Below are 55757 nucleotides of genomic sequence, written 5' to 3'. Positions count from 1 at the left end.
TGGTCAAAATGACCAGCGATTCAGTAAATATGCGATACAGATTCTTAGCCCTGCCACTTGTTTTCGTATCATGTCTGGCCCAGGCCCAGGATGCGTCCCTGCTGGCGGGCGGCATGCGGCTCGATCAGGACAAAGACGACACTTCGTTCGCCGTGGCGCTCGGCTACACCCAGCACATCAACAATTATTTTTCGGTCAGCGCCGACTACCTGAACGAAGGCCACCCAAGGCAGCACCACCGCGACGGCCTCGGTTCCCAGGTCTGGATCCACACGGCCGTCCCCACGCGCGGCTGGTCGCTCGCGGCCGGTTTCGGTCCCTACTATTACTTCGACACCAACACCGGCAACGGCACGCTGGCCGACTATCGCAACGACCACGGCTGGGGCCAGCTGATGAGCGTGAGCGCCAAGTACCACCTGGCCTCGAACGCCTATCTCGAAGCGCGCCTGTCGCACACCCACGGCATCACCAGCCACGACACCACGATGCTGCTGTTCGGCGCCGGCTACGAGCTGCGCAATCTGCCGCGCGAGATCCGCCTGCAGAACGCGGAACGGGGCGACAATCTGCTGATGCTGCTGGGCGGACGCTCGATCGTGAACAGCCTGGCATCCGAGACCGCGACCTCCTACGGCCTCGAATACCGCCGCACGGTGAACCCGAACCTCGAGTGGAGCGTGATCCTGATGAGCGAAGGGAAGGTCGATGCGGCCGAGCGCAAGGGCGTCTCCGGCCAGGTGTGGCTGCTGCGCCCCTTCACCGAGCGCACGGTGCTGGAGATGGGCTTCGGCGCCTACGCCATGCGCGACCAGCTCGACCGCAAGGACGCCAACGACGAACGCGAAAACCACGTGGCGCCGATCGCCTCGATCGGCATGCGCTACCGCATCAGCGACGACTGGCGCGCCCAGCTCACCTGGAGCCGCGTGATCACGAGCTATGAGCGGGATTCGGATGTGTTCATGCTGGGCGTCGGCGTCGCTTTCTGATCGATTCGACTCAGCCGCCCGCCTTCGGCTGCTTCATGATGGTGATGCTGCCGTCCGCTTCCAGAAAAGCGCATTGCATTTCGTGGCGTGCGCAGCCGGATTCGCGCAAGGCCTGCTCGAGGTCGATCTGGCCGATGCGGTTGCGGCGCACGACCTTGTCGAAGAAGACGCCGTCGCGGCCGATCAGCACGGTGTCGCCCTCGACCATCGCTTCCACTTTGCGGCTGCGCGCCGACAGCAGGCCGATGCCGCCGTTCAGCACGATCAGGGTCGCCGCGATGATCAGGCCACCGCTGACCGAACTGTCGCCGCCCGACAGCCCGTTGGACACCGATTCGGACAGCAGCATCACGACCAGCAAGTCGAACGGCGTCAGCTGGCTGATCGTGCGCCGGCCCGACAGGCGCACCATGACCAGCAGGGCCAGATAAATCATCGCGCCGCGGACGACAAATTCCCACCAGGGGAGATCCATATCGAACATGACGGCCTCTCATGGAATGCTTGCGGATGAGAGGATTGTAGTGACAGTGGACGGGTTTGATCGTTCGCTAGGGAACGTAGTGCGCCTCTGGTGTCACGACCCGCACCACCGTCTCGCAATAATCCCGGAACCCCATCCGCAGATACAGCCCATGCGCCGCTTCGTTCGCCCGCATCACATGCAGGAAGGGCGTCTCGCCGCGCAGCAGCTGGCGCCGGATCAGCTTCAGCATCAGGCGGCGCGCATGGCCGCGGCCGCGGTGGTCGGGATGGGTGGCGACCCCGCTGATTTCGTGCAGCCCGGGCGCGGCCATGCGCTCGCCGCTCATCGCGATCAAGGTGCCGCCGCGCGCTTCATCGCCATCGAAGTAGCCGAAGTATTCGCCCAGCTCGATGGTCCGCGGGCCGAAGGGGCCGGACTTTGCCAGCAGGGCCAGCGCCAGCGCCTGTTCCGCATGGCGGGCGTCGAGCGGCACGGCATCCGGCGCCTCGTCCCGTTCGGGCAGCGCGCCATCCCAGACCATCCGGACCATGGTCGATTCGGCCTCGATGCGCCAGCCCGCCGGCGCCGGGCCGGACCAGCTGTCGCAGTAGAAGCGTTCGCCCGCTTCGCAGAAGGGCCGCAGGGCCGCGAAGTCCGGCTGCTGCGGATCGGGGAAGGCGACGATGGGCGAGAAGCCCGGGGCGTAACGCCGCGCGGTATCGGTGCCCGTCGACAGGTGGGCGTGCGGGCCGCTCAGGGCGTTCCAGAAGATGTTGTCGAGCAGATGGGCCATGGCTAATTCGCTGCCTCGGGATGCCGCGCCAGCCAGGCGGCCAGCGCGAGTTCGTAGTTCTCGCACGCGATCTGGTACACGTCGAACACGCAGGTGACGCAGCCGGTGCCGCAGCAATCCTCGAGTTCCGGTTCCTTCGGTGGCAGCGGACGCGGGTCGAGCTCCGCAGGCGGCAGCGGCTCGCTCACGGTTCTTTCCTGTCGTTGAGGATGGCCTGGATTTCCTCGCGCTCCTTCTTGCTGACGTGGCCGCGCAGGGCGGCCAGCACCAGCGCCTTGCCGGAGCCGGAAAAGGCCTTGGTAATCAGTTCGCTGACCAGGCTCGTTTGCAGGGCGTCCTGCGGCTGGGCCGGCGTGTAGACGTGGGCGCGCTGGGTCTCGTCGCGCAACAGCAGGCCCTTGGCGTGCATCAGCTGCAGCAGGCGCAGCACGGTGGCCGCCGTCATGTCGGGGCGGTCGCTTGCCATGGCCTCGTGCACCTGTTTGGCCGTAGCCGGGCCGAGCTGCCACAGGATGCGCAGCAGCTCCAGTTCGGACGGGGTCGGTTTGGGGGGAGAAGCGGGATGCGGCATGCGGTGCAGCATACCGTCTCCCGCCCTGAATGTCACTCCGTCAGCTGGTATTCACGCAGCGAAAACACCATCTTGCCGCCTTGCTTCCGGCAGACGCCGGTCATGGTTTCGCCCGGACGCAGGGTAAAGCTCATGCGCGTACCCGGCTTCCTGGCGGCGCAGTCGGCGTGGGCGCTTTCCGGCACCGGCGACAGCTTCGGCGGCGGTGGCGGAGCGGGTGGTGCGGGCGGCATGGGCGGCGCCGGGATGGCGGGCATTGCAGGCATTGCGGGCATGGCGGCATCGGCCGGCGCGTAGGCCATCGCACCGTCGGGCGCAGGGGGCGCGGGAGGCGCAGGCGGTTCCGGCGGGGCAGGAGGACGCGGCGGCTTCGGCGGCTTGGGCGGCGGCGGGCAATTGGCGTCCTTGTCCTTGCAGTTGACGTAGACATGGACGTCGGCCAGGCTGGCGCCGGCGGCGCTGGACAGCAGGGCAAACATCAGGATGGCGGCGCTGGTTTTCATGGTGTTCTCCTCAGGTTGGATGAACACATGGTGCCTCCCGAATGTGGAGAAAAAATGAAGATTTGTGCGTGCGGGTCACAAATCGAACCGGTAGCCCAGTCCATAGATCGAATGGATGGCTTCCACGCCCGGCAGCACGGCATCCAGCTTGCGCCGCAGGTTCTTGACGTGGCTGTCGATGGCGCGGTCGGCCACCTCGAGGCTGGCGTTGCCCTCGCGCGCCGCATCCAGCAGCTGGGCGCGCGAAAACACCTGGCCGGGCCGGTGCGCCAGGGCTGCCAGGATGCCGTATTCGGTGGGCGTCAGCTCGAGCGGACGGCCGTGGATGCGGATGCGGCGCGCGGCTGGATCGACGTCGATGAGCGGCGCTGCGGGCATGGCGGCAGGCGCCTGGCTGGTACGCCGCAGGATGGCCTTGATGCGGGCCATCAGCTCGCGCGGGCTGAAGGGCTTGCACAGGTAGTCGTCGGCCCCCAGCTCGAGGCCGAGCAGGCGGTCGATCTCCTCGACGCGCGCGGTCACCATCACGATCGGCAGATCCGAAAACGCACGTACTTCGCGGCACACCGACAGGCCGTCCAGGCCGGGCAGCATCAGGTCCAGCACCACCAGCGCCGGCGGCTGGCGCCGGATCGCGTCCAGGGCCAGGGCGCCGTCGCCGAACACGGTGGCGCGGTAGCCGGCGGCGCGGGCATAGTCGGCCACCAGCGCGGCCAGTTCGGGTTCGTCCTCGACGATGAAAATGTCGGTGCTCATGGGCGCTTAGCGAATGGCTATCAGCGGGATGGAGATCGTGGCGCGCAGGCCTTGCAGAGGCGAGTGCGCGAAGCTCAGTTGCGCACCCTGCGCTTCCAGCAGGCGGCGGCACAGGGCGAGCCCGAGGCCGGCGCCGCCGTGGGCGCGGCTGCGCGAGGCGTCGACGCGGTAGAAGCGCTGCGCCAGGCGTTCGAGCGCGTCGTCGGGTACGCCGGGCGCGCTGTCGTCCAGGTGGAGGTGCAGCAGGGCGCCGTCGATGTCGGCGGAGAGTCGCACCTGCCCGCCGGCTTTCGTGTAGCGCAGGCTGTTCTCGAGCAGGTTGTCGAGCACCTGGCGCATGCGGTCCGGGTCGGCCACGACCATTGCGCGCGGCGGCGCCGGGCCGAGCGCCAGCGAAAGCCCAGCCGCCTGCAGGCGCGCTTCGAAGGCGCGGGCCTGGCCCTCGGCCAGCCGCCACAGGTCGAGGCGTTCGGGCTTGACGTCGAGGGCGCCGATGTCGGCCCGCGCCAGCGCGTACAGCTCGTCGATCAGCTTGTTCAGGGCCAGCACCTGGCGCAGCATGGCGTCGACGGTGTCCGGGCTTGCAGTGCGCACGCCGTCCTGGATCGCCTCGAGCTGGGCGCGCAGCACCGCCAGCGGGGTGCGCAGCTCGTGCGAGGTATCGGCCACCCACTGGCGGCGCGCGCTCTCGGCGCTGTCGAGACGCTGGGCCAGGGTGTTGAAGTGGCGCGCCAGCTCGCCCAGTTCGTCGCTGCGGGAGGCGGGCAGGCGCACGTCGAAGCGGCCTTCGGCCAGCATGCCGGCGCCGCCCGCCAGCGACTGGATCGGCCGGCGGAAGTGGCGCGCCAGCAGGGTCGCGGCCAGCGCCGAGAAGGCCACCGCAAAGGCCAGGATCCACCACAGGCTGGCGCCCAACTGATCGAGGAAGGCCAGCGCCATGGCGTCGCTGGGGCGAGGGCTGCGCGCCACGCCCAGGTAGCCGACCGTGCGGCCGTTCACCTCGATGGGACGACGCGCCAGCGGGATCGCATCCGGGCTGCGTCCGGCCAGGTAGCGGCCGTCGGCATCGAGCAGGGTGATGCGCTGCGGCAGGGAGGCCTCGGCGCCGGCTTCCTGGTCGATGGCGCCGGCATCGACACGCGGCGCGGGCAGAGGCGGCAGCGGTGGCGCCGGCGGTTCGGGCGGGGCCGGCGGCTGGACCGGCGCGGCGGGCGGCGCCGGCGCAACCGGGGCCACCTGCGCCACCTGCGCATTCACGGCGGGGGCGGGAGGCACTTCCGGAACCGGGACCGCGGCGGCATGCGCATGCGCTTTGACGGATGCTACCGGCGGCGGCGCCGGCGGCGCGGCGGGCTCCTCGCGCTCGCGCTGCAGGCGTTCCAGCTCGCGCGCGATCCAGCGCCGCCGGCCGTCGGCCTCGGGCAGGAAGCGCCAGCCGCCGTCGCTGCGGTACTGGCGCGCCAGCGATACGGACAGCTCGTCTAGGCGGTCCAGTTCGATGCCGACGGCGTAGTCGCCGAAGCCCGCCAGCACGTTCTGGCGCAGCAGATAGACGGCGCCCGCCGCCACCGCGAGGATCGCAAGCAGGACGGAGATGAACAGGCGGTGACCGATCGAGATCTTCAAGGCGTCGTAAATAGTGGGAGGCGAGTCATTCTAGGGCAAGTTGGCTTGCCCCCACCAGTTCCCTGTTTCGTCGGCACGCAGCCGGGGTCTGTCGGAATTCGATTGACGGCCTGACATGCCCTCATTAGCATCAGCCGGATTCAGCCACCGGAGACCTGCCCATGCCCCGCACCATCCTCATCGCCGCCATCCTCGCCATCGCCGCGCCGGCTTTCGCCGCCACCAAGGCCGGGCCGGTCGCCGCCATCGACACCGGCAAGCTGGCAGGCGCCGTCGAGGATGGGGTGGCAAGCTGGAAGGGCATCCCCTTCGCCGCGCCGCCCGTCGGCCCGCTGCGCTGGCGCGCGCCGCAGCCGGCCGCGCCGTGGCAGGGCGTGCGCCAGGCCACCGAATACGGCCACGACTGCATGCAGCTGCCTTTCGCCAGCGATGCCGCGCCGCTCGGCACGCCCCCGGCGGAAGACTGCCTGTACGCGAACGTCTGGAGCCCGACCGTCAGGTCGGGCGCGAAGCCCGGCACCAAGGGCAAGCTGCCGGTGATCGTCTGGATCTACGGCGGCGGCTTCGTCAACGGCGGCAGCTCGCCGCCGACCTATTCGGGCGCGCAGCTGGCGAAGCAGGGCGTGGTGGTGGTCAGCTTCAATTACCGGCTCGGGCGCTTCGGCTTCTTCGCCCATCCGGGCCTGAGCCGCGAAGGCGGCGACGCGCCGGCCGGCAATTACGGCTTCATGGACCAGATCGCGGCCCTGCAGTGGGTGAAGCGCAATGTGGCGGCCTTCGGTGGCGATCCGTCGCAGGTCACGATCTTCGGCGAGTCCGCGGGCGGCATGTCGGTCGTCACGCTGCTGACTTCACCGATGGCGCAGGGCCTGTTCGCGAAGGCGGTGGTGCTGTCGGGCGGCGACGGCGGCGCGGCGAAGGCGCCGCTGGCCTACGCCGAGCAGGTCGGCGTCAACTTCGGCGTCAACAAGGGCATCGCGGCGGACGACCCGAAGGCGCTGGACAAGCTGCGCGCGCTGAGTGCGGACGACATCGTGGACGGCATGAACCTCGCCAATCGCGCGCCCGTCAATCCGCCCACCTATCTCGGCCCCTTCACCGACGGCAAGCTGGCACTCGACCCGAACGCCGCCTTTGCCGCGGGCCGCTTTGCCAAAGTGCCGGTGATGATAGGCGCCACCAGCGCCGACATCGGCGGCAAGACCGGCTTCATGGTCGCCGGTGCGCGCAGCATGGCCGGCACCCTGGCCGGGCAGGGCGTGCCGGTCTACGCCTACCGCTTCTCCTACGTGGCCGAATCGCTGAACGAGCAGGGCGCGCAGCACGCCAGCGACATCCCCTTCTTCATGGACACCGCCGCCATCAAGTACGCCGGCAAGACCACGGCGCGCGACCGTGCCATGGGCAAGGCGATGAGCGGCTACCTCGTCAACTTTGCCAAACGCGGCGACCCGAACGGCGGCGGCCTGCCTGCCTGGCCGCGTTACGCACGCGCCAGTGATGAGATCATGGATTTCGCACCCACGGGCAAGCCAGTTGCAGGGAAAGATCCTTGGGGAACGGAGATTGACGCGGCACAGGCCGCACGCCATTGAACGCCGGTCCGCCTGCGCACGGGTGAGAAAGTACGCATTTTTCCAGACCGTTTTTTGATATTGTGACAAAGCTTAAATCGACGGGGACTTTCATGAAGCGGATCGCAGGCTGGCTGTTGATGTTGTGTTTGTTGGTGGCATGCAGCGACCCGGACCAGGGCCCGCCGCTGGGCGCCTTCGCGGCCATCAAGAAGACGGAAACCGATGCGCCCTTCAACATCACGCCACCCTCGTCGAAGAGCCCGGCGGCCTTCACCTACACCAGCAGCAACGCGGCGGTCGCCACCATCGCCGGCAGCCTGGTCACCATCAAGGGGCCAGGTGAGAGCACCATTACCGCGTCCCAGCCTGCCATCGGCGGCTGGGGGCCGACCTCGGCTTCGACCACGCTCACCGTCACCGCCGTCCCATGCGACACCGGAAGCGTGCGCATCAACGGCGCCTGTGTCGTGGTGCCGACCTGCGTGGCGCCCGCGACCCTGGCCAACAACCAGTGCGTGCCGCCGGTCAGCAATGCGAACCTGGTCACGGCCAACTTCCTGGCCTGGTCGGGCGTGAGCTTCGCCGACAACTGGACCAAGGCCAACGCTTACTGCGCGAGCATCACGATCGAGGGACGGAGCGGCTGGAGCATGCCCAGCGCGGACCAGCTCAAGGCGCTGCAGGCCAGCGGCGCACTCGCCGGCCAGAACTGGACCTTGGGCAATACCTGGTCGTCGACCATGGGCACCACGGCCAACACCGCAAGCCATGTGGCGGTGAACCTGGCGGACGGGACTGCGGTGGAACGCGCGGACACGGCGAATTCCTATGTCAGCTGCGTGCGCTGAATTTGTTGCATTGTGACAATTGACGTAACTTGGAGGTTGATGCAACTGGTATCGTGATTGGCTGTCGAGTAACCGCAAGCAGCCCTTCATGATCTTCAAGCATCGCCCCGTCGCAGTCGCCGTCCACTTCGCCCTGTTGACCTTGCCGGCCGCCGCGCTGGGGCAGACCGCGGCCATTACGTCCGCCGAACCCGCCGCCGACAAGCCGGCTGCCAAGCCGGCGCCGGCAAAAAAGGACGCCGCGATCTCGAGCGTCGAAGTGAAAGGCGCGGCCAGCAACTACGATCCGCGCCGCGACGATACCGCCAGCAAGACCGTGCTGAACGCGGAAGAAATCCGCAAATACGGCGACGACAACATCTACGATGTGCTGAAGCGTGCGCCGGGCGTGACCGTGACCGGCAAGACCCTGCGCATGCGCGGCCTGGGCGCCGGCTACACCCAGATCCTGGTCAACGGCGACCGCCCGCCGCCAGGCTTCAACCTGGACAATCTGGCGCCCGACCAGATCGAGCGCATCGAGATCATCCGCGCCGCCAGCGCCGAGTACTCGATGCAGGCGATTGCCGGCACCATCAACATCGTGCTGAAGAAGGTGACGGCGAAGGCGCAGCGCGACTTGCGCCTGGCCTACTACAACGCGCCGACCAGCCATGGCTACAGCGTGGGGGGCACCCTGGGCGACAAGACCGGCCAGCTGTCCTACTTCCTGAACGGCTTCCTGTATGGCGGGAACAACGACAGCCGGGGCAGCAGCAGCGCCAGCCTGACGCTACCTTCCGGCGAGGTGACGCAGCTGCGCAGCTCGCGCTCCGACGGCAGCGGCAGCTACCGCGGCGTCATCCTGTTCCCGCGCGCGTCCTGGAAGTTCGACGATGGCGATGAACTGAACGTGTCGGGCGCCGTCCAGTCAGGCCGCAACGGCTGGGATGGCAGCTCGCACAACGAGAACCTGATCGGCAGCTTCGCCAACCCGGACTACATCGACTACAACTACCGCTCGCCGAACAGCATGACGATGGTGCAGGGCGAGATCGGCTGGGGCGCGAAACTCGCGGGCGGCAAGCTGGACCTGAAAGTGTCGGCCGAGCGCAGCCGCAACAGCGACGAGCAGCTCAACGAGATGTTCACCGCGAACCACGTCCAGCGCCTGCTGCGCGACTGGGACAGCGTCAATCGCGCCCATCGCACCAGCCTGCGCGGCAAGTACACGCGCTCGCTCTTTGACGGGCATTCGCTGTCGGCCGGACTGGAAGGCAGCGTGCAGGAAAGCGAGCAGACGCGCGACCGCCACGACCAGTTGAACCAGGATGCGCCGACCCACCTCATCGAGAGCTTCGAGCCGAAGATTTCCCGTCTGGCCGGCTACGTGCAGGACGAGTGGAGCGTCGACAAGCAGCTATCCGTGTACCTGGGCGCGCGCTGGGAAGGCGTGCAGACCGACAGCGTCGCCGACAGCGGATCGGCAGGCAGCTTCACGACCAGCTCGCGCAATCACGTGCTGAGCCCCGTGGCCCAGACCCTTTACAAATTCCCCGGCGACAGCGGCCGCCAGCTGCGCATGGCCTTCACGCGCACCTACAAGGCGCCCACCGTCGACCAGTTGACGGCGCGCCGCTACGAAGCCGCCGTCAACACCCGCTTCGCCGCCGATTCCAGCGGCAACCCGGACCTGCGTCCGGAACTGGCGAACGGCATCGACATCAGCTACGAGCACTTCCTGAAGGACGGCGCCATGTTCTCGGCGAGCGTGTCGCGCCGCGCGATTTCGGACTACATCCGCACCACGCTCGACGTCGACGCCAACGGACGCTGGGTCTACCGTCCGCTGAACGACGGCGATGCGCTGGTGCGCTCGCTGCAGCTGGAAGCCAAGGCGCCGGGCAAGGCCTTGTCGGCGGCGCTGAGCGACTTCGACCTGCGCGCGAGTTTCAGCCGCAACTGGTCGCGGGTCAGCTCCGTGCCCGGTCCCGGTAATCGCCTCGACGGCCAGACCGCGATGTCGGCCACCGCCGGCATCGATTACCGGAAGGGCGACCTGACCATGGGCAGCAGCCTGTCCTGGCAGCAGGGCGGCTGGGTGAAGATCTCCGAGGCGCAGAGCCAGTTCCAGCAGACCCGGCGCGACCTGGATGCCTACCTGCTTTACAAGTTCAACCCGCGCTACCAGCTGCGTGTGTCCGCGAACAACCTGCTGGGGCAGGACAACAGCTCGGACCGGATCTACCGGGACGCTGCGGGCACCTCGCGCGAGACCAGTTTCAATGCGGGGTATGTGCGGGTGGCGGCGAACCTGGAAATGAAGTTTTGACGGCGCGCGCAAAAAAAAATCCGCCGGCGGCAAGCACGGCGGATGAATGCATATCCGGGGTGGAGATACACAAGAGATTGAGGCAATCTTATCTGGCTATCATGTCAGCCTGATGACAAGGTCGGCCCGCCGCAACAGCCGCCATCCCGCGCCGCCGCTTGCTCTACAATGCGCGGATCCTTCTAGTTCATGAGGTGCACATGGCGGCGCTGCCGGGGTTCAGCTACGGTTCGGACGATTCGGGTCTGGTATGGGGCTTCCTGCTGGGAGGGCAGGCGGCCGCGCAGCCCATCGATGCGGCCGGCGCCATCGCGCGCCTGCGCGAGCCCGTGCCGGGGCAGTTCGTCTGGCTGCACTTCAACCTGTCGAACACGGCCAGCGAGCGCTGGCTGCGCAGCCATGCGAAGCTCGGCGACGACTTCTACGAGATGCTGCACCAGGGCTCGCGCTCGACCCGCATCGAGATCGCCGACGATGCCCTGATCGCGGTGGTCAACGACGTGCTCCACAACTTCTCCTTCGACAGCGCCGAGATCTCGACCCTGTGGGTGCACGTGACCCCGCACGGCGTGATCAGCGCGCGCCGCAAGCCGCTCGAATCGATCGAGCGCCTGCGCCAGGCGGTGGTCGCCGGCGCGCCGCTGCGTTCTCCGGTCGAGCTGCTGGTGCACCTGCTGCAGGACCAGGCCGACGTGCTGGTCAACATCGTGCGCGACGCCGTGGCCCGCGTCGACACCACCGAAGACCAGCTGCTGGCCGGCCGCCTGACGCGCAAGCGCGAAGACCTGGGCGCGCTGCGCCGTGTGCTGGTGCGCCTGCAGCGCCTGCTGGCGCCGGAACCCGCCGCGTTGTTCCGCCTGCTGCAGCGGCCACCGAGCTGGATCGCGCCGGAGGACCGCCAGGACCTGCGCCAGTCGACCGAGGAATTCACGGTGGTGCTGAGCGACCTGGCCTCGCTGCAGGAACGCATCAAGCTGCTGCAGGAAGAGATCGCGGCCCAGGTCAACGAGGACAACAACCGCAGCCTGTTCCTGCTGACCATCGTGACCGTGATGGCGCTGCCGATCAACCTGATCGCCGGCCTGCTGGGCATGAATGTGGGCGGGGTGCCGCTGGCGCAGCACGAGCACGGATTCTGGATCGTGCTGTCGTTCACGGCGATGTTCACCGGGGTGGTGGCGTGGCTGCTGCTGCGCTTGCAGAGGCAGCGCTAGCCGCCGCGCAAGCGCGTGACAAAGCGCGCATTTCGCGCGGCCTTGCCCTGCTAAGCTTTGGCGGATACTCATCCGATACGAAGACGAACATCATGGGCATTTCGCTTGCGTGGGTCGCGGTCAAGGGACTCGAACCGGACACCATCCTAGCCAGGCTGGCGCTGGAACCGACAGGGAGAAGCTGTGACCTCCTCGAGACCGACATCGCCGCCCATCCCTTGCCCGGCAACGGGCAGATGGTCGCTGCCCTCGATTGCGCTCACCGCATCATCCAGGCCGACAGCATGGCCAGCCTGTCGGCAGGCTGCCAGGCGCTTGCCTGCGCGGTCGAAGAGCATGTGAATTTCGCGCTCTGCGAGCTGTGGCAGGACGGCAGGCGTCTGTGGCAGGTCCAGTACATTGGCAGCGAGGACCCGGAAGAGTTCAGCCACGAAGGCGAGCTGCCGCCGCGCTTTCACGAACTGCTGGCGAAGGTCGCGCCGGAAGACAGCGAGGATCCGGACGGGTACTACCTGATGGATATCCCGCTGATCCTCGCGAAGGAATTCTCGGGCTTCCATTATGGCGAGAACGACCCCGCCTTCGATGCGATCCCCTTCCAGGAGCTGAAAGACCTGCGGGCGAGGCCGAAGGCCGGCTGGTGGAAAAGGCTGTGGGCCTGAGCGACGGGACCTCGCCCGATCGCTCAATAGACGTCGCGCCGGTAGCGCCCTTCAGTCGCCAGCTGCTCCAGCACCTCGCCGCCAAGAATCTCCTGCAGCGCCTCGTGCACACCGCCCGCCATGCCCTGCAGGCTGCCGCACACGTAGATCGCTGCGCCGTGCTCGACCCACTCCCGCACGGACGCCGCCTGCGCCCGAAGCACATCCTGCACATACAGCCGCTTTTCCTGATCGCGCGAAAACGCCAGATCCAGCCTGTCCAGCCAGCCGGACGATTGCCAGCCTTCCAGCTCGCCGCGCAGCAGGAAGTCGTGGGCCGCGTTGCGCTCCCCGAACAGCAGCCAGTTCTCGCGCACGCCCAGCTGGACGCGGGCGCGCAGCAGGCCACGCAGGCCGGCGAGGCCGCTGCCGTTGCCGATCAAAAGCATGGGCCGGCGCGCGTTGTCGCCGAGGCGGAAGCGCTGGTGTTCGCGGATGCGCAGGCGGATCGTATCGTCGGCAGCCGCGCCTTCGCATAACCAGCCGGAAGCGGCGCCGGGGCTGCCGTCCTCGTGCCTTTGCAGGCGCACCAGCAGCTCCAGCCGGCCGTCGGATGGGATCGAGGCGATCGAATATTCGCGCGGATGCTCGGGGTCGGCAGGCGCGCTGATTTGCGCCAGGTCGCCGGCTTCCCACTCGGGCAGCACGGCGCCGACCGACGCCAGCGCCAGCCGGTACAAGGGCGCGCCGAGACTGCCCGGATTCAGCAGCTCGCGCTCGGCGATGCGCCAGTCCCCATAGGCCGGCGCTTCCCAGTCCGGCGCATCGATGGTGCCGGCCAGGCGGGCGAGGTGGTGCTGCCAGTCTTCGAGTGCCTTGGCGTCGCCGCGGTCGACGTCGATGCGTTCGAACAGCGGGGTGGCGCCGGCCCTCGATAGCCAGGCGTCCAGCGCGCGGCCGAAGCCGCAGTAATTGGCGTAGCTGCGGTCGCCCAGCGCCAGTACGGCGTAGTGCAGGTGGGCCAGGTCCGCGCCGTCGGCCATCAGGCGTCCGGCAAAGCGGGCCGCCGTGTCGGGGGCGTCGCCTTCGCCGTAGGTGCTGGCGACGAACAGGATGCGGCTTGCGCCGCGCAGGCTGGCGTCGTCGAGGCTGGAGATGCAGGCGGCGCGGGCCGCCAGGCCGCCGGTGGCGAGCAGGTCGGCGCTGCGGCGGGCCAGGTATTCGGCGCTGCCGGTCTGGCTTGCGTACACGACCAGCCAGTCGGCCGGCGCGCTTGATGCCGTCGACTTGGCGCGCGCCGCGCGCAGGTAGTTCGCGCACATGGCCAGGTAGCCGGCGGACAGCAGCAGGGCGCTGCCCCAGCGCAGCGGTTCGATCGTCATCATCATTGCAGCAGTTCGCGCCAGGCGGGCGTGTCGACTTCGCGCAGCCCGTCGCCGTCGCGCAGCAGGTAGCGCGCCGCGATGCCGCGCCCTTCGGCGAAGGGCAGGCCGGCTTCCACGCCCATCACGGTCAGCGCCGTCGACAGCGCGTCGGCTGCCATGCAGGTGGGGGCCAGCACCGTCACCGAGGCGACGTCGTTGGCAATCGGATAGCCGGTGCGCGGGTCCAGCGTGTGGGAGGCGCGCCGGTGTGCGTGCTGGCTCATCGAAAGCTGATAATAGCGGCGGTAATCGCCCGAGGTGGCCACGGCCAGGCCGTGCAGGGCGACCACCGATTGCGGCACCGGACTGCCTGCCGCATCGGGCACGCCTTCCAGCTCGACCCACCAGGGCTGGCCATCGAGCTTGACGCCGGCGCCACGCAGTTCGCCGCCGACTTCGACCAGGTAGTGGCGCACGCCCAGCGCTTCCAGGCGCTGCGCCAGGCAGTCGACCGCGTAGCCCTTGGCCACCGACGACAAATCGAGGATGGCGCCGCCCGGCTGGTACAGGCAGCGGCTGTCGCGGTCCAGGCGCGGCCGGTGACCCTGGCGTTGCGCCAGCACGGCGGCTACCAGTTCGGGGGGCGGAGCATAGAAGCCGGCCTGGTCGTAGCGGCCGGTCGGCCCGAAGCCCCACAGGTTGACCAGCGCGCCGGCGGCCGGGTCGTAGGCGCCGCCGGTCTCGTCGCGCACCTTCAGCGCATAGTCCATCACTGCGAAGAACTGCGGCGGCAGCGCATGCCAGGTCTCGGCAGGCGCGCGGTTGTAGCGGGAGAGCAGGGAGCTGCCGTCCCAATGGCTCATCTGCGCGACGATCTCGTCCAGCTCGCGCTGGAGCGCCGGACCAAGCTCGGCGTCCACCGCCGGCGGCAGCATCATGCGCGCCGACCAGTCGGTGCCCATCGACACGCCGCCCAGGCTATGCAGGCGGCAGCCGGGGGAGGGCGGGACCGGGTCGATCTCCAGCGGAACGAGAACTGCGCGCATCTGAAGCGTTTACTCCGGCAGGATCTCGAGCGTCGCCGAGTAGCTGTAGCGCTTGGCGTCCGCAGGACCCTCCGCGCCCGGGCCGCGCGGCGCGTTGGCCGGATAGGCGGCGCTGAGCCAGTACATGTTCGGCGCCGGCAGGGTGAACGTGGCTTCGCCCTTGGCGTCGGTGGTGAGGCGCACTTCGTTCAGCGTGCCGCGGTACTTGACGCCGCCCGGAATCAGGCTGAACGGGAAGTTGGCCAGCGGCTTGCCGTCCAGCTGGAAGCGGAAGGTGGCCTTCTCGCCGGCGTGCAGCTCGTTCGGATGGGTGACCGGCACCAGTTCCAGGCCGGTGCCGAGCGGCTTGAGGGCGCCGGTAGTGGCCTTGTTGGCGGTGACGAAGGTGTCCTGGCGCTGGACCATGGTGGTGCGCTTGACTTCCGTTGCGCCAGCCGGGATTTCCTTGTCCGCGGTCTGCTCGGTGGCGCGGAAGCGCTTCATCTCGCCATTCAGCTTGTAGCTGCCCATGACGCTGGTCGCGGCCAGCGTGATGCGGTAGGTGCCGTTCTTCGGCAGCTTGAGGTCGACGCTGGAGCGGAACTTGCTCATGGTGGCGGCGGGCGCCAGGCTGGTCTGGCCGTCCGGATCGGTGACCGTCAGGCCGTCCATGCGCAAGGGCATGTGGTCGATGTCGAACAGGCCTTCCGAGACGGCGCCGTCGATCGTGACCCAGGCTTCGCGGTCGGTCTCGATGAGGGTGCTGCTCGGCAGCATCCACGGCTTGTGGGCCTGGGCGGCGCAGGCGATGCCGGCGAGGGCGATCGCGATGGCGAACTGCTTCATGAACTTGGTTTGCATGGGGGGCTCCTGTTATTGGCTTGAAACCGACACCGCGCCCAGCTCTTCCTTGCCGGCCGCGCTGGCAGCCAGCTTGCCCTTGGCCGGCCAGGTGAAGGGCACGCGCACCAGTTCGCGGCCGCCGGCTTCGCGGGCGGTTTCGATGACCAGCTTGTAGTCGCCGGCCGGCAGCTTGTCCAGGCCGGCCTTGGCGCCGGCGAAATTCAGGGTCTGCACGCCGGCCGAACGGGTCGCGCCGCTCACGCCGTCCATCGGCAGCTCGACGTCGCGGCCGGCCTTGCGCCACCAGGTGCGCAGGTCCTTGACCCACTTGGTGCCGGCGTTGTCCTTCTTCTTGACGTCGTACAGCACAGCCAGGGTCGAGGCCACGCTCTGGTCGGCGCGCTCGATCCAGATCGCGACGTAGGGCTTGTGGTACTCGGCCACGTTCAGCTGCGGCAGTTCGAACTTGACGGTCAGGTCGGCGGCCATGGCGCCGGTGGACACCAGCGGAAGGGCCAGCGCGAGCGAGTGGGACAGTTTCATGGGCAAGCTTTCAAGGTGGATTAATGAACGAACAGCAGGGCCAGCACGATCGGCAGCACGATTCCGAAGCCGATCACCGGCCAGGTCGAGGGCCGGTTGGCGGCGTGGTATTTCAGGATCAGGAAACCGGTAATGCAGAACACCAGGCAGGCGCCGGCGAAGATGTCGATGAACCAGCTCCACACGGCGCCGGCATTGCGGCCCTTGTGCATGTCGTTGAGCCAGGAGATCCAGCCGCGGTCGGTCTTCTCGTATTCGGCCTGGCCGTCGACGCCGATGCGCAGCCAGACGTCGCCGCCCGGACGGGGCAGGGGAACATAGGCGTCTTCCTCGCTCCACTCGGCGTTCACGCCGCGCACGTCGACCGGGAAGCTCTTGTTGGCCCAGCTTGCCAGCTCGTCCGGCAGCGGCAGCTTGGCGTCCACGTGGCTTTCGGCGAAGGCGGCCAGGCGCTCGCGCAGCGGGCCGGGCAGCGTGGCCTTCTGGCGCGTTATGGCCGGCTTGGCTTCGATCTGCGCGGCGTGGTTCAGCGTGAAGCCGGTGATACTAAATAGAAGCATCGCCATCAGGCAGAGGGCGGAACTGATCCAATGCCATTGATGCAACTGGCGCAGCCAGACGGCGCGGCGTGGTCCAGCCGGCAGGGTGGACGGCAGGGCGGAGGTGGAGGAGGATGTTGAACTGGTCGGCTGCATAAGACAAATGATAACGATTATCATTTAGCTGGTCAACTCAGCAGTTTAGATGCCACACAGTAACAAATAAAAACAAGGCGGGTCTCTGTCGTGCTCGACGCCTTGCGTTACAATACCGTGCGCAAATTGGGTAAGACCAGTTGGCTGCTGTAGAGTCCTTCCCCCACAACTTGAGTAGTAGTGCGATCCGCTAACCGGTCAGGCCGTGTCGCGGAAGGTTAGATTAACCCGCCCTAAAATCGCGAAGCGCGAAGAAAGGTGAGCAAGAATGATGCAACAATACGAAGCCAACTCGTACCTGTTCGGCGGTAATGCGCCCTACGTGGAAGAGTTGTATGAAGCCTACCTGAACAATCCGGGCTCCGTGCCGGACAACTGGCGCGCCTATTTCGACGCAATGCAGCACATGCCTGCAGTCGATGGCACCGCCAAGCCGGACGTCGACCACTCGTCCGTGATCGCCTCTTTCGCAGAACGCGCCAAGCAGGGTCCGATCCGCACCATCACCGCATCGCCGGACGCTGAACTCGGCCGCAAGCGCGTCGCCGTCACCCAGCTGATCGCCGCCTACCGCTACCTCGGCTCGCGCTGGGCCAACCTGGACCCGCTGCAGCGCCAGGAACGCCCGCCGATCCCGGAACTGGATCCGGCCTTCTACGGTTTCTCGGAAGCCGACCTCGACACCAAATTCAACATCAGCAACACCTACTTCGGCCAGGAAACCGCATCGCTGCGCGACCTGCTGAACATGTTGCGCGATACCTACTGCCGCTCGATCGGCGCTGAGTTCATGTACGTCAGCGACCCGACCGAGAAGCGCTGGCTGCAGGAAAAGCTGGAATCGATCCGCTCGACCCCGGCCTTCACCGCAGAAAAGAAAAAGCACATCCTCGAGCGCCTGACCGCGGCCGAAGGCCTGGAGCGCTACCTCCACACCAAGTACGTGGGCGCCAAGCGCTTCTCGCTGGAAGGCGGCGAGTCCTTCATCGCCTCGATGGACGAAGTGATCCAGCGCGCCGGTGAGCACGGCGTCCAGGAAATCGTGATCGGCATGGCCCACCGCGGCCGCCTGAACGTCCTGGTCAACACCCTGGGCAAGGCCCCGTCCGAGCTGTTCGAAGAATTCGAAGGCAAGCACGCCGACGACCTGCCGGCAGGCGACGTCAAATACCACCAGGGCTTCTCGAGCGATATCTCGACCCCGGGCGGCGCGGTCCACCTGTCGCTGGCGTTCAACCCGTCGCACCTGGAAATCGTCAACCCGGTCGTCGAGGGTTCGGTCAAGGCGCGCATGGAACGCCGCGGCGACCGCAAGGGCAAGGAAGTGCTGCCGATCCTGGTGCACGGCGACGCCGCATTCGCCGGCCAGGGCGTGGTCATGGAAACCCTGAACCTGGCCCAGACCCGCGGCTACGGCACCGGCGGTACCGTCCACATCGTCATCAACAACCAGATCGGTTTCACCACCTCGGACCCGCGCGACGCCCGTTCGACCATCTATTGCACCGACGTGGTCAAGATGATCGAAGCACCGGTGCTGCACGTGAACGCCGACGATCCGGAAGCCGTCGTGCTGGCCACCCAGATCGCGATGGACTACCGTACCGAGTTCCACAAGGACGTGGTCGTCGACATCGTCTGCTACCGCAAGCTGGGCCACAACGAGCAGGACACTCCGGCCCTGACCCAGCCGCTGATGTACAAGAAGATCGCCAAGCACCCGGGCACCCGCAAGATGTACGCGGACAAGCTGGCTGCGCAGGGCACCATCGCCGCTGACGGCGGCGACCAGCTGGTGGCCGAGTACCGCGCCGCCATGGACGCCGGCAAGCACACCATCGACCCGGTCCTGACCGACTTCAAGAACAAGTACGCCGTCGACTGGGCGCCGTTCCTGAACAAGAAGTGGACCGACGCCGCCGACACCGCGGTGCCGCTGACCGAGCTGAAACGCCTGTCGCAGCGCATCACCACCGTGCCGGAAAACTTCAAGCTGCACTCGCTGGTGGAGAAGGTCCTGAACGACCGCGCCAACATGGGCAAGGGCGAGATGAACCTCGACTGGGGCATGGGCGAACACCTGGCCTACGCTTCGCTGCTGGCCTCCGGCTACGCCGTCCGCCTGTCGGGCCAGGACGCCGGCCGCGGCACCTTCGTGCACCGCCACGCCGTGCTGCACGACCAGAACCGCGAGCGCTGGGACCAGGGCATCTACCTGCCGCTGGCGAACGTGTCGGAAAACCAGGCCAACTTCACCGTCATCGACTCCGTGCTGTCGGAAGAAGCGGTGCTGGGCTTCGAATACGGTTACTCGACCGCCGAGCCGAACACCCTCACCATCTGGGAAGGCCAGTTCGGCGACTTCGTCAACGGTGCGCAGGTCGTGATCGACCAGTTCATCGCCTCCGGCGAAGTGAAGTGGGGCCGCGCCTCGGGTCTGGTGCTGATGCTGCCGCACGGCTATGAAGGCCAGGGTCCGGAGCACTCGTCGGCACGTATCGAGCGCTTCCTGCAGCTGTGCGCCGACCACAACATGCAAGTCGTGCAGCCGACCACCGCCGCCCAGATCTTCCACCTGCTGCGTCGCCAGATGGTGCGCCAGTTCCGCAAGCCGCTGGTGATCTTCACGCCGAAGTCGCTGCTGCGTAACAAGGACGCCGGCTCGCCGCTGACCGACCTGGCCAAGGGCGGCTTCCAGACCGTCATCGGCGAACTGGACGAGAAGATCGACGCCAACAAGGTCAAGCGCGTGCTGGTCTGCTCGGGCAAGGTCTACTACGACCTGGTCAACACCCGCAAGACCCGCAATTCGACCGACACCGCCGTCGTCCGTATCGAGCAGCTGTATCCGTTCCCGCACAAGGCTTTCGTCGCCGAACTGAAGAAGTTCCCGAACGCGACCGAAGTGGTGTGGGTCCAGGACGAGCCGCAGAATCAGGGTCCGTGGTTCCAGATCCAGCACAACCTGTTCGAGAGCATGGAATCGGGCCAGCGCCTGTCGTATGCCGGCCGTCCTGCTTCCGCGTCCCCGGCTGTCGGTTACGCCGACAAGCACGTGGCGCAGCAGAAGGAACTGCTGGAAACCGCGTTCTCGAAGCTCAAGGGCTTCATTCTCACGAAGTAATAGATCGCAAGCCCAAGAGCACCCCGCGCCGTCATGCATGGCGCGGGGTTTTTGCAAAGAATAAAACAACGGAGTTTTCTTAAAATGGCACAAATCGAAGTCAAGGTCCCCCAACTGTCGGAATCGGTTGCTGAAGCGACCCTGCTGTCCTGGCACAAGAAAGTCGGCGAATCGGTCTCGCGCGACGAGAACATGATCGACATCGAAACCGACAAGGTGGTCCTGGAACTGCCGGCCCCGAGCGCCGGTGTGATCGTGCAACTGATCAAGGCCGACGGCGCGACCGTCGTCTCCGGCGAAGTCATCGCCATCATCGACACCGAAGCATCGGCGCAGACCAGCCCGATCCAGGTGACCGCAGCGCCGGTGGCGAACGCCCCTGTCGCCGCCGCCGCACCGCAGACTTCGGCATCCACCGGCTCGAAAGGCGACGTCGCCATGCCGGCCGCCGCCAAGATCCTGGCCGACAACAACCTGAGCACCGCCGACGCCACCGGCACCGGCCGTGACGGCCGCGTGACCAAGGGCGATGCCCTGGCCGCCGTAGCCAACAAGGGTTCGGTCGCACCGGCCGCTCCGGCTCCGCTGGCTGCCCCGGCCGCCAAGCCGGCCCTGCAGCAAGTCGCTGCCCCGGCCCCGGTCAACCTGGGCGACCGTCCGGAAGAGCGCGTGCCGATGAGCCGCCTGCGCGCCCGTATCGCCGAGCGCCTGCTGCAGTCGCAGTCGACCAACGCCATCCTGACCACCTTCAACGAAGTCAACATGAAGCCGGTCATGGACCTGCGCGCCAAGTACAAGGACAGCTTCGAGAAGCAACACGGCGTCAAGCTGGGCTTCATGTCCTTCTTCGTCAAGGCCGCCGTGCACGCGCTGAAGAAGTACCCGATCCTGAACGCCTCGGTCGACGGTAACGACATCGTCTATCACGGCTACTTCGACATCGGTATCGCTGTCGGTTCGCCGCGTGGCCTGGTGGTGCCGATCCTGCGCGATGCCGACCAGATGTCGATCGCCGACATCGAGAAGAAGATCGGCGAATTCGGCCAGAAAGCCAAGGACGGCAAGCTGACCCTGGAAGACCTGACCGGCGGTACCTTCTCGATCTCGAACGGCGGCACCTTCGGTTCGATGCTGTCGACCCCGATCATCAACCCGCCGCAGTCGGCCATCCTGGGCGTGCACGCGACCAAGGACCGCGCCGTCGTCGAAAACGGCCAGATCGTGATCCGTCCGATGAACTACCTGGCGATGTCCTACGACCACCGCATCATCGACGGCCGCGAAGCCGTGCTGGGCCTGGTGGCCATGAAGGACGCGCTGGAAGATCCGGCCCGCCTGCTGCTGGACCTGTAATCACGCCATAGGAAAGGGCGCCTGCCATGATTGCCGATGAACTGAAACGTCTGCACGAACTGCACCAGGCCGGCGCCCTGACCGACGCCGAATTCGAACAGGCCAAGGCGAAGATCCTGTCCTCGTCGACCGCGCAGTCGACGGTCAACCTGAACAAGGGCGCGTCGACGGCATCGGACGGGAGCTTCGCGTCCGAGCTGAACCTGCTGCGCCGCTCGCGCACCGACCGCTGGATCGGCGGCGTGTGCGGCGGCCTGGGCAAGGTCTCGGGCGTCGACTCGTGGGTGTGGCGCCTGGTCTTTGCGCTGTTCACCTTCACGTTCGGATTCGGGGCGGTGATTTACCTGCTGCTGTGGATCTTCGTACCGGAAGAATAAATCGGTTCGGTGGGCACAGGGTGCCCACCCTACGATAACAAGGAACAAATAATGAGCGATAAACAATTTGACGTCGTCGTGATCGGCGGCGGCCCCGGCGGCTATGTGGCCGCCATCCGCGCTGCCCAGCTGGGCTTCAAGGTTGCCTGCATCGACGAGGCGCAGAATGCCAAGGGCGGTCCGGCCCTGGGCGGCACCTGCACCAACGTCGGCTGCATCCCGTCGAAAGCGCTGCTGCAATCGTCGGAACACTTCGAGCACGCCGGCCACGGCTTCAAGGAACACGGCATCAACGTGTCGGGCCTGGAGCTGGACCTGGGCGCGATGCTGAAGCGTAAGGACGGCGTGGTCAAGGCCAACAACGACGGCATCGTCTACCTGTTCAAGAAGAACAAGGTCACCTTCTTCCACGGCCGCGGCACGCTCGCCGGCAAGGCTGGCGAAGGCTTCACCGTCAACGTCTCCGGCAAGACCAGCGACACCATCACCGCCAAGAACGTGATCGTCGCCACCGGCTCGAACCCGCGCGAACTGCCGGGCACCCCGTTCGACGAGAAGATCGTCCTGTCGAACACCGGCGCACTGGCCATCGATGCCGTCCCGGCCAAGCTGGGCGTGATCGGCGCCGGCGTCATCGGCCTGGAAATGGGCTCGGTATGGCGTCGCCTGGGCGCGAAAGTCACCGTGCTGGAAGGCCTGCCGGCCTTCCTGGGCGCGGTCGACCAGCAGATCGCCAAGGAAGCGCAGAAGGCCTTCGTCAAGCAGGGCCTGGACATCCACCTGGGCGTGAAGATCGGTAACATCGTCAAGGGCGACAACAGCGTCACCGTGGAATACGCCGATTCGACCGGCGCCGCGCAGACCGTCACCTTCGACCGCCTGATCGTTTCGATCGGCCGCGTGCCGAACACCATCGGCCTGGGCTTCGAGTCCGTCGGCCTGCAGCTCGACGAGCGCGGCTTCATCGCCGTCGACGACGAGTGCCGCACCGCGGTCCCGGGCATCTGGGCAGTGGGCGACGTCGTGCGCGGCCCGATGCTGGCGCACAAGGCGGAAGAAGAGGGCGTCGCGGTTGCCGAGCGCATCGCCGGCCAGCACGGCCACGTCAACTTCAACACCATTCCGTGGGTGATCTACACCTCGCCGGAAATCGCCTGGGTCGGCCGCACCGAAGAGCAGCTCAAGAAGGATGGCGTCGCGTACAAAGCCGGCACCTTCCCGTTCATGGCAAACGGCCGTGCGCGCGCGCTGGGCGACACCACCGGCATGGTCAAGGTGATCGCCGATGCGGCCACCGACGAGATCCTGGGCGTCCACATCGTGGGCCCGGTCGCTTCCGAGCTGATTTCGGAAGCCGTGGTGGCGATGGAGTTCAAGGCTTCGGCCGAAGACATCGCACGCATCTGCCACGCTCACCCGACCCTGTCCGAAGCGACCAAGGAAGCCGCGCTCGCCGTCGACAAGCGTTCGCTGAACTTCTAAAGCAGTACACGTGACGTGGGCACGGGGTGCCCACCCTACGGATCGCGATAAACCGTAGGGTGGGCACACCGTGCCCACGCTGCGTTAATAGACCAGTAACCATGAACGTCCAAGAGTATTACCAGCATGCCCTCACCGAGCGCGGCTTCAAGTCCGATGCGGCCCAGCAGCGCGCCGTGGACCGTCTCCAGCAGGCGTACGACGACTGGGTCCAGTACAAGGCCCAGCGGTCGTCCGCTTTCAAACGCCTGATCAACCGTCCCGACGTGCCGCAGGGCGTGTACATGTGGGGTGGGGTGGGGCGCGGCAAGTCCTTCCTGATGGACAGCTTCTATTCGGTGGTGCCGGTGGTGCGCAAGACGCGCCTGCACTTCCACGAATTCATGCGCGCCGTGCACCGCCAGCTCGACGAGCTGAAAGGCGTCGAAGATCCGCTGATCGAAGTCGCCAAGCGCATCGCCAAGAAGTACCGCCTGATCTGCTTCGACGAATTCCACGTCAGCGACGTCGCCGACGCGATGATCATGTACAACCTGCTGTCCGCGCTGTTCGACCTCGGCGTCTCCTTCGTGATGACCTCGAACTACGATCCTGACAAGCTCTACCCGGACGGCCTGCACCGCGACCGCATGCTGCCGACCATCGCACTGCTGAAGGCGAAGCTGGACGTGATGAACGTCGACGCCGGCATCGACTACCGCCACCGCGCGCTGGAGCAGGTGCAGGCCTATTACACGCCGCTGAACGCGGCCAGCGACCACATGCTGCGCGACACCTGGGCCAAGGTCGCCGACACCGCCGACGAGAACCCGATCGTCCACATCGAGCAGCGCGAGATCCGCGCCCTGCGCCACGCCGGCGGCGCGATCTGGTTCGACTTCGCGACCCTGTGCGGCGGCCCGCGCTCGCAGAACGACTACCTGGAACTGGCGAGCCGCTTCCACACCGTGATCCTCTCGAGCGTGCCGCGCATGTCGGCCTCGATGTCCTCGGAGGCGCGCCGCTTCACCTGGCTGATCGACGTCTTCTACGACCACAAGGTCAAGCTGATCATGTCGGCCGAGGTCGCGCCGGAGCAGCTGTACACAGAGGGCGCGATGTCGAACGAGTTCCATCGCACGGTGTCGCGTATCATTGAGATGCAATCGCGCGAGTACATGCTGGCCGAGCGCCGCGGCGCCGCCGACGCGCTTGCGTGACCTTCCCATCGAAAAGGAAAACAAGAAGACGATGAAAGCCGATACCTTGATGCGCCGTGGTCTGCCTGCTGCAATGCTGTCCCTGCTGCTGGCCGCCTGCGGCGCCAACCGCCCGGCGCCGCAGGAAGTGCCGCCGCCGCCGGTGAGCTCGGTGGCGCAGGCCGACCAGCAGCTGGCCTCGGTCGCGCGCGAGCGCGCCGGCATCGAAGCCCGCTACGCCGAGCGCGAACGGGTCTGTTACGACAAGTTCTTCGTCAACCGCTGTCTCGACGAAGCCAAGGAGCGCCGCCGCAGCGCCCTCGCGGCCCAGCGCGCGATCGAGGTGCAGGCCGAGCGCTTCAAGCGCCAGGCCGTGGTCGACGAGCGCGACCGCAAGCTGCTTGATGCCGACAAGAAGTACCGCGAGGAAGAAGCGGCGCTGGCGGCCCAGCCGCCGCAGCCGACCAAGCCGGTAGCTGAAGTAGCGGCCCCGCGCGCACCGACCGTGCCGCGCCGCGTCGCCGAGCGTAATGCCAAGCTGAAGGCAGCCGAGGCGAAGGAAGCGGCGGACGCGCCGAAGCGCGCCCAGAACGTGCGCGATTTCGAACGCCGCAAGGCCGAATCGGAAGAACGCCAGCGCGACGTGGCGCGCAAGAAGGCGGAGCGGGCGGCGAAACTGGCGAAGAAGGCCGAGGAAGAGAAGGCCAGGGCGGCCAAGGCGGCGAACCCGACCCCGCCGGCGCAATAAATATCATGGGGCACGCGATTCGTGCCCCAGTAGTAGGGTGGGCACCCCGTGCCCACGATGCGTATCAAACGGCGCGTTTCAACTTCTGCACGGTGTAATTGCCCGCATCCTGCGGCGGCCGCACCAGCTTCAGGATCGCCATCGTGCAGTTTCCACCTTTCCCCTGCGAACGCTCCCCAGCCTTGTTGATCAGCATCTCGGATGCCTGGCGCGGCGTCGCCCGCGAGGTGGCGGCGCCCAGTTCCGCATCGGTGAAGAAGTGCCACAGGCCGTCGGAAGCGAGCAGGAACACGTCGCCGGCGGCCAGGCCCGTGTGGTGGCCGATCGTGACGTAAGGATCCTTGCGGTCATTGCCCAGCACGTTCAGCAGCAGCTTGGATTTGCGGTGGTTCTTCGCCGCTTCCGGCGGCAGGCGGTCGGTCGAGGTCAGGTGTTCGACGTAGGCGGCATCGCCGGTGCGTGCCAGGCAGGCGCCGTCGTGGAAGTGGTAGAGGCGGGAATCGCCCACGTGCGCCCACGCGGCCTCGCCATGCGGCGATAGCAGCAGGCCGACGAAGCTGGCGTGCGCCTCGGTCCGGGTCGTCACCGCGTTCATCTTGATGACCATGTGCGTCTCCTGCACGATGTCGCGCAGCAGCTGCTCCAGGCGCTCGAGGCTCGGATGGTCGCCGGGCTTGAACAGGTCGAACACCTGCTTGGCCGTATGCAAGACCTGCTCCGAGGCCGCCGCGCCGGCGATGCCGTCGGACAGGACCGCCAGCACGTAGCCGGGCGCGCGTGCGCCCGTCATCAATGCGACCCGGTCGTTCTGCTGCGGGCGGTTGCCGATGTGCTGCGCGGTTCCCGCTTCTAACTTGTATGAACTCATAAACGTGGCTTTCCGATACCGGCTTGCCGAACTTTGTTGGCGGCAACGTCGGCGTAGATTAAACTATGCACTGGTTTGTACTACAGTTGCAAGCCGTAACGAAGAATCGCACCCTCCCACCCCCAGCAACAGCTCTTAAGTTCGGAAATGCCAACATGATCGACGTCCAGGAGATTCACCGCCGTATTGTTGAACTCGACGTGGAACATCGCGACCTCGATGCTGTCATCGACATGCTCACGCGGGACGGCCATTCCGACCAGTTACAGCTGCGCCGTCTGAAGAAGCGCAAGCTGCAGCTGAAGGACCACATCACTTTGCTGAAAATGCAGTTGGTGCCGGACGTGCCAGCGTAAGCTGTCAGTCTTTCACCGCCAGAATTCCTATTTTGACCGATCACCTGCCCCTGTCCGGCCTTGCCGGCGAGCCCGTTCCTGCGAATACTGCCGACGCCGCCGATACCGCCGCTCCCGAAGCGGCCGAATCCGCTGCGCCGGGTAAATACGACGCCGAAATCGACCGCATCTTCGGCGCCGGCGGCCCGCTCGCGCCCGCCGTCGGCAGCTTCCGGCCGCGCCAGTCGCAGACCGAGATGGCCAAGGCCATCGCCGACGCGATCGGCAAGCAGGGCACGCTCATCGCCGAGGCCGGAACGGGTACCGGCAAGACCTTCGCCTATCTGGTGCCGGCGCTGCTGTGGGGCGGCAAGACCATCATCTCGACCGGCACCAAGAACCTGCAGGACCAGCTGTTCTCGCGCGACATCCCGAACGTGCGCCAGGCCCTGCGCGCGCCGGTCTCGGTGGCGCTGCTGAAAGGCCGCGCCAACTACGTCTGCCATTACAACCTGGAACGTACCCTGCAGAACGGGCGCCTGACCTCGCGCGACGACGTCGGCCACCTGCGCGAGATTTCGCGCTTCATCAAGATGAGCAACTCGGGGGACAAGGCCGAGCTGGCCAAGGTGCCGGAGACGGCGTCCGTGTGGAACCTGGTGACCTCGACCCGCGAGAATTGCGTGGGCCAGGAATGCCAGTACTACCAGGACTGCTTCGTGATGAAGGCGCGCCGCGAGGCCCAGCAGGCCGACGTGGTCGTGGTCAACCACCACCTGTTCTTCGCCGACGTCGCCCTGAAGGAGGGCGGCATGGCCGAACTGCTGCCGTCGGCGAATACCATCGTCTTCGACGAGGCGCACCAGCTGCCGGAAGTGGCGACCCTGTTCTTCGGCACCACGGTCTCGACCTCGCAGGTGCTGGAACTGTGCCGCGACGTGCTGGCCGAGGGCCTCGCGCATGCGCGCGGCGGCCCGGACTGGGCCAAGACCGTGATGGTGGTCGAGAAGGCCGCGCGCGACCTGCGCCTGACCTTCCCGGAAGGCGGCACCCGCCTGTCGCTGCCGCAGATTCCGCCGAGCTCGGACTTCTTCCCGGCGCTGGAAAAGCTGAAGGAAGAACTCGAGGGCATGGTCGACGTGCTCGAAGAGAACGCCGAGCGCGCCGAGACCCTCGAGCAGTGCCGCGTGCGCGCGGTGGAACTGCTGGAAAACTTCAAGGACTGGAAGCAGGCGCCGGTCAAGAAGGATCCGAAGGAAAAGGATTACAGCCAGTTCGCCGGTGCCGATGCGGTGCTGTGGGTCGAGGCCTTCTCGTCCTCGCTGCAGCTGCACAAGACGCCGCTGTCGATCGCGCCGATCTTCGCCGGCCAGCGCGCCGGCACGCCGCGCAGCTGGATCTTCACCTCCGCCACGCTGGCGGTGAAGAGCGACTTCAAGCACTTCACCTCGCAGATGGGCATGACCGGCGAGCCGGCGCGCACCTGGCCCAGCCCCTTCGACTACCAGGAGCAGGGCATCCTGTACGTGCCGACCGGCCTGCCGGAACCGAACACCATGGGCTACACGGACGCCGTGGTCGACATGGCGCTGCCCGTGATCGAAGCCGCCGGCGGCCGCACCTTCTTCCTGTGCACGACGATCCGCGCGGTGAACCGCGTGGCCGAGCGCCTGCGCGAAGAATTCGCGGCGCGCGGCCTGGAGTTCCCGCTGTTCGTGCAGGGCGAGCGTGGCCGCACCGAGTTGCTGGATTCCTTCCGCACCGCCGGCAATGCGGTGCTGGTGGGCAGCCAGAGCTTCTGGGAAGGCGTGGACGTGCGCGGCGAGGCGCTGTCCCTGGTCATCATCGACAAGCTGCCGTTTGCCCCGCCGGACGATCCAGTGCTGGCGGCACGCATCGAAGTGATGGAAAAGAAGGGCATGAACGGCTTCGTGCACCACACGCTGCCGGAAGCGATCATCAACCTGAAGCAGGGCGCCGGCCGCCTGATCCGCGACGTCGACGACCGCGGCGTGCTGATGCTGTGCGACCCGCGCGTGATCAGCAAGCCTTATGGCCGCCGCATCTGGCAAAGCCTGCCGCCGTTCCGGCGTACGCGGGTGCAGGCCGACGTGATCGACTTCTTCAAGCAGCCGAAACCGGACGTGTGATTGGGCGTGGGCACAGGGTGCCCACCCTACGTCGACGGTAGGGTGGGCTCCCCGAGCCCACGCTTACTTCAAAACAGCGAGCCGGTCTCCGGCACCGCCACCTTCTTCGCCCGCGGCGCTGTCGGCGCTGCCCACGCCTTCATCCGCTCGGCCGGATAATGCCGCAGGAAGCTGCGCGCCAGTTCCGGGTCGCGGCAGGCCAGCCAGGCATCCACGTCTTCGGGCGGCAGCACGACCAGCGCGCGCTTCTCGTCGCCCGGCTTGTGGAAGCGCTTCATCAGAAAATGCTCGTCGGCGTTGATGGTGATCTGGGTGAAGGAGGTGCCGAGATTGCCATCCGCCTCGCGCCACTCGCGCCATAGTCCCGCCACGAAGAAGGGCGCGTCGTCTTCCATGCCGATGCCGAAGCGCTCGGCTTTCCCGCTCTCGTAATTCGGCTCGTAGAAACAGGTCATCGGCACGGCGCACAGCTGCGTGCGGTGCCATGCCGGCGCGAAGGAACGCTTCTCGCCGATCGACTCGGCGCGCGCATTCATCGTGTCGAAGACCTTCACGCCCGCCGGGATGTGGCGGCGCGGGACCATGCCGTAGCTGGCCAGGCTCAGCATGCGCTGGTTGCTAGCGTCCGTGCGCACGATGGGCGCGAGGTAGTCCTTCCAGGTCTCGGTCGGCCAGTCCCAGTCTTTATACAGGTCGACCAGGGTGCCGAGGACCATGTCCAGCTGTTCCGGGAGGGGCGGGCGGTAGTTGACGCACATGTCAGCGGCCTTTCATCGCGCCCACATGCGCCAGCACTTCGTCCACGCGGCCCTCGTCGACCAGCTGCGTCGGCGCTTTATCGCCCAGGGCCGCCAGCGGCGCCTCCATCCAGGCGCTCGCCGAATCGTCGTTGCCCAGCACCGCGCGCACCGCGTGCATGACGGTGTAGTAGGCCTGGGCCTTGCGCGACTGCTGCTCGAAACGGGCGCGCAGCGCGGCCAGGCCGTCCAGGTTGAGTTTTTCCTCGCTCATGCCGCCTCTCCCGGTACGATCACGACCTTGCCCGTGACCTTGCGTTCAGCCATGTCGTTCAGTGCCTGCGCGGTCTCAAGCAGGGCATAGCGCCGCGACACCAGCGGCTTCAGTTTGCCCTCCGCCATCCAGCCCAGCATCTGGCGCATCGCCGCCATGTTCGCCTTCGGCTCACGGCGCACGAAGTCGCCCCAGAACACGCCGACCACCGAAGCGCCTTTCAGCAGCATAAGGTTCCACGGCAGCTTCGGGATCTCGCCGTTGGCGAAGCCGACCACCAGATGCCGTCCGCGCCAGGCGATCGAGCGCAGCGCCGGTTCGCTGTAGACGCCACCGACCGGGTCGTAGATCACGTCCGGGCCCTTGCCATCGGTGGCGGCCTTCAGCGCTTCGCGCAGGTCTTCCTTCGTGTAGTCGATCAGGACGTCGGCGCCATGGGCCTTGCACACCGCCAGCTTGTCGGGGCTGGAGGCGGCCGCGATCACGCGCGCGCCGAGCGCCTTGCCGATCTCGATGGCCGCGAGGCCGACGCCGCCGGCCGCGCCCAGCACCAGCATGGTCTCGCCGGCCTGCAGCGCGCCGCGGTCGACGATGGCGTGGTGCGAGGTGCCGTAGGTCAGGGTGATGGCGGCGGCGACGTCGAAGTCCATCCCGGGCGGCATGGGCATCAGCGCATCCGCGGGCGCCAGCGCCTGCTCGGCGAAGGCGCCGGTGCGGGTGAAGCCGATCACGCGATCGCCCGGCTTGAAGGCCGTGACGCCGTCGCCCACCGCGCGCACGATGCCGGCGAACTCATTGCCCGGCGTGAAGGGCAGTTCGGGCTTCACCTGGTACTTGCCCTGCACGGTCAGCACGTCCGGGAAATTGACGCCGGCCGCCTTCACGTCGACCACCACCTGGCCCGCTGCCGGCGCCAGATCCGCGACGTCTTCCACCACCAGGCTGTCCGGTGGTCCCCATGCCTTGCAAACGATGGCCTTCATAACCCGCTCCTTCTTCAAAGATGGAATTATGCCCGATGGCAGCTCCGCCGAGTCTGGCAGGGGCGCTTGTGCTTCCACAACATGCGTCATGCATGGATTGGTAGAGTCAGCTGGTCCGCTGCCGGTGGCAGTGATAGTGGCTACCCGTGCAATAAACTAGGGGAAAGCAATGGGGATCCGTTACGGCTGTTTCTTCAGCTATGCCCATGGCCGGCATGAGCTCATGCAGCGCTTCAAGGCCACCCTGGCCGACGCCTTGCGCTGCTACCTGGAGCCCTACTTCGACAACGAAGACGAACTTTTCGTCGACGTCGAACAGCTCGGCGGTGGCGATGACCTCGACCGCAAGATCGCGCGCGCGATGTGCGAGAGCGTCTGCATGATCCTGATTTACACGCCGAAGTACGAGGCCCACGCCTACACGCGGCGCGAGTACGCGGCCATGCGCCAGCTGGAGATCGAGCGCGCCAAATGGTATGCGCTGCCCAGCCACCTGATCATTCCCGTGATCATGACCCAGCACCCGGAGCGGTTGCCGCCGCAGATCACCGAGTCCAGCTTCTACGTCGATTTCTCCCGCTTCACGATGGCGACCGCGGACCTGAAATCCAACCCCGAATTCCTGCCCGACATCGACAAGATGGTCAGGCGCATCGTCACGCACTATCAGTGCTTGAAAAAATACATGCCGCCGGGGCACGACTGCAACCAATTCGAGCTCCCCGATGTCCCACCCCCATGGCGCGAAATAGCGGATACCACCTTCCCGAAAAAATGAGGAGCAATATGGATACGAATCGCATCACCGCCGCGCCGGCGCTTGCCGGCGAGGTGACGACGTTTTACGCGTACGATGGCGCGGGTGCGCGCAGTCGCGCGCTTGTTCATGCCGCATGGCTATTGGCTGGAAGAAAACACGCAAAAACGCCGGTGCTGATGATCGACTGGGACCTCGAAGGGCCGGGCCTGCACCATTATTTTCCGAGCGAGGACGCGCAAGCCGGGCGGCCGGGCGTGCTCGAACTGTTCGAAGCCTGCCGCGAGCGCCTGCACGATCTCGGGCGTGCGCCGGCCGACGAAGTCCGCGAGCTGGCCGAGCAGGTGCTCGAGACCGTCGACTGGGACAGCTACCTCGAACGGGTCGACGATACGCGCCCGCTCTACCTGATGCGCGCCGGCCGCTTCGACGACAGCTACGGCGAACGGGTCGACCGGCTCGACTGGGACGCGCTGTTCTGCGCCTGCCCGGCGCTGTTCCGCAGCTTTGCCGCACACCTCACGCGGCGCTTCGCCCATGTGCTGGTCGATTGCCGCGCCGGCCGCTCGGCCGCCACCAGCGTCTGCACGGCTTTATTGCCCGACAAGATGGTGGGATTGTTCACGCCGGAGCCGCGCAGCCTGGACGGCCTCGGCGGCGTGGTGCGGCGCGCCCTCGACTACCGCTGCAGCCACGAAGACGAACAGCGCCCGCTGCTGGTCTATCCGCTGCCCAGTCCGCCGGACGGCGCGGTCGAGGGGCGGCTGGGCTGGCGCCACGGCAGGGAGGGGCAGGGCCAGCCGGGCTACCAGGCCGTGCTCGAAGATCTGCTGGGCGAATGCTACGGCCTGGCCGGCATCGGCCTGGACAGCTATCTGGATGAAGTCCAGCTGCTGCAGGCCGGCATCGCCGAGTCCATCCTGCCGGCGCCGCGCGGCGCCGAGCGTGACCGGCTGGGCCCGGTGCGCAGCATCGAGACCCTGCTCGAGTGGATGGAGCCCGGCCATTTCCCGTGGCGGCCGCTGGCCGAGGTGCGGCTGGTGCAGGCAGTGGCGGCGCTGCGCGAGCGCGCGGGCGACGCGCCGCTGGCGCGTGAGCTGGCGCGGCTGGGGCAGCTCTACCTGGGCCAGCAGGGCGACGAACTGGAAGCCGCGCGCCGCCTGGAACAGCATGTGATCGCGCTGGAAGAAGGCTTGCACGCAATGGAAGAGGGCAGGCGCGTGATCCGTAACTGAGCCGCAAAGAGCTGTAACTGCGCCGGGCGCCGGTGTGGCGCATGCGCGACGGCTGGCCGCGCCGGCGACGGTCTCGGCAGGGTGCGGTTCGTCCCGATGAGCAATAAATGTGCAGCCCTAAGCGTCGATACAGCCGTTGCTTCAGGTAAAATCGCACGCATGCGAATCCTTATCAGTAACGACGACGGCTATCTTGCGCCTGGTATCCAGGCGCTGGCCGACGCGCTCGCCGCGGTCGCCGACATCGTGGTGGTCGCTCCCGACAGCAATCGCTCGGGCGCCTCCAACTCGCTGTCGCTGGACCGGCCGCTGTCGGTGTCGAAAGCTGCGAACGGTTTCTATTTTGTCAACGGTACGCCCACCGACTGCGTGCACATCGCCCTGACCGGAATGCTGGATTACCGTCCCGACCTCGTCGTTTCCGGCATCAACAACGGCCAGAACATGGGCGACGACACCCTGTACTCGGGCACGGTGGCGGCGGCGACCGAAGCTTATTTGTTCGGCATCCCGGCAATCGCCTTATCCCAGGTCCACAGCGGCTGGGCCGAGGTGGAATCGGCCGCGCGCGTCGCCCGCGACATCGTGCTGCGCCATTTCGAGATCCTGGAATCGCCCTTCCTGCTGAACGTAAACATCCCGAACCTGCCCTATGAGCAGATGGGGCCGCTCACCGCGACCCGGCTCGGGCGCCGCCACCAGGCCGAGCCCGTGATCCGCGGCCAGGACCCGCGCGGGCGCGAGATCTTCTGGATCGGCGCGCCGGGCGCCTGCCGCGATGCCGGCGAGGGCACCGACTTCTACGCCACCAGCCAGGGGCAGGTGTCGATCACGCCGCTGCAGGTGGACCTGACCCACCGTGACCAGCTGGCCTCGCTGCGAGGGTGGTTGAAATGAACGAAAAGCGCAGCAACTTCCCCTTGCCGCTGTCCTCCGTGACGGGCGCAAGCCCTCGAAAACCTGCTGCGCCGGCGCCGGTCGCGACGCCGCAGACGGCAACCCAGAACGCGCGCACCAGCCAGGCCCAGGGCAGGCAGGCACCGGCGGCCAGCCCGCGCCCGGCGGCGCCCGGCACACCCCAACCGACCCAGCCGCAGCAGACCATGCAGCGCTCCGACCTGGCCGCCACCGAGGCGCCGCGCCGGGCCATGGCGGCCTACGTCGCGCGTCAAGGCGTCAAGGACGGGCAGGTGCTGGCCGCGCTGGAAACCATGCCGCGCCATATGTTCATCGAGCCGGCCCTGTCGAGCCAGGCCTATGCCGACGTCTCGCTGCCGATCGGCCATAACCAGACGATTTCGCAGCCTTATATCGTGGCCCGCATGATCGAATTGCTCAGAGGCAGCGGCCAGCCGCTGCGCCGTGTGCTCGAGATCGGTACCGGTTGCGGCTACCAGGCCGCGGTGCTGTCCTGCGTGGCGCAGGAGGTGTATTCGATCGAGCGCATCAAGCCGCTGCACGAGCTGGCCAAGGCCAACCTGAGACCCTTGCGCATCGCAAATCTACGCTTGCAATACGGAGATGGTATGCTTGGGCTCCCGCAAGTGGCGCCCTTCGACGGCATCATCCTTGCGGCGGCCGGTCTCGAGGTGCCACGGGCACTGCTCGAGCAGCTGGCCATCGGCGCCCGGCTGGTGGCGCCCGTCGGCGCCCAGGTCCAGCACCTGCAGCGCATCACCCGCACCGGCAAATCGGAATGGACCAGCGAAACGCTGGAAGCCTGCCATTTTGTCCCGCTGCGGCCAGGCACCGTCTGAGAGTGCCAGAAAGTCGTAACAGAATTAGATGAGAATGAAACCAACACCCCGCCTAGCCCTGCTGACCATCGGTATCGTGCTGAGCGCCTGCAGCACCGAAACCCGCCAGGCGCCCGTGATCGACCGCCCGGCCCCGCCAGCCGCCAACAAGGCGCCGCGCGTTTCGCACCCGGCGCCGCCGGCTGCCCCGGCCTCCGACGAACCGAAAGCCGACGCGCGCGGCAGCTATACCGTGCGCAAGGGCGACACCCTGCTGCGCATCGCGCTCGACTTCGGCCAGAACTACCGCGACATCGTCGCCTGGAACAATCTCGCCGATCCGGACGACATCAAGGTGGGCCAGGTGCTGCGCGTGACGCCGCCCGACCGCGGCAACAACAACGGCCTGGCCGGCACCAATCCGATCGCCATGCCCGGCGCCGAGAAACCGGCCGCCCCGCCCAAGAAAACCGCGCCGCGCGGCGACAAGAAGCCCTACACCGAAGGCAATCTGGCCGATTCCCAGAAGGACGACAACCCCAGCGTCAACCCGAAAGCCGTCGAACGCCCATCCGGCGCGCTTGCCGCCGGCAGCACCGTCACCGCCAACGACGACGAGAAGCTGAGCTGGATGTGGCCGTCCAATGGCCGGATCATCGCCACTTTCGACGAAGGCAAGAACAAGGGCATCGATATCGCAGGCAGGCTCGGCCAGCAGGTAATGGCCGCCGGTCCCGGAAAGGTGATGTACGCCGGGAGCGGCATCCGCGGATATGGTAATCTCGTGATTGTTAAGCACAGCAACAGCCTGCTGTCGGCATATGCGCACAACCGCGCAATCCTCGTCAAGGAAGGCGAAAGCGTGGCCAAGGGCCAGGCGATCGCGGAGATGGGCGATTCCGATGCCGACACGGTCAAACTGCATTTCGAGATACGCCAGCAGGGCAAGCCGGTCGACCCGTCGAAGTTCCTGCCCAGTCGTTAGCGAGGACCAATGACGCTGCCGCCCGACCCGCTGGACCAGGACATACCGGACAACGCGCCGGACGATGTGCCGGAAGAAGCGCTGGGCGACGGCGACTTCGGCGCCGACGGCAGCGAGCGCGCCGAACTCCTGCCGGAAGCCGCGGCGGCGCCCGCCGAGGGTGTCGACGAGCTCAAGAGCGTGCTGCAGGCCGAGCTCTCCACCGACACCACCCAGCACTATCTGAACCGGATCGGCGCCAAGCCGCTGCTCACGGCCGAGCAGGAAGTGCATTACGCGACCCTGGCCAAGGCTGGAGATTTTGCCGCCCGGCAAAAAATGATCGAGCACAACCTGCGCCTGGTCGTCTCGATCGCCAAGCACTACATCAACCGCGGCGTGGTCCTGCTCGACCTGATCGAGGAGGGCAACATCGGCCTGATGCGCGCGATCGACAAGTTCGAGCCGGAACGTGGTTTCCGCTTTTCGACCTACGCCACCTGGTGGATCCGCCAGAGCATCGAGCGCGCCATCATGAACCAGGCCCGCACCGTGCGCCTGCCGGTGCACATGGTGCGCGAGCTGAACCAGGTGCTGCGCGCGAAGTACCACCTCGAAGCCCAGCACCACGACGGCAAGGAAGCCAGCGCCGAGGACATCGCCAGCCTGGTCGGGCGCCCGGTGGAAGAGGTGCAGGACATCCTGGCCCTGTCCGAGCACGCGGCCTCGCTCGACGCCCCGCTCGACAACGACCCGCAGACCAGCCTGATGGACATGCTGCCCGACGAAGGCGACGTCAGCCCGGACGCGCGCGCCGAGCACCACGAAATGACCCTGCTGGTGCGCGACTGGCTGCAAAAGCTGCCGGACAAGCAGCGCGTGGTGGTGATGCGCCGCTTCGGCCTCGACAACGACGATCCAGCCACCCTCGAGACCCTGGCCGAAGAGATGGGCGTGACCCGCGAGCGGGTGCGCCAGATCCAGCAGGAAGCCCTCGTCAAGCTGAAAAGGGCGATGGCCGCCCGTGGCGTGGTGCGCGATTCGCTGCTATGATGGCGGGTTCTCCGGCAGCGGCCGGATGCAGCCATCTTCTTCAGAGACCATGCAAGAAACCTTCATCAAAATCAAATCCCTCGACATGGACGCGCGCGGCGTCGGCCACCTGGAGAACGAGGACGGCTCGCCGGGCAAGGTGATCTTCGTCGAAGGCGCACTGCCGGGCGAGACGGTCAGCTTCGAGACCCTGCGCAAGAAGAAGAACTGGGAATCGGGCCGCATGGTCACGCTGAAGAAGGCTTCGTCCATGCGCGTCGAGCCGAAGTGCGAGCACTTCTGGCATTGCGGCGGCTGCTCGATGCAGCACCTGGAGCCCTCGGCCCAGGTGGCGATGAAGCAGCGCGTGCTGGAAGATAACCTCTGGCACATCGGCAAGACCAAGGCCGAGAACATCATGCGCCCGATGTACGGCCCGACCTGGGGCTACCGCTACCGCGCCCGCCTGTCGGTGCGCCACGTGGCCAAGAAGGGGGGCATGCTGGTCGGCTTCCACGAGCGCCACTCCAGCTACGTGGCCGACATGAGCAACTGCTACATCGTCCCGCCGCACGTGGCGAAGATGCTGGTGCCGCTGCGCGAGCTGATCGGCTCCCTGTCGATCTACCAGCAGATGCCGCAGATCGAGCTGGCGGTGGGCGAGGAGAGCACCGTGCTGGTGCTGCGCATCATGGCGCCCCTGAGCCCGGCCGACGAGGTGCTGGTCAAGGCCTTCGCCGACCAGTGGAACATCGAATGGTGGCTGCAGCCGAAGGGCCCGGATACCGCCTACCCGTACTACCCGAAGAAAAAAGAGCTGTACTACACGCTGCCTGAATTCGGCATCCGCATGCCCTTCAAGCCGACGGATTTCACCCAGGTGAACCACCAGATCAACCGCCTGCTGGTGCACAAGGCCCTGGGCCTGCTGCAGGTGGAGCCGGGCGACCGCGTGGCCGACCTGTTCTGCGGCCTCGGCAATTTCACCTTGCCGCTGGCGACACAGGCGAAAGAGGTGGTGGGCATCGAGGGCAGCACCGCGCTGACCACGCGCGCGCTGGAGAATGCGCGCGCCAACGGCCTGGACCGGAAGACCAGCTTCTCGACGCGCAACCTGTTCGAGATCACCAAGGACGACCTGATCGCCCTGGGCAAGTTCGACCGCATGCTGGTCGACCCGCCGCGCGACGGCGCGGTGGCGCTGGCCGTCGCCCTCGCCGAGCTGCGTTTGACGAACCCGGAGCTGCTGCCGAAGCGGATCGTGTACGTGTCCTGCAGCCCGTCGACCCTGGCGCGCGACACCGGCATCCTGACGCACCGCGCCGGCTACAAGCTGAGCAAGGCGGGCATTGCGAACATGTTCCCGCATACCTCGCACGTGGAGTCGATCGGGGTGTTCGATCTGCTGGAGGATTTCGTGCCGCGGCAGTTCGAGGTGAAGGAAGTGCAGCAGAGTTCGCAGCCGGAGGCGTAATCTGTCGTCATTCCCGCGCAGGCGGGAATCCATACTGAGCACCTGCAGTCGCGATGCCAGCGACGGGACTTCGCCAAGCTCAGTATGGATCCCCGTTTTCACGGGGATGACGAGTTAGCGTTTGGCGGTCACCGCCGCCAAGGCCTGCGTCAGTTCTTCCGCATCCACCGGCTTGACGAAGTAGCGATCGAAGCCCGCATCCTCGGCATCATCCCGGTCCGAGCGCTGCCCGTATCCCGAAATCGCCATCAGCACCGCGCCATCCTGGCCCGGTACCTTGCGCAGGCGGCGCGCCAGTTCCACGCCGCTCATGCCCGGCAGTCCGATATCCAGCAGGAACACGTCGAAACGCTCGTCGCCGGCGCGTACCAGCGCCTCGAGCGGGTCGTGCACCACCGCCACCGTATGGCCGCTCGATTCCAGCAGCAGGCCCAGGGTCATGGCGGCGTCCTCGTTGTCGTCCACCAGCATCAGCCTCAGGCCCTGCGTCCCTTCGGACGAGGCAGCCGGCGGGGGCAGGGCGGCGCCGGCGTCGGCGCCAGTGCTCTGCAGCCGCGGCAGGCGTACCGTGAATTCGGTGCCCATGTTGCGGCCTTCGCTGGAGGCCGTCACCATCCCGCCGTGCAGCTCGACCAGGCTCTTCACCAGCGCCAGGCCCAGGCCCAGGCCGCCCTGCGAGCGGTCGGGGGTGCGCTCGGCCTGTGAGAACAGGTCGAACACGGTGGGCAGCAGGTCGGCGGCGATGCCGATGCCGTCGTCCTTCACGCTCACCAGCAGGTGGTCCGGGGTAGCGCCCATCCACACGTTCAGCTTGCCGCCTTCGTGCGTGTACTTGGCGGCGTTGTTGAGCAGGTTGGCGATCACCTGCACCAGGCGCTTGGGGTCGCCCTGGACGAAGGCCGGACCGATTTCCGGCGCCAGTTGCAGACTCAGCTGGTGGCGGCGCGCTTCGATCAGCGGGCGCACCTGCTCGACGGCGTCGTCGATCACGCGGCGCAGGTCGACCTGGTTGCGCGCCAGCACCACCAGACCGCGGGTCACGCGCGAGACGTCCAGCAGGTCGTCGATCAGGCCGGTCATGTGGGCCACCTGGCGCGCGATGATGGCGCTGGTGCGCTCCACGCGTGCGCTGTCCGGCGGGCCCATGTTCAGCAGCTGGGCGGCGGCCGAGATCGGCGCCAGCGGGTTGCGCAGCTCGTGCGCCAGCATCGCGAGGAACTCGTCCTTGCGGCGGTCGGCCAGGCGCAGCGCTTCCTCGGCGCGCACGCGCTCCAGCGCGCTCCAGGAGCGCTCGGCCACGTCTTCCATCAGGCGCACGATGTCGGCGCTCCACACGCGCGGCAGGTTGTCGTGGATGAACATGCAGGTCGTCAGCGCGCCGTTGCGGTGCACCGGCACCACCACGCAGGAGCGGATCTGCAGCGAGGCATAGGTCGGCCAGGTGTCCGGGCCGCCGGTGCGCGGGTCGCGCTGGACGTCGCTCGCCACCCAGGTCGTGCCCTGGGTCAGCGCGCTGAAATTGGCGGCGCCGAACAAATGGGCCGGGAAGGTGCCGCTCAGGTCGGTGACGATGCCGTCGGTGTAGTTCGAATGGAAGGTCAGCAGCTGGCGGTCGGCGTCGTAGTCGCCGTAGAGCACGCGGCTGGCCTGCAGGAAGCGGCCCAGCATGGCGCTGGTCTGGACGAAGATCTGGGCCGGGTCGTCGAGGCGGCGCAGCAGGTCGGCCAGCTCGAGGCGGAATTCGTTCATGTCCAGCAGCGTGGTCTGGCGCGCCACGGCATTGCGCAGGGCCTGCTCGGCCGACATCCGGTCCAGCGCTTCCCAGCTGCGCTCGGCGATGTCGGCGGCCAGCTTGCATTCTTCCTCATCCCAGCCGCGCTCGCTCGACGCATAGCCGACCAGGGCGGCCTGCAGCTGGCCGCGGCGCAGTTTCGGCAGCGCCAGGATCGCGCGCGCGCCCGCGGCCGCGTAGCGCGCGCCGTGTTCGGGCACGCGCGGGTCGCTGGTGGTGTCGCGGATCGCCAGCGGCGCGCCGGTGCGCAGCAGGGCCAGCGCGGCCGGGCCGAAATCCTTGATGCGGGCGCGGCGCCCGGCCATCGCGGCGGCGCCGTCGCGCGCCCAGTCGTGCACGACTTCGAAGCCGGCCCCGGTGCCGTCGCCTTCGACGTAGCAGGCGTGGTCCAGCTCGAGGTGCCTGCCGAGCATGGCGCAGGCGGCTTCGACGATGTCGCTGGGGTGGTGCAGGCGGCGCAGGCTGTCGACCACCTGCAGCTGCACCGCGTGGCGGCGTTCCAGCTGTACGCGCGGGGTGGTTTCGCTGATCACGCAGAGCACGCCGCGCACCGCGCCGGCGCTGTCGCGCACCGGCGAATAGGCCAGCGTGAACCAGCCGTGGTAGGGCTTGCCGGCGCGGCGGATGGTGCGCGGCACGTCTTCGCCGTAGGTGGAGTGGCCGCCCAGGGCGCGGTCGACCAGCGGCTTCATGCCCGGCCATTGCTCGGCCCAGACTTCGGTAATGGGTGCGCCCAGCGTGGAGGGATGCCGGCCGTCGAGCAGGGAGATGTAGGCGGCGTTGTACAGCATGATCAGCCTGGGACCCCAGGCGATGTACATCGGAAACTCGGATTCCAGGATCACGCTGACCGCGTTGCGCAGTGCCGGATCCCATTGGTCGGGCGAACCGAGGGGCGAACCCGACCAGTCATGGAGGTGGTATCCGGCGCGCACGGCGCCGGAGGTGTCGAGGAGATGAAAGTCGCGCGTAGCCGCTTCCATACTGATCGCCTTCGAGTCCGAAAGTGGTCATTCTATGCGCAAATGCATAAGCTGGAACGCGGTTGAGAAAAAATAGATTTTCCTGGGAAAAATGGACATTTCTCACCAGGATTCAGCTATTTCCTCGCAGAATCTGCCTCAGAAGTGCGCGCGCACGCCGAAGGCCAGATTGCGTCCCGGCAGCGGCGAAATGTCCTTCAGCAGCGAGGTCGACAGGCGAATATCCTGGTTCAGCAGGTTCTTCGCCAGCACGAACCAGGTCAGGTCGAGCTTGTCCAGCTTCTGCGTGTACGACAGGTTGGCGTCGACCAGATTGTAGCCCGGCGTCGTCGTGCTTTCGAAGCCGGCCAGACGGTCCTGGCCGCGTGCATGGGTCCAGGACAGGCCGGCGCGCCAGTCGGCCTGGCGGTAGCCGACGCTGGCGCCGATGCGGTCGGCCGGCTGCAGCGGCAGGTTTTCGCCGATGTCGAGCTTGCCGCGCGAACCGTCGGCGAACAGGCGGCCGTTCCAGCCCATGCCCGTCTGGTTCCAGGTCAGCTCCGCTTCCACGCCCTGGATGTGGGCCGGCGCCTGCTCGAACAGCCGTTGGCGGAATTCGCCGCCCGCATTGCCCTCCTCGTCGAGCGACAGGCCGGTGATATGGCCGTAGATGAAGTCGGACACGTTGTTGCGGAACACGTTGGCCTTCCAGCGCAGCAGGCCGCTGGTCTTCTGTACCGACAGCTCGATATTGCGCGAGATCTCTTTCTTGAGGTTGGCGTCGCCGACGTCGAAGGTGAGGGTGGCGTCGTGCGGGCCGCCCGAGTACAGCTCGTCGGTGGCCGGTGCGCGCTGGGCATAGGACAGGGTGGCGCCGGCGCTGTAGCCGCTCATGAAGGGCCACAGGGCGCCCACCGAGCCCGAGCCCAGGTTGAAGCTGCGCTCGACATTGCCGACCGGTTCGCGGCGCACGTTCTCGTAGCGCAGGCCGGCGTTCACCGCCACCTGCCCGACGTGCGTTTCCTCGACCAGGAAGGCCGCGCTCGAGGTGGAGTGGGTGACCGGCACGGTGTCCGGGCCGCCCGCCGCCGACAGCGCCGAGAAGTGGGTGTTTTCGGTCTGCACGCCAAAGGTGCCGTGGAAGCCGCTGAGTGGCTTGTGGGTGAGTTCGAGACGCGATTCGAAGGAGCGGTTGCTGAAGACGACTTCGGGCGCCATATCCTCGCCCAGCTCCGCGTGGCGGTAATCGGTGAAGCCGGCCTTGAAGCGCGCCGTCTCGAAGCCATTGAAGGGTTCGTGGACCAGGCTGTCGAGGTCGTAGCGGTTCTGGCGCTGGTCGATGCGCGAACCTTCTGCGCTCGGAATCCCGTAATTGTTCGACAAGTGATTCGCGGACACGCCCACATAACCCCAGTCGCGGATGTAGGAGGCGCCGGCGCCGATGCTGCGCTCGCTGGTGTCGCTGTCCGGCAGGCGGCCGCTGCCCGACGCCGGATCGTTCAGCACGCGGCTGCCAGGGATCTTGTAGTCATTGGTGTCGCGCCAGTTGCCGTCGATGTGCATGCCAACGTGGCCGGCCGCGCCGTCCAGCGAGCCGGAGACGTTGCGGCCATTGTCGACCGTGCTGTAGCGGGTTTCGACCTGGCCGGTGGGCTTGTCTTCGAGCGCGGTCGGGATGCGTTCGTTGACCACGTTGACCAGGCCGCCGATGGCGCCCGAGCCGTAGAGCAGGGCGGCGGGGCCGCGCAGGATCTCGATCTGGCGCGCCACCGCGCCTTCGGAAGCCACCGCGTGGTCGTTCGAGAGGCCGGACACGTCGGAGGTGGCCATGCCGTTTTCCAGCATCTTGACGCGCGAGCCTTCCATGCCGCGGATGATGGGGCGCGAGGCGCCGGCGCCGAAGGCCGAAGCCGACACGCCGAGTTCGCCCTGCAGGGTCTCGCCCAGCGAGCTGCCGACCTTGTCGCGCAGTTCGTCGCCGGCCAGCACCTTGGCGGGGGCCAGGATCTGGTCGCCTTCGCTGTTCCTGAGTGGGTTGGCGGTGACGACCACCTGCTGCACCTTGCCGTTATTGACGGCCTGGTCGGCGTCGGGCGGAAGGTCGGGTGCAGGCGCGGCAAAAGCGGGGGCGTAGGCGAGCAGGATCGCGCTGGCGAGCAGCGTCGGTTGAATCTTTTTCATCGTTTAAAACCTCGGGCAAATGGATAACGGTCCGTGCGGCCGGATTGGCTGGGCAAGCCGGCGCGACGGGTGAAGCGAAAAGGCGTTATCAGGCCAGAGGTGGGCCGCGCTGCTGGAAGGGGCAGGCCGCCAGCAGGCAGATGCCGGGCGTGGGCGCGAGGCTGGGGACGGCGTACGCGAGCTCGGCGGGGATGAATTGCCGGACCGTGGCCGGCAGGGCGAACGCGACCTGGGCGCTGGCGGCGCACTGGCCGCACTGCTCGTGCAGGACCGGCTTGGACGGCTTGCCGCCGCTGTCGTCCGCCTGCTGGGTCAGCGATTCCCGGACGTCGGTCCAGTGCGAGTAGGCGTGGCCCAGCGACAGCTGCTGCGAAACGAGCAGCAGCAGCGACAGTAATACATGGACCAGGCTACGTGACATTCAGCTATTGTACATAAAAAAACCGGCCCTCAGGCCGGCTTTCAGGGTGGGCCAAGGCCCGTAAATGCGCTCAGTCGCGGTTGCCGAAGCCGATGCCCAGGAGTTGCAGCAATGCCGTGAAGATGTTGTACAGATCCAGGTAGATCGACAGGGTAGCCGAGATGTAGTTGGTCTCGCCGCCGTTGATGACGCGCTGGACGTCATAGATCAGCCAGGCCGAGAAGATACCCATCGCCATGACCAGCACGACCAGGTGCAGCGCGCTCAGGTGCAGGAAGATGTTGGCCACCGATGCCAGGATCAGCACGATGGTGCCGGCGAACAGCCAGCTGCCCATGCCCGAGAAATCGCGCTTGGAGACGGTGGCGATGGTCGCCATGGCCGCGAAGATGATGGCGGTGCCGCCGAAGGCGCCCATGATCAGCGCGCCGCCGTTGGAAAAGCCCAGGGTGTAGCGCAGCAGCGGGGTCAGCATCAGGCCCATGAAGAAGGTAAAGCCGAGCAGCACCGGCACGCCGGCCGCCGAGTTCTTGGTCTTCTCGATCGCGAAGATGAAGCCGAAGGCGACCGCGAAGAACAGCAGGAAGCCGAGGCCGCCGCTCATGATGGGCAGGCGGGTGGTGATGCCGATGTAGGCGCCCAGCACCGTCGGGATCATCGACAGCGCCAGCAGCCAGTAGGTATTGCGCAGCACTTGGTGGCGGACGGCGCGGTTGGCCGAGACGTCGTAGGTTTTCTGCAGATTGGGGATCATGTTTCCTCCGGGTGGTGAACTTCCATCGTAGTCCAATATGGGGACGGGGCCCGCCCATCAAAGGCCTGTTAAGGCTCAGTTAAGCCGGCGGGAATGGACGAGCAGGCATTACCGCCACTGTAACACCTGGGGGATGGCCGTCGCAATATCGGCTGCCTTGCGGATGTATGGTAAAATCGAAGGTTGATTGAGTTCCGAAGTTCTCGATTTAAACCTTTCTTTTTATTGGAGTTTTTAAATGGCAATCGAACGCACCCTGTCGATCATCAAGCCCGACGCAGTTGCAAAAAACGTCATCGGCCAAATCTATAGCCGCTTCGAAGGCGCTGGCCTGAAGATCGTCGCTGCGCGCATGGCCCAACTGTCGCAAGCGGAAGCCGAAGGCTTCTACGCCGTGCACTCGGCACGTCCGTTCTTCAAGGATCTGGTCAACTTCATGATCTCGGGTCCGGTCATGATCCAGGTGCTGGAAGGCGAAAACGCGATTGCCAAGCACCGCGACCTGATGGGCGCAACTGATCCGAAGAAGGCTGAGAAGGGCACCATCCGCGCCGACTTCGCCGACTCGATCGACGCCAACGCCGTGCACGGTTCGGACGCTGCCGAAACCGCAGCCGTCGAAATCGCCTACTACTTCCCGGCGCTGAACGTCTACTCGCGTTAATCGACGACGTCGTTCCGGGCATTGCCCGAAACGACTCCCCGCGAAGGCGTGACGAGTGCCACTGGCGCTCGTCACTCCAAGTTTGTAAGCTTACGAAATTTTTTCGCGCTTAGCCGGCCTGCTGCGTTAAGCTGCATACCGGCGTATTACCCCGCTCGCCCATGCTTCAAGAGCCCGGCGGGCGGGATTCATTTAGAAGATACAGGATTTTGAAGATGGCAACTCTCACCAACCTGCTGGACTTCGATCCCGCGCAGCTTGTCGCTTACTGCGCCGAGTTGGGGGAGAAGCCATTCCGCGCCAAACAGCTGCAGCGCTGGATCCACCAGTTCGGCGTGTCGAATTTCGACGATATGACCGACCTCGCCAAGTCGCTGCGCGAGAAGCTGAAAACCCGCGCGACCGTCACCGCGCCGGCCATCATCAGCGACCATACCTCGTCCGACGGCACCCGCAAATGGCTGGTCGATGTCGGCAACGGCAATGCCGTCGAAACCGTGTTCATCCCGGAAGAGACGCGCGGCACGCTGTGCATCTCCACCCAGGCCGGCTGCGCCGTCAACTGCCGCTTCTGCTCGACCGGCAAGCAGGGCTTCAACCGCAACCTGACCGTGGCCGAGATCATCGGCCAGCTGTGGATGGCCGAGTTCGAGCTGCGCAAGACCAAGGGCATCGAAGGCGGCCCGAAAGGCGAGCGCCAGATCACCAACGTGGTCATGATGGGCATGGGCGAGCCGCTGCTGAACTTCGAGCCGACCGTCACCGCGCTCAAGCTGATGCTGGACGATAACGCCTACGGCCTGTCGCGCCGCCGCGTGACCGTCTCGACCTCGGGCGTGGTGCCGAACATGGACAAGCTGAGCCAGGAAGTCCCGGTGGCGCTGGCCGTCTCGCTGCACGGCTCGAACGACCCGCTGCGCGACATGCTGGTCCCGCTGAACAAGAAATACCCGCTGCGCGAGCTGATGGCCGCCTGCAAGCGTTACCTGGAGTTCGCGCCGCGCGACTTCATCACCTTCGAATACTGCATGCTGGACGGCGTCAACGACACCGACGAGCACGCGCGCGAGCTGATCGCCCTGGTCAACGACCCGGTGGTGGGCGTCTCGTGCAAATTCAACCTGATTCCGTTCAATCCCTTCCCGGAATCCGGCCTGGTGCGCTCGAAGAACCCGCGCATCAAGGCCTTTGCCCAGATCCTGATGGACGCCGGCCTGGTCACCACCGTCCGCAAGACCCGCGGCGACGATATCGACGCCGCCTGCGGGCAGCTGGCCGGCGAGGTCAAGGACCGCACCCGCGTCAACGAGCGGATGAGCAAGATGGCCGAGTACCAGCAGAAGTTCGGCCCGAACTTCGGCAAGATCGTGGAGATCCCTTCTTGAAGCCGGTCCTGGCCGCAAGTGCCGCCGTTCTGTTTGCGCTGACCCTGTTGTCCGGCTGTGCCGGCACGGGCGGGGATTCGCCGCGCGAACTCCGGACCGCTTCCGACCAGACCGCCACCGAGAAGCGCGCCCAGATCCGCCTGCAGCTGGCGGTGGGCTACTACCAGGACCGCAAGTACGAGATCGCGCTGGACGAGGTCAAGCAGGCGATCGCCATCGCGCCGGACTATGCCGAGGCCTATGGCTTCCGCGCCCTGATCTATACGGCGATGGGCGAGAACGAGCTGGCCGACGAGAACTACCGGCACGCGCTGCGCCTGGCGCCGCGCAATCCCGACCTGGCCAACAACTACGGGCTGTTCCTGTGCGACGCCGGCGGCAAGGCGGCCCAGGCGATGGGCTATTTCGAGTCGGCGCTGAAAAGCCGCTCCTACGCCTCGCCGGCCAAGGCCCTGACGAATGCAGGCAATTGCAGCCTGAAGCTGAAGAATATCGACGCAGCCGAGCGTTACCTGCTCGAAGCCCTGCGTTACGAACCCGAGCTGCCGGCCATCCAGGCCGGCCTGGCGCGGGTCTATTTCGAGCGGCGCGATTACACCCGCGCCGGGTTTTTCATCAACCGCCTGACGGAGGCAGCGAAACTCGAGTCGCTGTCGGCCGACGTGCTGTGGCTGGCCCTGCGGGTCAAGCACATGCTGGGCGACCGGGCCACGGAAGCCACCCTCGCGGCCCAGCTGCGCAAGCGCTTCCCCGGCTCGCCCGAATACGCGGCGTTCGAGCGCGGTGCATTTAACGAGTGAGACGACGACGATGAGTTCCGAGCGTGCAGAAGAGCCGACGACGCCCGACAACCAGGGTGGACATCCGGGCCAGGTGCTGGCCGCCCAGCGCGAAGCGATGGGCTGGACGGTGGAGCAGGTGGCCGACCAGCTGAAGCTGGCCGTGCGCCAGGTGGTGGCGCTGGAAGCGGGCGATTACGCATCCCTGCCTAGCCCCGCCGTGACGCGCGGTTTCGTGCGCGCCTACGCCAAGCTGGTGCGGGTCGATCCGGCGCCGCTGGTGGCGCAGATCGCGATTGAATCCGAGGCCCCGGCCGAGGCCAATCCGGGGGCCATGCGCCGCCCGAGCCCGGCCTCGTTCTCGCAGGCGAAATTCCCCTCGCACGGCAAGCGTTCCTTGCTGCCGCTGGGCTGGATCGTGGCTGCGGTGGCCGTTGCGGCCGTCGCCGGCGGCGCCTGGCATTTCGGTCTGATCCCGCTGGGCCAGCATGCCGAGACGGCCACCGTCGCCGCCCCGGCAGCCTCGGCGCCCGCCGCGGCCGGGACCCACGGCAGCGCAACCGAGACCCTGCAGAATCCTTCGGTGCCGCTGATTTCGGTGCCCGGCCCGGCCAGCGCGCAGGCCGATGCGGCAGGCGGCGCGAGCGCTCCGGCTGCCGCCGCTGCACCTGCCGCCGGTCCCGTCGTGAACGTGCCGGGGACCACCGCGACCGGCGCGCCGCCGACCACGGTGCCGGCGGCCCCGGCGAATCCGGTCGCGACGCAATCGCCGGCGCAAGCCGCCGCAGCAACTGCTCCCGCCGCCGCTCAGGCTGCAGCCGGCGCCGGCGTCCTGGTGTTCACCGTGCGCGAGGATGCCTGGATCGAAGTCAGGCCGGCCAAGGGCGGCAAGGACATGATCAAGCGCCTGGTCCGCGCCGGCAGTACCGAAACGCTGAACATCGACCAGCCGGTGCGCATCATCGTCGGCAACCCGGGCGCCGTTTCGGCGAGCCTGCGTGGCGCGCCGGTGGCCTTGCCGCCGGTGCCGGGCAAGACCTATTCCCTGGTCAATGTGCAATAAATAGTGAAGCCAAGCGCAACATGACAGACATGAATACGATGAACTCGCCGATTCCCTCGGGCCCGCTGGCGCGCCGCGCCAGCCGCCGCGTGCTGATCCAGCACGGCGAGCGCAAGGTCTGGGTGGGCGGCGACGCCCCGGTCGTCGTGCAGTCGATGACCAACACCGACACCGCCGACGCGATCGGCACCGCGATCCAGGTCAAGGAGCTGGCGCGCGCCGGTTCCGAGGTCGTGCGCATCACGGTCGATACGCCGGCCGCCGCCGCCGCCGTGCCGGCGATCCGCGAACAGCTGGACCGGATGGAAGTGGACGTGCCGCTGGTCGGCGACTTCCATTACAACGGCCACCTGCTGCTGCGCGACTTCCCGGACTGCGCCGCCGCGCTGTCGAAGTACCGCATCAACCCGGGCAACGTGGGGCAGGGCGCCAAGCGCGACTCCCAGTTCGCCCAGATGATCGAGATCGCCATCAAGCACGACAAGCCGGTGCGCATCGGCGTCAACTGGGGCAGCCTGGACCAGTCGCTGCTGGCCCGCATCATGGACGAGAACGCGTCGCGCGCCCAGCCGTGGTCGGCCCAGGCCGTGATGTATGAAGCGCTGATCACCTCGGGGATCGAGAACGCCGTGCGCGCCGAAGAAATCGGCCTGGCCCGCGACAAGATCATCCTGTCGTGCAAGGTGTCGGGCGTGCAGGATCTGATTGCCGTCTACCGCGAACTCGGCAAGCGCTGCGACTACCCGTTGCACCTGGGCCTGACCGAAGCCGGCATGGGCAGCAAGGGCATCGTCGCCTCGACCGCGGCCCTGTCCGTGCTGCTGCAGGAAGGCATCGGCGACACCATCCGCATTTCGCTGACCCCGGAACCGGGCGGCGACCGCACCAGGGAAGTCGTGGTCGGCCAGGAGATCCTGCAGACCATGGGCCTGCGCAAGTTCACCCCGATGGTGATCGCCTGCCCGGGCTGCGGCCGCACGACGTCCACCGTGTTCCAGGAACTGGCCGACAACATCCAGACCTTCCTACGCGAGTCGATGCCGGAATGGAAGAAGACCCACCCGGGCGTGGAAGCGATGAACGTGGCCGTGATGGGCTGCATCGTCAACGGCCCGGGCGAATCGAAGCACGCGAACATCGGCATTTCGCTGCCGGGCACCGGCGAATCGCCGGCGGCCCCGGTCTTTGTGGATGGCCAAAAGGTCGCTACACTGCGGGGCGAGCGGATCGTGGATGAGTTCAAGACGATCGTGCTGAATTACGTGCAGAAGAATTATTCGAAGCAGGCTGAAACCATTTAACGTCGTTCCCGCGAAGGCGGGAACCCAAGTTTGTATGCGTTTCGACTGCTCATGCAAACTTGGATTCCCGCCTGCGCGGGAATGACGGTAACGCGAGAAATAGAATGTCCGACAAAAAAGAGAAATTCAGTGCCATCAAAGGCATGAACGACATCCTCCCGGCCGACGCGCCGCTGTGGGAGCTGTTCGAAAACACCGCCGAATCCGTGCTGAAGAGCTACGGCTACCAGAAGATCGTCACCCCGATCGTCGAGGAAACCGGCCTGTTCGCGCGCGCCATCGGCGCCGTTACCGACATCGTCGAGAAGGAGATGTACTCCTTCGAAGACTCGATGAACGGCGACCAGCTGACCCTGCGCCCGGAAGGCACGGCCGGCGTGGTGCGCGCCGTGGTCGAGCACAACATGGCCTATGACGGCCCGAAGCGCCTGTGGTACAAGGGCCCGATGTTCCGCCACGAGCGCCCGCAGCGCGGCCGCTACCGCCAGTTCTTCCAGTTCGGCGCCGAAGCGATCGGCTTTGCCGGCCCGGACATCGACGCCGAATTGATCATGCTGTGCCGCCGCCTGTGGGACGACCTGGGCCTGGACAACATCCGCCTCGAGCTGAACTCGATCGGTAACGCGGAAGAGCGCCAGCGCCACCGCGCCGACCTGATCGCCTACTTCGAAGCCAACGAAAGCCTGCTCGATGCGGAAGCCAAGCGCCGCCTGCACGCCAACCCGCTGCGCATCCTGGACACCAAGAACCCGGCGATGCAGGACATGGTCAACAAGGCGCCGCAGCTGCTGAGCTACCTGGGCGGCGAATCGCTGGCTCACTTCGAGGGCCTGAAGAAGCTCCTCGACGCCAACAACGTCCAGTACACCGTCAACCCGCGCCTGGTGCGCGGCCTGGATTACTACAACCGCACCGTGTTCGAGTGGGTCACCGACGAGCTGGGCGCGCAGGGCACGGTGTGCGCCGGCGGCCGCTACGACCCGCTGATCGAAACCTTCGGCGGCAAGCCGACCCCGGGCATCGGCTTCGCGATGGGCATCGAGCGCCTGATCGAGCTGATGAAGGGCCAGGGCGAGCCGGCGTCGCCGAACCAGTGCGACGTCTACATGGTGCACCAGGGCGAGGAAGCCCAGCTGAAAGCCTTCATCCTGGCCGAGCGCATCCGCGACGCCGGCCTGGACGTGGTGCTGCATTGCGCGACCCCGCAGGGCGCCGGCAGCTTCAAGAGCCAGATGAAGAAGGCCGACGGTTCGGGCGCCGCCTTCGCCGTGATCATCGGCGAGGACGAGGTCAAGAACGACGTGGTCGCGGTCAAGTCGCTGCGCGGCGCCGAGGGTGCGGCCCAGCAGGCCAGCATCGCCTTCGACGAGGCGGTCGACTACATCGTCGACCAGGTCATCGGCGGCGGCGACTGCGGCCCGGATTGCGACGAGCACCACCACCATCACTAATTCCCAACCAGCTAACTAGAACAGAAGAACCCCATGGCATACGATCTCGAAGAACAGGAACAGATAGCCAATTTCAAAGCTTTCTGGGCGCGCTTTGGCAACCTGATCAGCTGGGTGCTGATCATCGCGCTGGGCAGCTACGCCGGCTACAACTTCTGGAACTCGCACAAGCGCACCAAGGCCACCGAAGCCGCCGCCCTGTACGACCAGCTGGCCGAAGCCGCAGCCGCCAACGACAATGCCAAGGTCCAGCGCATGGCCGCCGACGTCGAAAGCAAGTTCGAAGGCACCGCCTACGGCCAGATGGCTGCCCTGGCCGCCGCCAAGACCGCCTTCGACGCCAACGACCTGAAAGCCGCCAAGGCCCAGCTGCAATGGGCAATCGACCACGGCAACGACGAGTACAAGTCGGTCGCGCGCCTGCGCCTGTCCGGCGTGCTGCTCGACGAGAAGGCCTACGACCAGGCGCTGGCGCTGCTGAACGGCGAGTTCCTGCCCCAGTTCGCCGCCGAAGTCCAGGACCGCAAGGGCGACGTGCTGGTCGCGCAGAACAAGCTGGCCGAAGCCCGCACCGCCTACCAGGCCGCGCTCGACAAGATGGACAAGCGCAACCCGGGCCGCCAGATCGTGCAGATCAAGCTGGAAGCGATCGGCGGTACGGTGCCGGCCGAAAAGGCGCCCGCTTAAAGTAACGAAGTAACGACGTCCATAAAGTCAAAGAATAAGGCAAAAAGAACATGCGTATTACCCGGAAGCTTGTTGGTGTCGGTGTCCTCGCCCTGATGACGGGCTGCTCGACGATTAGTTCGCTGAACCCGTTCGCATCCAAGCCGAAGGGCAACCTGCCGGCGCCGCTGGTCGACCTGAAAGGCTCGATGGCGGTGCGCACCGCATGGAAGCTGGAAGTCGGCAAGTCCCGCAACTACCAGTTCACCCCTGCGGTGGCCGGCAATACCATCGTCGCCGCGGGCGGCGACGGCACCCTGGTGCGCGCGGAAGCCGCCAGCGGCCGCCAGCTGTGGCGCGTCAAGGCCGGCATGGAACTGACCGCCGGCGTCGGCACCGACGGCAACCTGATCGTGGTCGGCGGCGAGAAAGGCCAGCTGCTGGCTTTCGACATGGACGGCAAGCAGCTGTGGAAGACCCAGCTGTCGAGCGAAATCCTGTCCTCGCCGGTGGTGGGGCAGGGCATCGTGGTGGCGCGCAGCGTCAACAACCGCATCGTCGGCATCGACGCCACTACCGGCCAGCAGAAATGGACCGTGCAGCGCGCCGCGCCGCCGCTGACCCTGCGCCTGGCGCCGGGCATGATCGTGCACGACAAGGACGTCATCATCGCCCAGCCGGGCGGCAAGCTGCTGTCGCTGATCCTGGCGACCGGCGCGCCGCGCTGGGAGGTGGAAGTGGGCGTCGCCCGCGGCGCCACCGAACTGGAACGCGTGACCGACATCGGCGGCTACCCGGTGATCTTCGAAGGCGACGTCTGCGCCGTCTCGTTCCAGGGCCGTGCCGGCTGCTGGGACGTGACGACCGGCAGCCCGCGCTGGACCCGCGACCTCTCGTCCGAAGCGGGCGTGGCGGTCGACCAGCGCTTCCTGTTCGCCAGCGACGACAAGGGCGCCGTCTACGCCTACAACCGCGACAGCGGTACCAGCGCGTGGAAGAACGACAAATTGGCCTTCCGCCGACTGTCCACGCCGGTGTCCTACGGCCGCGCGGTTGCAGTCGGCGACTACCAGGGCTATGTGCACTTCCTGTCGCGTGAGGACGGCGCCTTCCTGGCCCGCGCCGCCACCGACGGCAGTGCGATCAGCTCGACCCCGCTGGTTGCGGGTTCGAACCTGATTTTTCAAACACAAAACGGAACCGTGACAGCGATCGCGGTGGAATAAGATACTTACATGAAGCCGGTAATTGCACTCGTAGGACGCCCGAACGTCGGGAAGTCCACTCTATTCAACCGCATGACCCGCTCGCGCGACGCGCTGGTGGCGGACCTGCCTGGCCTGACGCGCGATCGTCACTACGGCGAGGGCCGCATGGGTGAGCGCCCCTTCCTGGTGATCGACACCGGCGGTTTCGAACCGGTCGCCAAGGAAGGCATCATGCACGAGATGGCGCTGCAGACGAAGCAGGCCGTGGCCGAAGCCGACGTCGTGATGTTCATCGTCGACGGCCGCCAGGGCCTGACGCCGCACGACAAGACCATCACCGACTTCCTGCGCAAGTCGGGCCGCAAGGTCATGCTGGTCGTGAACAAGAGCGAGGGCATGAAGTACACCAGCGTCACCGCCGAGTTCTATGAGCTCGGCATGGGCGACCCCTACGTCATCTCGGCCGCCCATGGCGACGGCGTGCTCGACCTCGTCAACGAGGCGATCGACGAAGCCGTGACCCTGCGCCCGCAGGAAGAAGCGGAATTCGATCCGGCCGACTACGGCGTCAAGATCGCGCTGGTGGGCCGTCCGAACGTCGGCAAGTCCACGCTGATCAACACCCTGGTCGGCGAGCAGCGCGTGATCGCCTTCGACATGCCGGGCACCACCCGCGATTCGATCGAAGTGCCGTTCGAGAAGGGCGGCAAGCACTACACGCTGATCGACACCGCCGGCATCCGCCGCCGCGGCAAGGTATTCGAAGCGGTCGAGAAGTTCTCGGTGGTGAAGACCCTGCAGTCGATCTCGGAAGCCAACGTGGTCGTGCTGATGCTGGACGCCCAGGCGGACATCGCCGAGTCGGACGCCCACATCGCCGGCTTCATCCTGGAATCCGGCCGCGCGCTGGTGGTGGCCGTCAACAAGTGGGACGGCCTGACCTCCGACCAGCGCGACCAGGTCAAGAACGACATCGACCGCAAGCTCGACTTCCTGGGCTTTGCCGAAACCAAGTTCATCTCGGCGCTGAAGGGCACCGGCATCAATCACCTGATGAAGGCTATCGATACGGCCTATGCCGCCGCTACCGCCAAGCTGTCGACCCCGCGCCTTACCCGCGCGCTGCAGGAAGCGATCGAGAAGCAGGAGCCGAAGCGCAAGGGCAGCACCCGTCCGAAGATGCGCTATGCCCACCAGGGCGGCCAGAATCCGCCCATCATCGTCATCCACGGTAATGCGCTGGATGGCATCACGGAACCGTACAAGCGTTACCTGGAAAAGCATTTCCGCGACACTTTCGACTTGATCGGCACCCCGCTCCGGATCGAACTGCGCAGCGGTAAAAACCCCTTTGCAAAAGACCAGTCTTAAGCCGGATTTAACCTTAGCGGTACGACAAAAAACGCTAAAACAGGTTACAGTAGCTTCGGGACATCATTCACAAGCTGAGAATGTTGGCCCGAGCACTTGAAAACCGGCATTGCGCCTCAATTTTTATACGACAACAACATACGGAGCTGTTATGAGCAATAAAGGGCAACTGTTACAAGACCCATTCCTGAACGCATTGCGTAAGGAGCACGTCCCCGTCTCGATCTATCTGGTCAACGGGATCAAGCTCCAGGGACACATCGAGTCCTTCGACCAGTACGTGGTTCTGCTCCGTAATACCGTCACCCAGATGGTCTACAAGCACGCCATTTCCACCGTCGTACCCGCACGCGCCGTCAACCTCAACCTCGAACAGGACGCCGAGTAAGGTAGATGGCTGACGTTTCCGGCAATACCATGCGCGCAGCATTGGTCGGCATCGACTTTGGCCGTGGCGATTTCACGGCCAGTCTGGAAGAACTGGCACTGCTGGCGCGCTCCGCCGGAGCCGAGCCGATCACGACGATCACCGCAAAACGCAGTAGTCCCGATCCCGCGTATTTCGTCGGCAGCGGCAAGGCCGACGAGATCGGCCAGGCTTGCCTGGCCGAGCGGATCGACATCATCATCTTCAATCATGCGCTGTCGCCCGCCCAGCAGCGCAACCTGGAAAAGCGCCTGAACGTTCGGGTGCTCGACCGCACCAGCCTGATCCTCGACATCTTCGCCCAGCGTGCCCAGAGCCACGAGGGTAAGTTGCAGGTGGAACTGGCCCAGTTGCAGCACCTGGCCACGCGCCTGATCCGCGGCTGGACCCACTTGGAACGCCAGAAGGGCGGTATCGGTCTGCGCGGCCCTGGTGAAACCCAGCTCGAGACCGACCGCCGCCTGATCGGCGAGCGCGTCAAGATGCTGCGCACCCGCCTGGCCAAGCTGCGCAAGCAGCACGAGACCCAGCGCCGCTCGCGCGGACGCAACCAGACATTCTCGGTGTCGCTGGTCGGCTATACCAACGCCGGCAAGTCGACCCTGTTCAACACCCTGACCAAGGCCGGGGTGTACGTCGCGAACCAGCTGTTCGCGACCCTCGACACCACCAGCCGCCGCCTGTATCTGGGCGAAGAAACCGGCAGCGTGGTGCTGTCCGATACGGTCGGTTTCGTGCGCGAACTGCCGCACCAGCTGGTGGCCGCTTTCCGCGCCACGCTGGAAGAAACCATCCATGCCGACCTGCTGCTGCACGTGGTCGACGGTTCCTCGCCGGTGCGCATGGAACAGATCGAGCAGGTCAACGAAGTGCTGCGCGAAATCGGCGCAGACCACATTCCGCAGATCCTGGTCTGGAACAAGATCGATGCGGCCGGGCTGGAGCCCGGGGTGGAACGTGATGAATATGATAAAATCGGCCGCGTTTTTATCAGCGCCCACAGTGGCGCAGGCCTGGATCTGCTGCGCGACGCCATCGTCGAAGCGGCCCGTACCGAGCCTGTCGCAGCTGCCGAACCTGGTATCGCGCTTGCCGACGCCGAGCATATTCCGAACACCACCCACGTGGGTCCACACTAGCCTATGTCACTGCACGACCCCCGCTGGGGCCACAAACCAAACGATCCCAAGGCCCAGCAGGGCAAGGGCCCGGGCAACGACGGCCCGCCCGACCTCGACCAGCTCTGGCGCGACTTCAACCAGCGCCTGAACCGCCTGTTCGGCAAGCGCGGCGGTGATGGCGGCGGCTACCGCCCGGATGCCCGCGGCGTCGGCCTCACCGCTTCCGTGGTCGGTGCGATCCTCCTCCTGATCTGGCTCGCCAGCGGCGCCTTCATCGTGCCGGAAGGGCAGGTCGGCCTCGTGACCACCTTCGGCGAGCTCTCGCACAAGACCGGCGCCGGCTTCAACTGGCGCTGGCCGGCCCCGTTCCAGGCCCACGAAACCGTCAACGTCGCCCAGGTCCAGACCGTCGAACTCGGCTACCGCGCCAACGTGCGCAACAAGCAGCCGAACGAGGCGCTGATGCTGACCGCGGACGAGAACATCGTCGACATCCAGTTCTCCGTGCAGTACAAGGTCACCGATCCGGTTGCCTGGGTATTCAACAACCGCGACCAGGTCGAGACCGTGCGCGACGCCGCCGAGACCGCGGTGCGCGAACTGGTCGGGCGCAGCAAGATGGACGCGCTGCTGTTC

The 55757-nt window shown here is 66.4% G+C and carries 53 protein-coding genes (1 of these 53 only partly in view); 33 read left to right on the top strand and 20 right to left on the bottom strand.

Annotation, left to right across the window (positions count from 1 at the left end):
• Nucleotides 1–113 precede the first annotated feature (113 nt).
• Nucleotides 114–992 (top strand): hypothetical protein, encoded by an 879-nt coding sequence (locus AC07PE_RS01695; RefSeq protein ID WP_498760993.1) that lies wholly within the window; start codon nt 114–116, stop codon nt 990–992.
• Between the two features lie 10 nt (nt 993–1002).
• On the opposite strand, the gene AC07PE_RS01690 is transcribed toward AC07PE_RS01695, so the two are convergent.
• From AC07PE_RS01690 to AC07PE_RS01660, 7 genes are all read right to left on the bottom strand, one after another.
• The gene (locus AC07PE_RS01690) at nt 1003–1476 is read right to left on the bottom strand and encodes a DUF421 domain-containing protein (protein ID WP_498760991.1); all 474 of its coding nucleotides are present in this window, start codon (nt 1474–1476) and stop codon (nt 1003–1005) included.
• Nucleotides 1477–1543: 67 nt separating this feature from the next.
• The gene (locus tag AC07PE_RS01685; RefSeq protein ID WP_498760989.1) at nt 1544–2251 is read right to left on the bottom strand and encodes a GNAT family N-acetyltransferase; all 708 of its coding nucleotides are present in this window, start codon (nt 2249–2251) and stop codon (nt 1544–1546) included.
• Between the two features lie 2 nt (nt 2252–2253).
• A complete protein-coding gene (locus AC07PE_RS01680; RefSeq protein ID WP_498760987.1) occupies nt 2254–2439 on the bottom strand; it encodes an oxidoreductase-like domain-containing protein in 186 nt (61 codons plus the stop codon).
• Nucleotides 2436–2834 (bottom strand): BlaI/MecI/CopY family transcriptional regulator, encoded by a 399-nt coding sequence (locus AC07PE_RS01675; protein WP_498760985.1) that lies wholly within the window; start codon nt 2832–2834, stop codon nt 2436–2438. The genes AC07PE_RS01680 and AC07PE_RS01675 overlap by 4 nt, the downstream gene beginning before the upstream one ends.
• Nucleotides 2835–2854: 20 nt before the next feature.
• Entirely contained in the window at nt 2855–3325 is a 471-nt protein-coding gene (locus AC07PE_RS01670; protein ID WP_498760983.1) for a hypothetical protein, read from the bottom strand.
• A gap of 75 nt (nt 3326–3400) precedes the next feature.
• Nucleotides 3401–4081, bottom strand: a complete 681-nt coding sequence (locus AC07PE_RS01665; protein WP_498760981.1) for a response regulator — start codon at nt 4079–4081, stop codon at nt 3401–3403.
• Nucleotides 4082–4087: 6 nt separating this feature from the next.
• On the bottom strand, nt 4088–5707 hold the full coding sequence (locus tag AC07PE_RS01660) for an ATP-binding protein (RefSeq protein WP_498760979.1): 1620 nt from the start codon (nt 5705–5707) through the stop codon (nt 4088–4090).
• A gap of 161 nt (nt 5708–5868) precedes the next feature.
• Between AC07PE_RS01660 and AC07PE_RS01655 the strand changes: the two genes are divergently transcribed.
• The 5 genes from AC07PE_RS01655 (at nt 5869) to AC07PE_RS01635 (ending at nt 12319) form a co-directional block, all read left to right on the top strand.
• On the top strand, nt 5869–7302 hold the full coding sequence (locus AC07PE_RS01655; protein ID WP_498760977.1) for a carboxylesterase/lipase family protein: 1434 nt from the start codon (nt 5869–5871) through the stop codon (nt 7300–7302).
• A gap of 92 nt (nt 7303–7394) precedes the next feature.
• Nucleotides 7395–8132 (top strand): hypothetical protein, encoded by a 738-nt coding sequence (locus AC07PE_RS01650; protein WP_498760975.1) that lies wholly within the window; start codon nt 7395–7397, stop codon nt 8130–8132.
• Nucleotides 8133–8220: 88 nt separating this feature from the next.
• Nucleotides 8221–10443 carry a TonB-dependent receptor plug domain-containing protein gene (locus AC07PE_RS01645; protein WP_498760973.1) on the top strand — a complete coding sequence of 741 codons (2223 nt, stop codon included), beginning with the start codon at nt 8221–8223 and terminating at the stop codon, nt 10441–10443.
• A gap of 200 nt (nt 10444–10643) precedes the next feature.
• Nucleotides 10644–11657 (top strand): transporter, encoded by a 1014-nt coding sequence (locus AC07PE_RS01640; protein WP_498760971.1) that lies wholly within the window; start codon nt 10644–10646, stop codon nt 11655–11657.
• 92 nt (nt 11658–11749) lie between these two features.
• Nucleotides 11750–12319 (top strand): hypothetical protein, encoded by a 570-nt coding sequence (locus tag AC07PE_RS01635; protein ID WP_498760969.1) that lies wholly within the window; start codon nt 11750–11752, stop codon nt 12317–12319.
• Between the two features lie 23 nt (nt 12320–12342).
• Here the strand turns inward: AC07PE_RS01635 and AC07PE_RS01630 are convergent, their stop codons facing one another.
• Genes AC07PE_RS01630 through AC07PE_RS01610 form a run of 5 tightly spaced genes read right to left on the bottom strand, consistent with a single transcriptional unit; the run spans nt 12343 to nt 16768 of the window.
• Entirely contained in the window at nt 12343–13686 is a 1344-nt protein-coding gene (locus AC07PE_RS01630) for a sulfite reductase subunit alpha (protein WP_498760967.1), read from the bottom strand.
• Nucleotides 13683–14708, bottom strand: a complete 1026-nt coding sequence (locus tag AC07PE_RS01625; RefSeq protein WP_498760966.1) for an FAD:protein FMN transferase — start codon at nt 14706–14708, stop codon at nt 13683–13685. Before AC07PE_RS01625 ends, AC07PE_RS01630 begins: the two co-directional genes overlap by 4 nt.
• A 9-nt stretch (nt 14709–14717) precedes the next feature.
• The gene (locus AC07PE_RS01620; protein ID WP_498760964.1) at nt 14718–15548 is read right to left on the bottom strand and encodes a DUF4198 domain-containing protein; all 831 of its coding nucleotides are present in this window, start codon (nt 15546–15548) and stop codon (nt 14718–14720) included.
• Between the two features lie 12 nt (nt 15549–15560).
• Nucleotides 15561–16073 (bottom strand): DUF2271 domain-containing protein, encoded by a 513-nt coding sequence (locus tag AC07PE_RS01615; protein ID WP_498760962.1) that lies wholly within the window; start codon nt 16071–16073, stop codon nt 15561–15563.
• A 20-nt stretch (nt 16074–16093) separates the two neighbouring features.
• On the bottom strand, nt 16094–16768 hold the full coding sequence (locus tag AC07PE_RS01610; RefSeq protein ID WP_498760960.1) for a PepSY-associated TM helix domain-containing protein: 675 nt from the start codon (nt 16766–16768) through the stop codon (nt 16094–16096).
• Between the two features lie 268 nt (nt 16769–17036).
• On the opposite strand from AC07PE_RS01610, the gene AC07PE_RS01605 reads away from it, so the two are divergent.
• From AC07PE_RS01605 to AC07PE_RS01580, 6 genes are all read left to right on the top strand, one after another.
• The gene (locus tag AC07PE_RS01605; protein WP_498760958.1) at nt 17037–19892 is read left to right on the top strand and encodes a 2-oxoglutarate dehydrogenase E1 component; all 2856 of its coding nucleotides are present in this window, start codon (nt 17037–17039) and stop codon (nt 19890–19892) included.
• A gap of 84 nt (nt 19893–19976) precedes the next feature.
• Nucleotides 19977–21245 (top strand): 2-oxoglutarate dehydrogenase complex dihydrolipoyllysine-residue succinyltransferase, encoded by a 1269-nt coding sequence (gene odhB, locus AC07PE_RS01600; protein WP_498760956.1) that lies wholly within the window; start codon nt 19977–19979, stop codon nt 21243–21245.
• 26 nt (nt 21246–21271) lie between these two features.
• The gene (locus AC07PE_RS01595; RefSeq protein WP_498760954.1) at nt 21272–21622 is read left to right on the top strand and encodes a PspC domain-containing protein; all 351 of its coding nucleotides are present in this window, start codon (nt 21272–21274) and stop codon (nt 21620–21622) included.
• A gap of 51 nt (nt 21623–21673) precedes the next feature.
• Nucleotides 21674–23104 carry a dihydrolipoyl dehydrogenase gene (lpdA, locus tag AC07PE_RS01590; protein WP_498760953.1) on the top strand — a complete coding sequence of 477 codons (1431 nt, stop codon included), beginning with the start codon at nt 21674–21676 and terminating at the stop codon, nt 23102–23104.
• Nucleotides 23105–23205: 101 nt separating this feature from the next.
• Nucleotides 23206–24303: a cell division protein ZapE gene (gene zapE / locus AC07PE_RS01585; RefSeq protein WP_498760951.1), complete on the top strand. Its 1098-nt coding sequence runs from the start codon at nt 23206–23208 to the stop codon at nt 24301–24303.
• Between the two features lie 31 nt (nt 24304–24334).
• Nucleotides 24335–25030, top strand: a complete 696-nt coding sequence (locus AC07PE_RS01580) for a hypothetical protein (RefSeq protein ID WP_498760949.1) — start codon at nt 24335–24337, stop codon at nt 25028–25030.
• A gap of 64 nt (nt 25031–25094) precedes the next feature.
• On the opposite strand, the gene AC07PE_RS01575 is transcribed toward AC07PE_RS01580, so the two are convergent.
• Nucleotides 25095–25898, bottom strand: coding sequence for a PP2C family protein-serine/threonine phosphatase (locus tag AC07PE_RS01575; protein ID WP_498760947.1), 804 nt, complete (start codon nt 25896–25898; stop codon nt 25095–25097).
• Between the two features lie 155 nt (nt 25899–26053).
• On the opposite strand from AC07PE_RS01575, the gene AC07PE_RS01570 reads away from it, so the two are divergent.
• Together AC07PE_RS01570 and yoaA are read left to right on the top strand one after the other, a co-directional pair.
• Complete coding sequence (locus AC07PE_RS01570; RefSeq protein WP_230029886.1) at nt 26054–26254, top strand: YdcH family protein; 201 nt, start codon at nt 26054–26056, stop codon at nt 26252–26254.
• A gap of 32 nt (nt 26255–26286) precedes the next feature.
• On the top strand, nt 26287–28383 hold the full coding sequence (gene yoaA, locus AC07PE_RS01565; RefSeq protein ID WP_498760945.1) for a DNA repair helicase YoaA: 2097 nt from the start codon (nt 26287–26289) through the stop codon (nt 28381–28383).
• 68 nt (nt 28384–28451) lie between these two features.
• On the opposite strand, the gene AC07PE_RS01560 is transcribed toward yoaA, so the two are convergent.
• Genes AC07PE_RS01560 through AC07PE_RS01550 form a run of 3 tightly spaced genes read right to left on the bottom strand, consistent with a single transcriptional unit; the run spans nt 28452 to nt 30377 of the window.
• Nucleotides 28452–29141, bottom strand: a complete 690-nt coding sequence (locus AC07PE_RS01560) for an SOS response-associated peptidase (RefSeq protein WP_498760943.1) — start codon at nt 29139–29141, stop codon at nt 28452–28454.
• A gap of 1 nt (nt 29142) precedes the next feature.
• Entirely contained in the window at nt 29143–29394 is a 252-nt protein-coding gene (locus tag AC07PE_RS01555) for an MbcA/ParS/Xre antitoxin family protein (protein WP_498760941.1), read from the bottom strand.
• Nucleotides 29391–30377, bottom strand: coding sequence for an NADPH:quinone oxidoreductase family protein (locus AC07PE_RS01550; RefSeq protein ID WP_498760939.1), 987 nt, complete (start codon nt 30375–30377; stop codon nt 29391–29393). The genes AC07PE_RS01555 and AC07PE_RS01550 overlap by 4 nt, the downstream gene beginning before the upstream one ends.
• Nucleotides 30378–30546: 169 nt before the next feature.
• Between AC07PE_RS01550 and AC07PE_RS01545 the strand changes: the two genes are divergently transcribed.
• The 7 genes from AC07PE_RS01545 (at nt 30547) to rlmD (ending at nt 37575) form a co-directional block, all read left to right on the top strand.
• Nucleotides 30547–31155, top strand: a complete 609-nt coding sequence (locus tag AC07PE_RS01545) for a toll/interleukin-1 receptor domain-containing protein (protein WP_498760937.1) — start codon at nt 30547–30549, stop codon at nt 31153–31155.
• A gap of 8 nt (nt 31156–31163) precedes the next feature.
• Nucleotides 31164–32369 (top strand): hypothetical protein, encoded by a 1206-nt coding sequence (locus AC07PE_RS01540; RefSeq protein ID WP_498760936.1) that lies wholly within the window; start codon nt 31164–31166, stop codon nt 32367–32369.
• 159 nt (nt 32370–32528) lie between these two features.
• Nucleotides 32529–33266, top strand: coding sequence for a 5'/3'-nucleotidase SurE (gene surE, locus AC07PE_RS01535; protein WP_498760934.1), 738 nt, complete (start codon nt 32529–32531; stop codon nt 33264–33266).
• On the top strand, nt 33263–34126 hold the full coding sequence (locus tag AC07PE_RS01530; RefSeq protein WP_498760932.1) for a protein-L-isoaspartate(D-aspartate) O-methyltransferase: 864 nt from the start codon (nt 33263–33265) through the stop codon (nt 34124–34126). Before surE ends, AC07PE_RS01530 begins: the two co-directional genes overlap by 4 nt.
• Before the next feature lie 34 nt (nt 34127–34160).
• Complete coding sequence (locus tag AC07PE_RS01525; protein WP_498760930.1) at nt 34161–35090, top strand: peptidoglycan DD-metalloendopeptidase family protein; 930 nt, start codon at nt 34161–34163, stop codon at nt 35088–35090.
• A gap of 9 nt (nt 35091–35099) precedes the next feature.
• Entirely contained in the window at nt 35100–36122 is a 1023-nt protein-coding gene (rpoS, locus tag AC07PE_RS01520) for an RNA polymerase sigma factor RpoS (RefSeq protein WP_498760928.1), read from the top strand.
• Between the two features lie 49 nt (nt 36123–36171).
• Nucleotides 36172–37575, top strand: a complete 1404-nt coding sequence (gene rlmD, locus AC07PE_RS01515) for a 23S rRNA (uracil(1939)-C(5))-methyltransferase RlmD (protein ID WP_498760926.1) — start codon at nt 36172–36174, stop codon at nt 37573–37575.
• A 114-nt stretch (nt 37576–37689) separates the two neighbouring features.
• On the opposite strand, the gene AC07PE_RS01510 is transcribed toward rlmD, so the two are convergent.
• From AC07PE_RS01510 to AC07PE_RS01495, 4 genes are all read right to left on the bottom strand, one after another.
• Nucleotides 37690–40350 carry a hybrid sensor histidine kinase/response regulator gene (locus AC07PE_RS01510; protein ID WP_498760924.1) on the bottom strand — a complete coding sequence of 887 codons (2661 nt, stop codon included), beginning with the start codon at nt 40348–40350 and terminating at the stop codon, nt 37690–37692.
• Nucleotides 40351–40488: 138 nt separating this feature from the next.
• On the bottom strand, nt 40489–42510 hold the full coding sequence (locus AC07PE_RS01505; RefSeq protein ID WP_498760922.1) for a TonB-dependent receptor: 2022 nt from the start codon (nt 42508–42510) through the stop codon (nt 40489–40491).
• 88 nt (nt 42511–42598) lie between these two features.
• A complete protein-coding gene (locus tag AC07PE_RS01500) occupies nt 42599–42931 on the bottom strand; it encodes a DUF2946 family protein (protein WP_498760920.1) in 333 nt (110 codons plus the stop codon).
• A gap of 70 nt (nt 42932–43001) precedes the next feature.
• The gene (locus AC07PE_RS01495; protein WP_498760918.1) at nt 43002–43685 is read right to left on the bottom strand and encodes a Bax inhibitor-1/YccA family protein; all 684 of its coding nucleotides are present in this window, start codon (nt 43683–43685) and stop codon (nt 43002–43004) included.
• 238 nt (nt 43686–43923) lie between these two features.
• On the opposite strand from AC07PE_RS01495, the gene ndk reads away from it, so the two are divergent.
• The 12 genes from ndk to hflK form a co-directional block, all read left to right on the top strand.
• Nucleotides 43924–44349 (top strand): nucleoside-diphosphate kinase, encoded by a 426-nt coding sequence (gene ndk, locus AC07PE_RS01490; protein ID WP_498760916.1) that lies wholly within the window; start codon nt 43924–43926, stop codon nt 44347–44349.
• 215 nt (nt 44350–44564) lie between these two features.
• Nucleotides 44565–45734 carry a dual-specificity RNA methyltransferase RlmN gene (gene rlmN, locus AC07PE_RS01485; RefSeq protein ID WP_498760914.1) on the top strand — a complete coding sequence of 390 codons (1170 nt, stop codon included), beginning with the start codon at nt 44565–44567 and terminating at the stop codon, nt 45732–45734.
• On the top strand, nt 45731–46534 hold the full coding sequence (gene pilW / locus AC07PE_RS01480) for a type IV pilus biogenesis/stability protein PilW (protein ID WP_498760912.1): 804 nt from the start codon (nt 45731–45733) through the stop codon (nt 46532–46534). The genes rlmN and pilW overlap by 4 nt, the downstream gene beginning before the upstream one ends.
• A 10-nt stretch (nt 46535–46544) precedes the next feature.
• Nucleotides 46545–47576 carry a RodZ domain-containing protein gene (locus AC07PE_RS01475; RefSeq protein ID WP_498760910.1) on the top strand — a complete coding sequence of 344 codons (1032 nt, stop codon included), beginning with the start codon at nt 46545–46547 and terminating at the stop codon, nt 47574–47576.
• Nucleotides 47577–47605: 29 nt separating this feature from the next.
• Nucleotides 47606–48877 carry a flavodoxin-dependent (E)-4-hydroxy-3-methylbut-2-enyl-diphosphate synthase gene (ispG, locus tag AC07PE_RS01470; RefSeq protein ID WP_498760908.1) on the top strand — a complete coding sequence of 424 codons (1272 nt, stop codon included), beginning with the start codon at nt 47606–47608 and terminating at the stop codon, nt 48875–48877.
• 104 nt (nt 48878–48981) lie between these two features.
• Nucleotides 48982–50328 (top strand): histidine--tRNA ligase, encoded by a 1347-nt coding sequence (hisS, locus tag AC07PE_RS01465; RefSeq protein ID WP_498760906.1) that lies wholly within the window; start codon nt 48982–48984, stop codon nt 50326–50328.
• A 33-nt stretch (nt 50329–50361) separates the two neighbouring features.
• Entirely contained in the window at nt 50362–51015 is a 654-nt protein-coding gene (locus tag AC07PE_RS01460) for a YfgM family protein (RefSeq protein ID WP_498760905.1), read from the top strand.
• A gap of 50 nt (nt 51016–51065) precedes the next feature.
• The gene (bamB, locus tag AC07PE_RS01455) at nt 51066–52220 is read left to right on the top strand and encodes an outer membrane protein assembly factor BamB (protein ID WP_498760904.1); all 1155 of its coding nucleotides are present in this window, start codon (nt 51066–51068) and stop codon (nt 52218–52220) included.
• Between the two features lie 9 nt (nt 52221–52229).
• Nucleotides 52230–53573 carry a ribosome biogenesis GTPase Der gene (der, locus tag AC07PE_RS01450; RefSeq protein WP_498760902.1) on the top strand — a complete coding sequence of 448 codons (1344 nt, stop codon included), beginning with the start codon at nt 52230–52232 and terminating at the stop codon, nt 53571–53573.
• Nucleotides 53574–53724: 151 nt separating this feature from the next.
• Nucleotides 53725–53961, top strand: a complete 237-nt coding sequence (gene hfq, locus AC07PE_RS01445) for an RNA chaperone Hfq (RefSeq protein ID WP_036168820.1) — start codon at nt 53725–53727, stop codon at nt 53959–53961.
• 29 nt (nt 53962–53990) lie between these two features.
• A complete protein-coding gene (hflX, locus tag AC07PE_RS01440) occupies nt 53991–55139 on the top strand; it encodes a GTPase HflX (RefSeq protein ID WP_498762931.1) in 1149 nt (382 codons plus the stop codon).
• Between the two features lie 3 nt (nt 55140–55142).
• Nucleotides 55143–55757 carry the 5' portion of an FtsH protease activity modulator HflK gene (gene hflK, locus AC07PE_RS01435; RefSeq protein ID WP_498760899.1) on the top strand. It continues 738 nt past the right edge of the window, so 615 of the gene's 1353 nt are visible here — the first part of the coding sequence; the start codon lies at nt 55143–55145; its stop codon lies beyond the right edge, outside the window.

This window comes from Telluria sp. GW821-FHT07G12 (assembly GCF_059418525.1).
The sequence above is the reverse complement of the archived record's forward strand: the minus strand, read 5'-3'. Positions and strand labels throughout refer to the sequence as shown.

What these genes read in the sequence shown, in the direction of transcription:
- AC07PE_RS01630 (WP_498760967.1), bottom strand. Translation starts at nt 13,686, where the DNA reads ATGATGATGACGATCGAACCGCTGCGCTGGGGCAGCGCCCTGCTGCTG.
- AC07PE_RS01625 (WP_498760966.1), bottom strand. Translation starts at nt 14,708, where the DNA reads ATGCGCGCAGTTCTCGTTCCGCTGGAGATCGACCCGGTCCCGCCCTCC.
- hisS (WP_498760906.1), top strand. Translation starts at nt 48,982, where the DNA reads ATGTCCGACAAAAAAGAGAAATTCAGTGCCATCAAAGGCATGAACGAC.
- bamB (WP_498760904.1), top strand. Translation starts at nt 51,066, where the DNA reads ATGCGTATTACCCGGAAGCTTGTTGGTGTCGGTGTCCTCGCCCTGATG.
- hfq (WP_036168820.1), top strand. Translation starts at nt 53,725, where the DNA reads ATGAGCAATAAAGGGCAACTGTTACAAGACCCATTCCTGAACGCATTG.
- surE (WP_498760934.1), top strand. Translation starts at nt 32,529, where the DNA reads ATGCGAATCCTTATCAGTAACGACGACGGCTATCTTGCGCCTGGTATC.
- ispG (WP_498760908.1), top strand. Translation starts at nt 47,606, where the DNA reads ATGAATACGATGAACTCGCCGATTCCCTCGGGCCCGCTGGCGCGCCGC.
- AC07PE_RS01540 (WP_498760936.1), top strand. Translation starts at nt 31,164, where the DNA reads ATGGATACGAATCGCATCACCGCCGCGCCGGCGCTTGCCGGCGAGGTG.
- AC07PE_RS01460 (WP_498760905.1), top strand. Translation starts at nt 50,362, where the DNA reads ATGGCATACGATCTCGAAGAACAGGAACAGATAGCCAATTTCAAAGCT.
- AC07PE_RS01555 (WP_498760941.1), bottom strand. Translation starts at nt 29,394, where the DNA reads ATGAGCGAGGAAAAACTCAACCTGGACGGCCTGGCCGCGCTGCGCGCC.
- AC07PE_RS01645 (WP_498760973.1), top strand. Translation starts at nt 8,221, where the DNA reads ATGATCTTCAAGCATCGCCCCGTCGCAGTCGCCGTCCACTTCGCCCTG.
- der (WP_498760902.1), top strand. Translation starts at nt 52,230, where the DNA reads ATGAAGCCGGTAATTGCACTCGTAGGACGCCCGAACGTCGGGAAGTCC.
- AC07PE_RS01560 (WP_498760943.1), bottom strand. Translation starts at nt 29,141, where the DNA reads ATGTGCGTCAACTACCGCCCGCCCCTCCCGGAACAGCTGGACATGGTC.
- AC07PE_RS01530 (WP_498760932.1), top strand. Translation starts at nt 33,263, where the DNA reads ATGAACGAAAAGCGCAGCAACTTCCCCTTGCCGCTGTCCTCCGTGACG.
- AC07PE_RS01685 (WP_498760989.1), bottom strand. Translation starts at nt 2,251, where the DNA reads ATGGCCCATCTGCTCGACAACATCTTCTGGAACGCCCTGAGCGGCCCG.
- AC07PE_RS01695 (WP_498760993.1), top strand. Translation starts at nt 114, where the DNA reads ATGCGGCTCGATCAGGACAAAGACGACACTTCGTTCGCCGTGGCGCTC.
- rlmN (WP_498760914.1), top strand. Translation starts at nt 44,565, where the DNA reads ATGGCAACTCTCACCAACCTGCTGGACTTCGATCCCGCGCAGCTTGTC.
- AC07PE_RS01650 (WP_498760975.1), top strand. Translation starts at nt 7,395, where the DNA reads ATGAAGCGGATCGCAGGCTGGCTGTTGATGTTGTGTTTGTTGGTGGCA.
- AC07PE_RS01690 (WP_498760991.1), bottom strand. Translation starts at nt 1,476, where the DNA reads ATGTTCGATATGGATCTCCCCTGGTGGGAATTTGTCGTCCGCGGCGCG.
- zapE (WP_498760951.1), top strand. Translation starts at nt 23,206, where the DNA reads ATGAACGTCCAAGAGTATTACCAGCATGCCCTCACCGAGCGCGGCTTC.
- AC07PE_RS01575 (WP_498760947.1), bottom strand. Translation starts at nt 25,898, where the DNA reads ATGAGTTCATACAAGTTAGAAGCGGGAACCGCGCAGCACATCGGCAAC.
- AC07PE_RS01580 (WP_498760949.1), top strand. Translation starts at nt 24,335, where the DNA reads ATGAAAGCCGATACCTTGATGCGCCGTGGTCTGCCTGCTGCAATGCTG.
- AC07PE_RS01525 (WP_498760930.1), top strand. Translation starts at nt 34,161, where the DNA reads ATGAAACCAACACCCCGCCTAGCCCTGCTGACCATCGGTATCGTGCTG.
- AC07PE_RS01635 (WP_498760969.1), top strand. Translation starts at nt 11,750, where the DNA reads ATGGGCATTTCGCTTGCGTGGGTCGCGGTCAAGGGACTCGAACCGGAC.
- rpoS (WP_498760928.1), top strand. Translation starts at nt 35,100, where the DNA reads ATGACGCTGCCGCCCGACCCGCTGGACCAGGACATACCGGACAACGCG.
- AC07PE_RS01545 (WP_498760937.1), top strand. Translation starts at nt 30,547, where the DNA reads ATGGGGATCCGTTACGGCTGTTTCTTCAGCTATGCCCATGGCCGGCAT.
- odhB (WP_498760956.1), top strand. Translation starts at nt 19,977, where the DNA reads ATGGCACAAATCGAAGTCAAGGTCCCCCAACTGTCGGAATCGGTTGCT.
- AC07PE_RS01675 (WP_498760985.1), bottom strand. Translation starts at nt 2,834, where the DNA reads ATGCTGCACCGCATGCCGCATCCCGCTTCTCCCCCCAAACCGACCCCG.
- AC07PE_RS01640 (WP_498760971.1), top strand. Translation starts at nt 10,644, where the DNA reads ATGGCGGCGCTGCCGGGGTTCAGCTACGGTTCGGACGATTCGGGTCTG.
- rlmD (WP_498760926.1), top strand. Translation starts at nt 36,172, where the DNA reads ATGCAAGAAACCTTCATCAAAATCAAATCCCTCGACATGGACGCGCGC.
- AC07PE_RS01620 (WP_498760964.1), bottom strand. Translation starts at nt 15,548, where the DNA reads ATGCAAACCAAGTTCATGAAGCAGTTCGCCATCGCGATCGCCCTCGCC.
- ndk (WP_498760916.1), top strand. Translation starts at nt 43,924, where the DNA reads ATGGCAATCGAACGCACCCTGTCGATCATCAAGCCCGACGCAGTTGCA.
- lpdA (WP_498760953.1), top strand. Translation starts at nt 21,674, where the DNA reads ATGAGCGATAAACAATTTGACGTCGTCGTGATCGGCGGCGGCCCCGGC.
- AC07PE_RS01570 (WP_230029886.1), top strand. Translation starts at nt 26,054, where the DNA reads ATGATCGACGTCCAGGAGATTCACCGCCGTATTGTTGAACTCGACGTG.
- AC07PE_RS01505 (WP_498760922.1), bottom strand. Translation starts at nt 42,510, where the DNA reads ATGAAAAAGATTCAACCGACGCTGCTCGCCAGCGCGATCCTGCTCGCC.
- AC07PE_RS01665 (WP_498760981.1), bottom strand. Translation starts at nt 4,081, where the DNA reads ATGAGCACCGACATTTTCATCGTCGAGGACGAACCCGAACTGGCCGCG.
- AC07PE_RS01610 (WP_498760960.1), bottom strand. Translation starts at nt 16,768, where the DNA reads ATGCAGCCGACCAGTTCAACATCCTCCTCCACCTCCGCCCTGCCGTCC.
- AC07PE_RS01615 (WP_498760962.1), bottom strand. Translation starts at nt 16,073, where the DNA reads ATGAAACTGTCCCACTCGCTCGCGCTGGCCCTTCCGCTGGTGTCCACC.
- AC07PE_RS01605 (WP_498760958.1), top strand. Translation starts at nt 17,037, where the DNA reads ATGATGCAACAATACGAAGCCAACTCGTACCTGTTCGGCGGTAATGCG.
- AC07PE_RS01495 (WP_498760918.1), bottom strand. Translation starts at nt 43,685, where the DNA reads ATGATCCCCAATCTGCAGAAAACCTACGACGTCTCGGCCAACCGCGCC.
- AC07PE_RS01510 (WP_498760924.1), bottom strand. Translation starts at nt 40,350, where the DNA reads ATGGAAGCGGCTACGCGCGACTTTCATCTCCTCGACACCTCCGGCGCC.
- AC07PE_RS01475 (WP_498760910.1), top strand. Translation starts at nt 46,545, where the DNA reads ATGAGTTCCGAGCGTGCAGAAGAGCCGACGACGCCCGACAACCAGGGT.
- AC07PE_RS01500 (WP_498760920.1), bottom strand. Translation starts at nt 42,931, where the DNA reads ATGTCACGTAGCCTGGTCCATGTATTACTGTCGCTGCTGCTGCTCGTT.
- hflX (WP_498762931.1), top strand. Translation starts at nt 53,991, where the DNA reads ATGCGCGCAGCATTGGTCGGCATCGACTTTGGCCGTGGCGATTTCACG.
- AC07PE_RS01550 (WP_498760939.1), bottom strand. Translation starts at nt 30,377, where the DNA reads ATGAAGGCCATCGTTTGCAAGGCATGGGGACCACCGGACAGCCTGGTG.
- AC07PE_RS01595 (WP_498760954.1), top strand. Translation starts at nt 21,272, where the DNA reads ATGATTGCCGATGAACTGAAACGTCTGCACGAACTGCACCAGGCCGGC.
- AC07PE_RS01670 (WP_498760983.1), bottom strand. Translation starts at nt 3,325, where the DNA reads ATGAAAACCAGCGCCGCCATCCTGATGTTTGCCCTGCTGTCCAGCGCC.
- AC07PE_RS01655 (WP_498760977.1), top strand. Translation starts at nt 5,869, where the DNA reads ATGCCCCGCACCATCCTCATCGCCGCCATCCTCGCCATCGCCGCGCCG.